This window comes from Streptosporangium saharense (assembly GCF_014203715.1).
GTDB lineage: Bacteria > Actinomycetota > Actinomycetes > Streptosporangiales > Streptosporangiaceae > Streptosporangium > Streptosporangium saharense.
Window position 1 is genome coordinate 1,664,024 of sequence record NZ_JACHJP010000001.1, and the last position, 55,558, is coordinate 1,719,581.

57 protein-coding genes (2 of these 57 cut by a window edge) are annotated in these 55,558 nt (G+C 70.4%); 35 read left to right on the forward strand and 22 right to left on the reverse strand.

Annotation, left to right across the window (positions count from 1 at the left end; genetic code table 11):
* Positions 1-1,035, reverse strand: partial view of a M4 family metallopeptidase gene (locus tag FHS44_RS07980; protein ID WP_184713191.1) — the 5' portion only. Its footprint begins 582 nt before the window's first position; the window shows 1,035 of its 1,617 coding nt (coding positions 1-1,035); the start codon lies at positions 1,033-1,035; the stop codon falls past the left edge of the window.
* Positions 1,036-1,363: 328 nt separating this feature from the next.
* Positions 1,364-2,221, reverse strand: a complete 858-nt coding sequence (locus FHS44_RS07985) for an NAD(P)H-binding protein (protein ID WP_184713192.1) — start codon at positions 2,219-2,221, stop codon at positions 1,364-1,366.
* A gap of 155 nt (positions 2,222-2,376) precedes the next feature.
* Here FHS44_RS07985 and FHS44_RS07990 point away from each other — a divergent pair, with 155 nt between their 5' ends.
* On the forward strand, positions 2,377-2,853 hold the full coding sequence (locus tag FHS44_RS07990) for a MarR family winged helix-turn-helix transcriptional regulator (protein ID WP_184713193.1): 477 nt from the start codon (positions 2,377-2,379) through the stop codon (positions 2,851-2,853).
* 349 nt (positions 2,854-3,202) lie between these two features.
* Here FHS44_RS07990 and FHS44_RS07995 read toward each other — a convergent pair whose 3' ends face one another.
* The gene (locus FHS44_RS07995; protein WP_184713194.1) at positions 3,203-4,159 is read right to left on the reverse strand and encodes a DUF2332 domain-containing protein; all 957 of its coding nucleotides are present in this window, start codon (positions 4,157-4,159) and stop codon (positions 3,203-3,205) included.
* A 289-nt stretch (positions 4,160-4,448) separates the two neighbouring features.
* Entirely contained in the window at positions 4,449-5,039 is a 591-nt protein-coding gene (locus tag FHS44_RS08000) for a cob(I)yrinic acid a,c-diamide adenosyltransferase (RefSeq protein WP_184713195.1), read from the reverse strand.
* 66 nt (positions 5,040-5,105) lie between these two features.
* Between FHS44_RS08000 and FHS44_RS08005 the strand changes: the two genes are divergently transcribed.
* From FHS44_RS08005 to FHS44_RS08030, 6 genes are all read left to right on the forward strand, one after another.
* On the forward strand, positions 5,106-8,279 hold the full coding sequence (locus FHS44_RS08005) for a S41 family peptidase (RefSeq protein WP_184713196.1): 3,174 nt from the start codon (positions 5,106-5,108) through the stop codon (positions 8,277-8,279).
* A gap of 91 nt (positions 8,280-8,370) precedes the next feature.
* Complete coding sequence (locus FHS44_RS08010) at positions 8,371-9,429, forward strand: ABC transporter ATP-binding protein (RefSeq protein WP_184713197.1); 1,059 nt, start codon at positions 8,371-8,373, stop codon at positions 9,427-9,429.
* Between the two features lie 32 nt (positions 9,430-9,461).
* Positions 9,462-10,259 carry an ABC transporter permease gene (locus FHS44_RS08015; protein WP_184713198.1) on the forward strand — a complete coding sequence of 266 codons (798 nt, stop codon included), beginning with the start codon at positions 9,462-9,464 and terminating at the stop codon, positions 10,257-10,259.
* Between the two features lie 12 nt (positions 10,260-10,271).
* Entirely contained in the window at positions 10,272-11,492 is a 1,221-nt protein-coding gene (locus FHS44_RS08020) for a sensor histidine kinase (RefSeq protein WP_184713199.1), read from the forward strand.
* Positions 11,489-12,082 (forward strand): response regulator transcription factor, encoded by a 594-nt coding sequence (locus tag FHS44_RS08025; protein WP_184713200.1) that lies wholly within the window; start codon positions 11,489-11,491, stop codon positions 12,080-12,082. Before FHS44_RS08020 ends, FHS44_RS08025 begins: the two co-directional genes overlap by 4 nt.
* Positions 12,083-12,222: 140 nt before the next feature.
* Positions 12,223-12,540 carry an STAS domain-containing protein gene (locus tag FHS44_RS08030; protein WP_184713201.1) on the forward strand — a complete coding sequence of 106 codons (318 nt, stop codon included), beginning with the start codon at positions 12,223-12,225 and terminating at the stop codon, positions 12,538-12,540.
* A 64-nt stretch (positions 12,541-12,604) separates the two neighbouring features.
* Here FHS44_RS08030 and FHS44_RS08035 read toward each other — a convergent pair whose 3' ends face one another.
* The 6 genes from FHS44_RS08035 to nucS form a co-directional block, all read right to left on the reverse strand.
* Complete coding sequence (locus tag FHS44_RS08035; protein WP_184713202.1) at positions 12,605-13,210, reverse strand: TetR/AcrR family transcriptional regulator; 606 nt, start codon at positions 13,208-13,210, stop codon at positions 12,605-12,607.
* A gap of 187 nt (positions 13,211-13,397) precedes the next feature.
* Positions 13,398-14,021 carry a response regulator gene (locus FHS44_RS08040; RefSeq protein WP_184713203.1) on the reverse strand — a complete coding sequence of 208 codons (624 nt, stop codon included), beginning with the start codon at positions 14,019-14,021 and terminating at the stop codon, positions 13,398-13,400.
* A 3-nt stretch (positions 14,022-14,024) separates the two neighbouring features.
* Positions 14,025-15,167 carry a sensor histidine kinase gene (locus tag FHS44_RS08045; protein WP_221460377.1) on the reverse strand — a complete coding sequence of 381 codons (1,143 nt, stop codon included), beginning with the start codon at positions 15,165-15,167 and terminating at the stop codon, positions 14,025-14,027.
* On the reverse strand, positions 15,164-15,964 hold the full coding sequence (locus FHS44_RS08050; RefSeq protein WP_184713204.1) for an ABC transporter permease: 801 nt from the start codon (positions 15,962-15,964) through the stop codon (positions 15,164-15,166). Before FHS44_RS08050 ends, FHS44_RS08045 begins: the two co-directional genes overlap by 4 nt.
* Positions 15,961-16,812, reverse strand: coding sequence for an ABC transporter ATP-binding protein (locus tag FHS44_RS08055; protein WP_184713205.1), 852 nt, complete (start codon positions 16,810-16,812; stop codon positions 15,961-15,963). The genes FHS44_RS08050 and FHS44_RS08055 overlap by 4 nt, the downstream gene beginning before the upstream one ends.
* Before the next feature lie 93 nt (positions 16,813-16,905).
* The gene (nucS, locus tag FHS44_RS08060; protein WP_184713206.1) at positions 16,906-17,565 is read right to left on the reverse strand and encodes an endonuclease NucS; all 660 of its coding nucleotides are present in this window, start codon (positions 17,563-17,565) and stop codon (positions 16,906-16,908) included.
* Positions 17,566-17,683: 118 nt separating this feature from the next.
* On the opposite strand from nucS, the gene FHS44_RS08065 reads away from it, so the two are divergent.
* From FHS44_RS08065 to FHS44_RS08080, 4 genes are read left to right on the forward strand one after another with little or no spacing between them, the layout of a single operon-like run.
* Positions 17,684-19,174 carry a 3-hydroxyacyl-CoA dehydrogenase family protein gene (locus FHS44_RS08065; protein WP_184713207.1) on the forward strand — a complete coding sequence of 497 codons (1,491 nt, stop codon included), beginning with the start codon at positions 17,684-17,686 and terminating at the stop codon, positions 19,172-19,174.
* Positions 19,171-19,491: an Rv1322 family protein gene (locus FHS44_RS08070; RefSeq protein ID WP_184713208.1), complete on the forward strand. Its 321-nt coding sequence runs from the start codon at positions 19,171-19,173 to the stop codon at positions 19,489-19,491. Before FHS44_RS08065 ends, FHS44_RS08070 begins: the two co-directional genes overlap by 4 nt.
* A 55-nt stretch (positions 19,492-19,546) precedes the next feature.
* Complete coding sequence (locus FHS44_RS08075) at positions 19,547-20,251, forward strand: alpha/beta hydrolase (protein WP_184713209.1); 705 nt, start codon at positions 19,547-19,549, stop codon at positions 20,249-20,251.
* Between the two features lie 23 nt (positions 20,252-20,274).
* Positions 20,275-21,060: an alpha/beta fold hydrolase gene (locus FHS44_RS08080; RefSeq protein ID WP_184713491.1), complete on the forward strand. Its 786-nt coding sequence runs from the start codon at positions 20,275-20,277 to the stop codon at positions 21,058-21,060.
* Here FHS44_RS08080 and FHS44_RS08085 read toward each other — a convergent pair.
* From FHS44_RS08085 to mce, 3 genes are all read right to left on the reverse strand, one after another.
* Positions 21,020-22,150 (reverse strand): AI-2E family transporter, encoded by a 1,131-nt coding sequence (locus FHS44_RS08085; protein WP_312863562.1) that lies wholly within the window; start codon positions 22,148-22,150, stop codon positions 21,020-21,022. The two genes, FHS44_RS08080 and FHS44_RS08085, sit on opposite strands and share 41 nt — an antisense overlap.
* 107 nt (positions 22,151-22,257) lie before the next feature.
* Positions 22,258-23,538 (reverse strand): DivIVA domain-containing protein, encoded by a 1,281-nt coding sequence (locus FHS44_RS08090; protein WP_184713210.1) that lies wholly within the window; start codon positions 23,536-23,538, stop codon positions 22,258-22,260.
* Positions 23,539-23,738: 200 nt separating this feature from the next.
* On the reverse strand, positions 23,739-24,161 hold the full coding sequence (gene mce / locus FHS44_RS08095; protein WP_184713211.1) for a methylmalonyl-CoA epimerase: 423 nt from the start codon (positions 24,159-24,161) through the stop codon (positions 23,739-23,741).
* Between the two features lie 83 nt (positions 24,162-24,244).
* Here mce and FHS44_RS08100 point away from each other — a divergent pair, with 83 nt between their 5' ends.
* Positions 24,245-25,432 (forward strand): acetyl-CoA C-acetyltransferase, encoded by a 1,188-nt coding sequence (locus FHS44_RS08100; RefSeq protein ID WP_184713212.1) that lies wholly within the window; start codon positions 24,245-24,247, stop codon positions 25,430-25,432.
* 83 nt (positions 25,433-25,515) lie between these two features.
* The gene (gene meaB / locus FHS44_RS08105) at positions 25,516-26,439 is read left to right on the forward strand and encodes a methylmalonyl Co-A mutase-associated GTPase MeaB (RefSeq protein WP_221460576.1); all 924 of its coding nucleotides are present in this window, start codon (positions 25,516-25,518) and stop codon (positions 26,437-26,439) included.
* Positions 26,440-26,465: 26 nt separating this feature from the next.
* On the opposite strand, the gene FHS44_RS08110 is transcribed toward meaB, so the two are convergent.
* On the reverse strand, positions 26,466-27,143 hold the full coding sequence (locus FHS44_RS08110) for a DUF4230 domain-containing protein (RefSeq protein ID WP_184713213.1): 678 nt from the start codon (positions 27,141-27,143) through the stop codon (positions 26,466-26,468).
* A 118-nt stretch (positions 27,144-27,261) separates the two neighbouring features.
* A complete protein-coding gene (locus tag FHS44_RS08115) occupies positions 27,262-28,740 on the reverse strand; it encodes a hypothetical protein (RefSeq protein ID WP_184713214.1) in 1,479 nt (492 codons plus the stop codon).
* Positions 28,741-29,069: 329 nt separating this feature from the next.
* On the opposite strand from FHS44_RS08115, the gene FHS44_RS08120 reads away from it, so the two are divergent.
* The 5 genes from FHS44_RS08120 to FHS44_RS08140 all read left to right on the forward strand — a co-directional run bounded on the left by FHS44_RS08120 (position 29,070) and on the right by FHS44_RS08140 (position 34,597).
* Positions 29,070-29,579, forward strand: coding sequence for a MarR family winged helix-turn-helix transcriptional regulator (locus FHS44_RS08120; RefSeq protein WP_184713215.1), 510 nt, complete (start codon positions 29,070-29,072; stop codon positions 29,577-29,579).
* Positions 29,580-29,703: 124 nt separating this feature from the next.
* On the forward strand, positions 29,704-31,371 hold the full coding sequence (gene icmA / locus FHS44_RS08125) for a coenzyme B12-dependent isobutyryl-CoA mutase large subunit (protein ID WP_184713216.1): 1,668 nt from the start codon (positions 29,704-29,706) through the stop codon (positions 31,369-31,371).
* Between the two features lie 89 nt (positions 31,372-31,460).
* Positions 31,461-32,393, forward strand: coding sequence for a tetratricopeptide repeat protein (locus FHS44_RS08130; protein WP_184713217.1), 933 nt, complete (start codon positions 31,461-31,463; stop codon positions 32,391-32,393).
* Positions 32,394-32,473: 80 nt separating this feature from the next.
* Complete coding sequence (locus tag FHS44_RS08135) at positions 32,474-33,103, forward strand: cytidylate kinase-like family protein (RefSeq protein WP_184713218.1); 630 nt, start codon at positions 32,474-32,476, stop codon at positions 33,101-33,103.
* 81 nt (positions 33,104-33,184) lie between these two features.
* Complete coding sequence (locus tag FHS44_RS08140; protein WP_184713494.1) at positions 33,185-34,597, forward strand: NAD-dependent malic enzyme; 1,413 nt, start codon at positions 33,185-33,187, stop codon at positions 34,595-34,597.
* Between the two features lie 3 nt (positions 34,598-34,600).
* On the opposite strand, the gene FHS44_RS08145 is transcribed toward FHS44_RS08140, so the two are convergent.
* Positions 34,601-34,996, reverse strand: a complete 396-nt coding sequence (locus FHS44_RS08145; protein WP_184713219.1) for a hypothetical protein — start codon at positions 34,994-34,996, stop codon at positions 34,601-34,603.
* Between the two features lie 132 nt (positions 34,997-35,128).
* On the opposite strand from FHS44_RS08145, the gene FHS44_RS08150 reads away from it, so the two are divergent.
* On the forward strand, positions 35,129-35,707 hold the full coding sequence (locus FHS44_RS08150) for a YqgE/AlgH family protein (RefSeq protein WP_184713220.1): 579 nt from the start codon (positions 35,129-35,131) through the stop codon (positions 35,705-35,707).
* On the opposite strand, the gene FHS44_RS08155 is transcribed toward FHS44_RS08150, so the two are convergent.
* A complete protein-coding gene (locus FHS44_RS08155; protein WP_184713221.1) occupies positions 35,668-36,339 on the reverse strand; it encodes a TetR family transcriptional regulator in 672 nt (223 codons plus the stop codon). The genes FHS44_RS08150 and FHS44_RS08155 overlap by 40 nt on opposite strands.
* Before the next feature lie 163 nt (positions 36,340-36,502).
* Between FHS44_RS08155 and FHS44_RS08160 the strand changes: the two genes are divergently transcribed.
* A complete protein-coding gene (locus tag FHS44_RS08160; protein ID WP_184713222.1) occupies positions 36,503-38,095 on the forward strand; it encodes an MFS transporter in 1,593 nt (530 codons plus the stop codon).
* Between the two features lie 17 nt (positions 38,096-38,112).
* Here FHS44_RS08160 and FHS44_RS08165 read toward each other — a convergent pair whose 3' ends face one another.
* Positions 38,113-38,916 (reverse strand): MBL fold metallo-hydrolase, encoded by an 804-nt coding sequence (locus FHS44_RS08165; RefSeq protein ID WP_246435118.1) that lies wholly within the window; start codon positions 38,914-38,916, stop codon positions 38,113-38,115.
* Between the two features lie 154 nt (positions 38,917-39,070).
* Here FHS44_RS08165 and FHS44_RS08170 point away from each other — a divergent pair, with 154 nt between their 5' ends.
* The 7 genes from FHS44_RS08170 to FHS44_RS08195 all read left to right on the forward strand — a co-directional run bounded on the left by FHS44_RS08170 (position 39,071) and on the right by FHS44_RS08195 (position 45,529).
* On the forward strand, positions 39,071-39,331 hold the full coding sequence (locus FHS44_RS08170) for a DUF3039 domain-containing protein (RefSeq protein ID WP_184713223.1): 261 nt from the start codon (positions 39,071-39,073) through the stop codon (positions 39,329-39,331).
* Positions 39,332-39,427: 96 nt separating this feature from the next.
* Positions 39,428-40,342, forward strand: coding sequence for a zinc metalloprotease (locus FHS44_RS08175; protein WP_184713224.1), 915 nt, complete (start codon positions 39,428-39,430; stop codon positions 40,340-40,342).
* Positions 40,339-41,739, forward strand: a complete 1,401-nt coding sequence (locus FHS44_RS08180) for an MFS transporter (protein WP_184713225.1) — start codon at positions 40,339-40,341, stop codon at positions 41,737-41,739. Before FHS44_RS08175 ends, FHS44_RS08180 begins: the two co-directional genes overlap by 4 nt.
* A 100-nt stretch (positions 41,740-41,839) precedes the next feature.
* Positions 41,840-43,138, forward strand: a complete 1,299-nt coding sequence (locus tag FHS44_RS08185) for a hypothetical protein (protein ID WP_184713226.1) — start codon at positions 41,840-41,842, stop codon at positions 43,136-43,138.
* A gap of 199 nt (positions 43,139-43,337) precedes the next feature.
* The gene (locus tag FHS44_RS08190) at positions 43,338-45,089 is read left to right on the forward strand and encodes a DEAD/DEAH box helicase (protein WP_184713227.1); all 1,752 of its coding nucleotides are present in this window, start codon (positions 43,338-43,340) and stop codon (positions 45,087-45,089) included.
* Positions 45,065-45,193 carry a hypothetical protein gene (locus FHS44_RS41675; RefSeq protein ID WP_281401274.1) on the forward strand — a complete coding sequence of 43 codons (129 nt, stop codon included), beginning with the start codon at positions 45,065-45,067 and terminating at the stop codon, positions 45,191-45,193. The genes FHS44_RS08190 and FHS44_RS41675 overlap by 25 nt, the downstream gene beginning before the upstream one ends.
* A 45-nt stretch (positions 45,194-45,238) precedes the next feature.
* Complete coding sequence (locus FHS44_RS08195; protein ID WP_184713228.1) at positions 45,239-45,529, forward strand: hypothetical protein; 291 nt, start codon at positions 45,239-45,241, stop codon at positions 45,527-45,529.
* Positions 45,530-45,602: 73 nt separating this feature from the next.
* On the opposite strand, the gene FHS44_RS08200 is transcribed toward FHS44_RS08195, so the two are convergent.
* Both FHS44_RS08200 and FHS44_RS08205 read right to left on the reverse strand, forming a co-directional pair.
* Positions 45,603-46,172, reverse strand: coding sequence for an isochorismatase family protein (locus FHS44_RS08200; RefSeq protein WP_184713229.1), 570 nt, complete (start codon positions 46,170-46,172; stop codon positions 45,603-45,605).
* Between the two features lie 44 nt (positions 46,173-46,216).
* Entirely contained in the window at positions 46,217-47,527 is a 1,311-nt protein-coding gene (locus FHS44_RS08205) for a nicotinate phosphoribosyltransferase (RefSeq protein ID WP_184713496.1), read from the reverse strand.
* 52 nt (positions 47,528-47,579) lie between these two features.
* Between FHS44_RS08205 and clpS the strand changes: the two genes are divergently transcribed.
* The 6 genes from clpS (at position 47,580) to FHS44_RS08235 (ending at position 50,536) form a co-directional block, all read left to right on the forward strand.
* Positions 47,580-47,867 (forward strand): ATP-dependent Clp protease adapter ClpS, encoded by a 288-nt coding sequence (gene clpS / locus FHS44_RS08210; protein WP_184713230.1) that lies wholly within the window; start codon positions 47,580-47,582, stop codon positions 47,865-47,867.
* 104 nt (positions 47,868-47,971) lie between these two features.
* Positions 47,972-48,496 (forward strand): DUF2017 domain-containing protein, encoded by a 525-nt coding sequence (locus FHS44_RS08215; protein WP_184713231.1) that lies wholly within the window; start codon positions 47,972-47,974, stop codon positions 48,494-48,496.
* A gap of 9 nt (positions 48,497-48,505) precedes the next feature.
* On the forward strand, positions 48,506-48,922 hold the full coding sequence (locus tag FHS44_RS08220; RefSeq protein WP_184713232.1) for a M67 family metallopeptidase: 417 nt from the start codon (positions 48,506-48,508) through the stop codon (positions 48,920-48,922).
* A gap of 61 nt (positions 48,923-48,983) precedes the next feature.
* Complete coding sequence (locus FHS44_RS08225; RefSeq protein ID WP_184713233.1) at positions 48,984-49,121, forward strand: hypothetical protein; 138 nt, start codon at positions 48,984-48,986, stop codon at positions 49,119-49,121.
* A 106-nt stretch (positions 49,122-49,227) separates the two neighbouring features.
* Positions 49,228-49,506, forward strand: a complete 279-nt coding sequence (locus FHS44_RS08230) for a MoaD/ThiS family protein (protein WP_184713234.1) — start codon at positions 49,228-49,230, stop codon at positions 49,504-49,506.
* Between the two features lie 82 nt (positions 49,507-49,588).
* Positions 49,589-50,536 (forward strand): PLP-dependent cysteine synthase family protein, encoded by a 948-nt coding sequence (locus tag FHS44_RS08235; protein WP_184713235.1) that lies wholly within the window; start codon positions 49,589-49,591, stop codon positions 50,534-50,536.
* 45 nt (positions 50,537-50,581) lie between these two features.
* Here the strand turns inward: FHS44_RS08235 and FHS44_RS08240 are convergent, their stop codons facing one another.
* The gene (locus tag FHS44_RS08240) at positions 50,582-51,496 is read right to left on the reverse strand and encodes a hypothetical protein (protein WP_184713236.1); all 915 of its coding nucleotides are present in this window, start codon (positions 51,494-51,496) and stop codon (positions 50,582-50,584) included.
* A 407-nt stretch (positions 51,497-51,903) separates the two neighbouring features.
* Positions 51,904-53,763: a DUF3352 domain-containing protein gene (locus FHS44_RS08245; RefSeq protein WP_184713237.1), complete on the reverse strand. Its 1,860-nt coding sequence runs from the start codon at positions 53,761-53,763 to the stop codon at positions 51,904-51,906.
* 240 nt (positions 53,764-54,003) lie between these two features.
* Here FHS44_RS08245 and FHS44_RS08250 point away from each other — a divergent pair, with 240 nt between their 5' ends.
* Positions 54,004-54,795 (forward strand): thioesterase family protein, encoded by a 792-nt coding sequence (locus tag FHS44_RS08250; RefSeq protein WP_184713238.1) that lies wholly within the window; start codon positions 54,004-54,006, stop codon positions 54,793-54,795.
* Positions 54,796-54,872: 77 nt separating this feature from the next.
* A protein-coding gene (gene murI / locus FHS44_RS08255) for a glutamate racemase (protein WP_184713239.1) crosses the window boundary here: on the forward strand, positions 54,873-55,558 show its 5' portion. It continues 151 nt past the right edge of the window; the window shows 686 of its 837 coding nt (coding positions 1-686); it begins with the start codon at positions 54,873-54,875; the stop codon falls past the right edge of the window.

Below are 55,558 nucleotides of genomic sequence, written 5' to 3' on the forward strand. Positions count from 1 at the left end.
GACCACGTCGATCGGGGTGGCCTGTCGGCTGTTCGACTGGTTGTGGCCGAAGTTGGTGTAGGAGCCGTTCCAGAAGGCGTTGACCTGGTTCAGGCCGACCCGCGCCGGGAAGGCGCCGCCGCTGCCGTTGAAGCCGTTGCGGCCGAGCCAGTTCTTCAGCAGGTCCCATTCCTTCTGGGCCGCGTAGAGGGCGTCGACGCAGGCGGTCTCAAGGTTGGTGCCCGAGCCGTTGCCCCAGGAGTCGGTGCTCTTGGTGTAGGCGGCGCCGTTCTGGCCGCCACACCTCAGGCCGGGCCTGGTGGTGTCGGTCAGGGAGTAGGAACTGCCGGAACCCGAGGTCTGGATGGTGACCGGGTTGCCGTTGTAGTAGCTGTTGCCGGTTCCCTCCTTGACCTCGTCCACCTTGTCGATGACGGCGCCGGTGCGCGCGTCGACGTACACGTGCAGGACGCTCTCGGACTTGTCCGAGCGTCCGGTGAGCCCGACCTCCCAGGCCAGCGCCGGGGTCTCGGTCGCCGCGTGGACGACGAGCACCGGCGCGGAGGCGGTCGCGACGGTGGTGAGCTGGCCTCGGGCGGTGGCCGAGGCGGCCTCCGCGCTGACGACGGGGGCGGTGTCGAGGTTGAGCGTGGCCTGCTGGCCGGAGACGACGTCCCGCGCCTGCTCGCCCGTCCGGTCGGTGGCGACGATCACGTCACCGCCGTAGACGGGAAGACCCCGATAGGTGCGCTTGTAGTGCACGTACTGGAGACCGAAGGTGCCCACGACGGTCCTGTCGTGGGTGAAGCTGTCCTGCGGAGCCTTGTGCAGTGCCTGGGACTGCGCCACCAGCGCCTTTTCCGCGGTGGCGATCGCACGCTCACGGCTCTGGGCGTCCGGCGGAGCGTAGGCGCCATCGGAACTCGCGGTGGCCGAAGGATCGGTCAGGGCGCCGTTCGGCTGGGCGTACGCGCCGGTCGCGCTCGTGAGCGCGGATGTGGCCAGGGCGGCTGCCGCCAGTACGGCGACGCCCCCCAGCCTTGTCTTGGACCTCACTACGGATGACTCCTCTCACAAGTCCCACAAAGGGGGGAAGGGACTAGCAGGAGCCCGTGGCCGGCCAGGGCTGCACTAAAGGTGACATGCAACAGAAAGATTGACAAGCCTCGTAAAGGCATAGCATTTTCGTATGTCAAGGTAAACGCGGAGTAACCACGCTTAGAACCCTCCGTTGTCCCCCGCCCACGCTGCGCGTGTTCCGTGAATGGGCGGGGAACGGGGGTCTTCGCGGCCCCTCCGGCTTGGCGCGCTGCGCCCGATCCGTGCGCGGACGGCGGAGTGGCGGCCATAACCGCCCGATGATGCCCCCGGACCCTTTCGGGCGTCAGGAGCCGAAGGCGTCGGCGTGGTCCTCGGCCCAGGTGGCGAAGGAACGTGCCGGACGGCCGGTCAGCCGTTCGACGGTCCGGGTGGTCTCGGCGGGCGTGCCGTCGTACTCACGCCACCAGGTGAGGAGGGCGTCGGCGACCGGGGTGGGGATGTGCGCGGCGGTCTCCTCCCTCCAGGTCTCCTCGCTCACGACGTCGAGCGCGATGGGCCTGCCGACGGCCCGGGAGATGTGGCCGACCTGCTCGGCGAAGGTGAGGGACTCGGGACCGGTCAGGTGGTTGTCGGCGTCGGGGGAGCCGGTGGGCAGCGAGCCGGTGAGCGCGGCCAGTGCGATGTCGGCGATGTCGGCCTCGTGCACCGGGGCGGCCTGGACGTCGGGATAGGGCAACCGTACGGTGCCGGTCGTCCTGACGGCCGGGGACCACAGCAGCGCGTTGCTCGCGAAGGCGTCCGGCCGTAGCAGTGTCGATCTGATCGGAGAGGCCTTCAGGGCGCGCTCGGTCCTCAGATGCATGTCGGAGATGGGGCTGGGGTGGTCGGGGTCCGGGTCGGGGAACAGCACCGCGCTCGACGACAGCAGCACGATGTGCTCGACCCCCGCCTTCTCGGCCGCGTCGGCGAACGCGGTGGCGTGCGAGGGGTCGGCGTAGAGGAAGACCGAGGTGATCCCCTCCAGGGCGACGGGGAAGGTGTCCGGATCGGACAGGTCACACCGTACGGCGGGCACCCCCTCCGGTGGGTGGAGTTTGTCCGGGTTCCGCGAGGCGACGCGCACGTCGTGGCCCGCGGCGTGCAGGAGGTTCAGGAGTGTGCCGCCGACGAGTCCGCCGCCCCCGGTGACGAGGATGGTCATGTCTGGTTTCCCTTCTGCGGGTTCCCGGTGCACCGCACGAGCGCCGCGGTGGGCGGGGAAAGGGGTGTGATGATGTCATTACGACGTCAGCGTGACGCATATGTTGCGTCACGCAAATTTTGCGCCATGCACATAATCTGAGGCAAGGAGGCTCGGTGTCAAACCGGGCGGAGCTGCTCAGGCGGATCATCGCCGAGGGCAGACGGAACTACGCGGCCTGCACGCTGCTCAACCAGGCGCTGGCCGACCGGCTGGGCCTGCACTCCACCGACCTGCAGTGCCTGAGCCTGCTCGACCTGGGGGAGGGCGAGCCGCTGAGCACGGGCGAGATCGCCAGGATGACCGGGCTCACCCCCGGCTCGGCCACCCGGCTGGTCGATCGCCTTGAGCGGGCCGGTCTGGTCGTACGGTGTGCCGACCCCGGCGACCGCAGACGGACCATGGTCGTCCCGAACCCCGAGTCCCTGGACAGGGTCACGCGGGCCTGGGAGACCTCGGGCCGGGCGCTCACCGAGGTCCTCGACGACTTCACCGACGACGAACTCGCCGTCATCGGCAGCTACCTACGCCGCAGCGCCCAGGTCGGCCAGGAGCAGGCCGTACGGCTGAGCGCGGAGGAAACGGACGGGTAGAACGTTCCGGCGAGCCCGCGAGGATCTGTGCGGATGGATTCTGGCGGTGGGCATTCGACCCTTGGGGCGTGACCTCAGGAGTCCGGGGTTCCCGATCGGCCCTGGCCATTCACGGAACCCCGGAGCATCACCCTTGATCGCCTGTATCACCAGGTGAGAAAGGATTCCTCCGTTGCCTTGTCGTCCTTTCCAAGGCTCTAGTTTCCATCGTTGTCTACTTTTCTGTGAACACCTTGGGAGAGGCTCGCGCATTGACACGACGGCCTATCTCACCCTCTGACGGCCGTGTTTTCACCCTCGCCGTTCGACAAGTAACAGGGCTTGTTCGCCGTTTGTGGAGAACATCCGGTCAGGGTGTGAGCCACTCCATTGACCCGCCGTGCGGGTCGGTGAGGGCGAGGGGGTGGCCGTCCAGGGAGAGGACGAATGTCGCGCGGTGCCGCGGGATGGGCCGGGGGAGGCGCGCGGCGACGGACGGCAGGACGTGGGGTGCCTCGTTGGAGATCCAGTGTCCCGGCAGGTCACGTGTCGCCGTGACGAAGGTGTCCCGCTCCTCGGGGGAGAGATAGGCCAGGACGGCACTGTGCATGACGACCGGGGTCGCGCCGGACGGGACGCGTGAGACCAGGTCCCGGACGATCCGGTTGAGGTCGCCGCGCACCAGGAATGGCGGATCGGCCCGCGCGACGCGGACGGCCTCCCTGAGCCGGTCGAGCCGGTCGGGCTGCCCCGGCCAGACGAGGCACTCCAGCCAGCGCACATCCTGGGCGGAACGGACGTCGAGCGGGTTGAGATCGACGCCCGCGCGCCAGACGACGCTCGGCGGCCGCTCGGGGATCGGCACGGGCCCCGCTGTACGGCAGGCGAGGACGGGACCGTCGGCGGGGCCGAGCGGGGGCAGGTCGTCGTAGCGGTAGCGGTAACGGTCGGGATACAGGCACAACCCGGCCGAGGCTCCCACCTCGATCAGGGCCAGCGGCTGGGGCAGGCCCGCGAGCACCGGCAGGAGCGTCGCGCAGCGGCCGGGCTCGTTCGTCTGGGTGCGCCGTTCGAGCATCGTGGTGTGCAACCGAGGCCAGTGCGCGGTGACCCACTCACGGAAGGCGGGGTAATCCTCGACGGGACCGCCGAGGAACCGCACGGCCGCCAGCAACAGATTGGGCTGCCGCCTGGCGACAGGAAGCCCGTCGATGAGCGCCAACACCCCAGGATCCTCCGAGATCCCCAAGGCCAACCCCTCATAGACCGCAGACCGCCCCCGAACCTCCCCCTCAGCAAACCGCCGATACACCCCAGCCGTCTCCACGGCCCTCCTCCTTCACCCCAACGCCCCACAACCTCACGCCACACGGCCTCAGCCCCGCCGACGCCCAGGAAGAGGCTTCGACTCAGCCACCCTCAGCACTGCGCGTGAAAAGATCTTGGATACCGGCGCCGCGCGTGAGGGGTTTGGGGTACCGGTGCCAAGCGTGAGGAGTTTCGGCTTGGGCGCGTCGGTGAGCTGGACTGAGGAGTGACGGAGCGCAGCGGAGGAGCGACGAGGGAAGTCACCGACTTCAGGCGCCCAAGCCCGCGCTGCCGGAGGCAGCGCCATGTCACCTTGTCCCGCCCGGTTTCCACAAGATCTCTTCACCCTTGGCCGCCACGCGGCACAGGATGAACAGCAGGTCGCTGAGGCGGTTGAGGTACTTGGCGGTCAGGGGGTTGACGTCGTCGTGTTCCTCAAGGGCCGACCAGACGACCCGTTCGGCGCGCCGGGTCACGGTCCGCGCGACGTGGAGCTGTGCGACCGCGGGGGTGCCGCCGGGCAGGATGAAGCTGCGCAGCGGCTTGAGCCGTTCGTTGAACTCGTCGCACCGGGCTTCGAGCCACTCGACGTAGGAGGGTTCGACGCGCAGTGGGGGGAACTCGGGGTTCTCGGTGATCGGCGTGGACAGGTCGGCGCCGAGGTCGAACAGTTCGTTCTGCACCCTGACCAGGACCGCGGTGACGTCCTCGTCGAGGGTTCCCACGGCCAGGGCGACGCCGATCGCGGCGTTGGCCTCCTCGACGTCGGCGTACGCGGCCAGGCGAGAGTCGGTTTTGCGGGTGCGGCTCATGTCGCCGAGCGCGGTTGTGCCGTCGTCGCCGGTGCGTGTGTAGATCTTGGAGAGCACCACCGGGTTGTCTCTGTCAGCTCGCGTCATGAGGATCAGCGTATCTTGCACAGAATTACTCCTGATTAGTCAGATAGCTGACAATATGATTTACCGATGGTTTCCGGTTTTTACCTGCGTTTCCCGCACATCTCCCGGGAGACACTGACCTTCGTCGCCGACGACGACGTCTGGACCGCTCCCGCCGAGGGCGGCAGGGCCTGGCGCCTGACTTCGGACAGGGCGCCCGCCTCGCATCCTCGGCTCTCACCCGACGCGACCAGGGTCGCGTGGACGAGTGTCCGCGACGGCCACCCCGAGGTGCATCTCGCCGACCTGGAGTCCGGGTCGGCCGAGAGGCTGACCTACTGGAACGACCCCAGGACCCGAACGCGCGGCTGGACCCCGGACGGCAGGATCCTCGCGATCAGCGCCACCGGCCAGCCGTTCGTCTGGCGGAACTGGGTCTACGCGCTCGGCGACGGCCACGTCGAACGCCTGCCGTACGGGCCGGTCTTCGACCTGTCCGCGACGGGGGACGGCGGGGGTCCGGGGGAGGCGGGGGCGACGGTCGCGCTGCTCACCTCCTCGCTCTCCCGCGACCCCGCCTCATGGAAGCGCTACCGAGGCGGTACGGCGGGCCGCCTGTGGATACGGCGCGGCCTGTCTGAGGAGTTCGAGCGGGTCCTGACGGAGGTGAGAGGCAACCTCGCCAACCCGATGCTGGTCGGGGGGCGCCTGGTCTTCCTCTCCGACCACGAGGGCGTCGGCAACCTCTACTCCTGCGAGCTCGACGGCACCGGCCTGCGCCGTCACACCGACCACGACGTCTTCTACGCCCGCCACGCGACCACGGACGGCACCAGGATCGTCTACCAGAACGCCGGTGATCTCTATCTGCTCGACGACCTCGACGGTTCGCCGCGCAGGCTCGACGTGACGCTCGGCTCGCCACCGAGGGGGCGGCAGCCGTACCAGGTCAATCCTGGGTGGCGGTTGCACAGTCTGGCGGTTGACGCGACCGGGCAGGCCAGCGCGGTCGAGGTCCAGGGGACGGTGCACTGGCTCACCCACAGGGACGGACCCGCGCGGCAGCTCAGCTCGGGGCTGGCGGCGGGCAGGCCGCGTGTCCTGGGCACGGACCGGGTGGTGTGGGTCTTCGACGACGGGGAGCGGCAGGGGCTGGAGATCGGCCCGGCCGGGGGCGGGGAGACCCGCAGGATCGCCGTCGGAAGGCTGGGCGAGGTCGGTGACCTGGCCGTGGCGCCGGATGCGAACACGATCGCGGTGGCGTCCAGGGACGGCGGGCTGCTTTTGGTGGACGTGGCCTCGGGGGAGGTCGTCGAGCTGAGCAGGGCGAACGGCGAGATCAGCGGGCTGACCTGGTCGCCGGACTCCGCGTGGCTGGCGTGGTCGCACCCGGACGCGACCCCGCTGCGGCGGATCAGGCTGGCCAGGCTGTCCGACCGGGTCGTCACCGACGTCACCGACGGGCGGTTCGTGGACGTCTCGCCCGCCTTCGCCGGGAAGTATCTGGCGTTCCTGTCGCGCCGGGGCTTCGACCCCGTCTACGACGCGCACTCCTTCGACATGTCCTTCCCGTTCGGCTACCGGCCGTACCTCGTGCCGCTGGCCTCGGGCACGCCGTCGCCGTTCGCGCCGAGCGCAGAGGGGCGGCCGCTGACCGATCCCGAGGACGACAAGGACGACGAGACCCCGTTCACCGTCGATCTCGACGGCATCGCCTCCAGGGTGGTGCAGGTGCCGGTGCCCGAGGGGCGCTACTCGGAGCTCAGCGCGGTCAAGGGCGGCATCGTCTGGCTGCGCGAGCCGCTGGCGGGCGAGCTGGGTGAGGACCGGGACCGGGTCGGCGGGGACGCGCCCAGGCCCGCGCTCGACCGTTTCGACCTGGTCAGGCGCAAGTGCGAGGAGATCGTCGACAAGCTCGACTGGTACGAGGTGAGCGGGGACGGCACCCATCTCGTCGTCTCGGACAAGGGGACCCTCACCGTCAGGCAGGTCTCCGGCAAGAACGGCGACGACACGACCATCGACCTGTCGCGGATCCGCGTCACCGCGGACCCGGTCGTGCTGTGGCGGCACGCCTACACCGAGATGGGCCGCAGGGTCAGGGCCGACTTCTGGGTCGAGGACATGGCGGAGGTGGAGTGGGAGACGGTGCTCGACGAGTACCGGCCGCTGGTCGAGCGCCTGGCGACCCAGGACGACTTCGCGGACCTGCTGTGGGAGGTCATGGGGGAACTGGGCACCTCGCACTCCTACGTCTACGCCGCCCCGTGGGGGCACCGGGTCTCCGAGCCGGTGGGCCTGCTGGGCGCCGACCTGTCCCGGGACGAGGAGGGCCGCTGGCGGATCGACCGGGTGCTGCCCGGGGAGTCCTCAGACGTGCACGCCCGCTCGCCGCTGGCCGTACCGGGCGCCGGGATCGCTCCCGGGGAGACGCTGCTGGCCGTGGACGGCCGTCCGGTTCCGCCGAGGGGGCCCGCGCCGCTGCTGGTCGGGGCCGTGGACAAGCCGGTCGAGCTGACCCTGGGCGGCGGCCGGAGGGTCGTCGTCACCCCGCTGCGTGACGACCGGCGGCTGCGCTACCAGGACTGGGTCACCGAGCGCAGGGCGCACGTCCGTGAGCTGGGCGGGGGCAGGGTCGGCTACCTGCACATCCCGGACATGGTGGCGGAGGGGTGGGCGCAGTTCCACCGTGACCTGCGCAGGGAGATGACCAGGGAGGCCCTCGTGGTCGACCTGCGGGGCAACCGGGGCGGCCACACCTCCGAGCTGATCATCGAGAAGCTGATCCGCAAGGTCATCGCCTGGGACCTGCCCAGGGGGCTGAACCCGCTCACCTATCCCGAGGACGCGCCGCGCGGCCCGCTGGTCGCGGTCACCGACCACAACGCCGGGTCGGACGGCGACATCGTCACCGCCGCGTTCAAGATCCACAAGCTCGGCCCGGTGGTCGGCACCAGGACCTGGGGCGGTGTCATCGGCACCGAGGGCGATCATCGTCTGGTCGACGGTTCCTACATCACGGTGCCGAGGTACGCCTTCTGGTTCGACGGGCTCGGCTGGGAGGTCGAGAACCACGGCGTCGATCCCGATGTCGAGGTGGACATCTCCCCGCGTGACTGGGCGGAGGGTCGCGATCCGCAGATCGAGGAGGCGGTACGGCTGGCGCTGGCGGCCCTCGAAGAGCGGCCCGCGGTGACGGCTCCCGACCACTCGCGGCGTCCCTCCCGGCGCCGTCCGGCGCTGCCGCCGAGGCCAAGCTGACATTTGTCAGTTCCGCCGACTGACATATCTCCGTTTGTGTGGTGATATCCACGACTACCTGGCGAAAGACAGAAATATCAGGATTATCGCCATGAGAACACCACAGCTCGCGGACACGGCGGAGACCGGAGCCGTCGGCCTCGAAAACGTCATCGAGGTCGGCGGGCTCCGGCAGAAGTACGGCGACTTCGAGGCCGTACGAGGCGTCTCCTTCACGGTCGCCAGGGGTGAGGTCTTCGCCCTGCTCGGCACGAACGGGGCGGGCAAGACGACAACGATGGAGGTCCTGGAGGGCTTCACGCCCGCCACCCAGGGAACCGTCAGGGTCCTCGGCCTCGACCCGGTCAGGCAGCGCCGTGGCCTGCGGCCCCGCATCGGGATCATGCTGCAGGAGGGTGGCTTCTTCGGGGATCTCACGGTCGCCGAGACCGTCGAGCTGTGGAAGGGGCTGAGCGAGGACGCCGGACGCCCCGTCACCCTGTCGGGCACCGAGGTGCCGGGACGCCTGTCCCTCACGGGCTGGACGAAGGGGATCAACGGGGCGACCATGGGCGCGCTCGAACTGGTCGGCCTGGAGAACAAGGCCAGGACCAGGGTCAAGCAGCTGTCCGGCGGCCAGAAGCGCAGGCTCGACCTCGCGCTGGCCGTACTGTCCGCCCCCGAGCTGCTCTTCCTCGACGAGCCGACGACGGGCATGGACCCCGAGGCGCGCCGTACGACCTGGCGGGTGATCGAGGACCTGCGCGAGCGGGGCACGACCGTGCTGCTCACCACGCACTACCTGGAGGAGGCCGAGCGCCTCGCCAGCCGCCTGGCGATCATGCACGAGGGGCGGATCCACACCTACGGCACCGTTGACGAGGTCGTCTCGGGCTCCGGCGACATCGTCTCCTTCCGGCTCGGCGGGGCGTCGCGCTCCTACGACGAGCTGCCCTTCCTGGACGGCGCCGCCCCAACGCTCACCTACACCGGCGAGGGCACCGAGGTCGTCTACACGCTGACCGACGGGCAGGCCCACGTCCGCGCGCACGCCGCCCTCTCACCGCTGCTGGCCTGGGCCGACGGCCGGGGCGAGGTCCTTGAGCGGCTGACCGTGCGCAGGGGGACCCTGGAGGACGCCTTCATGCGGGTGGTCGGGGAGACGGCATGAGACCGCAGACGATCAACGGAGGACGACAGACCATGAGGACCGACGTCCTGCATGCCGTACGGCTGGCGAAGCTCGACCTGACCCTGGTCTTCAGGAACACCACGGCGCTGTTCACGGTGCTGCTGCTGCCCCTGATGATGGCCTGGCTGTTCACCCAGACGCAGGGGACGGCGACCATCGAGGGGGCGCCCGCCGCGCTCTACGTGCTGACCGGGGTGCCCGGCCTGATCGTGGGATTCGCGGTCTTCATCAACCTGGTGAACTCCTTCACGGCCCGTCGTGAGGAACTGGTGCTCAAGCGGCTGCGCGGGGGCCAGCCGTCCGCGGCGGCGGTCATGGCGGGCAGCGCCCTCGGCGCGCTGGCACTCTTCCTCGGCCAGGTGGTTCTGCTGGCGATCTGGATCCGGCGCGCCGAGGGGGCGACCCCGGTCAACATCCCGCTGATGCTCCTGGCCGCGGTCCTGGGGGTCGCGGTGTTCGGGCTGCTCGCCGCCGCCTTCTCCGGTCTGACGCCGAACGCGGAGATGGCCCAGATCACGGTGCTTCCGGTGATCCTGGTCATGATGGTCGGCTCCCCGGTGGCCTTCCCGACGAACGCGCTGCCCGGGGCGCTGGGGACGATCTCCGGCCTGCTCCCGGTGACCCCGATCGTGAAGATCATGCGCAGCGCGTTCCTCGGCGCCGACCACTACACCGGCACCGGCAGGGCGCTGAGCGCGCTGGAGCAGTGGACGGGGGCGCTGCCCTCGCTCGGGATCCTGGCCGGCTGGGTCGTGGTGACGGCCCTGCTCGCCAGGTGGCTGTTCCGGTGGGAACCCCGGCACGGATAACGTCTACGCGAGATGCAGACAAAAAGTGACACAGGGGAGGCGGGGGGCGACATGGTCCCCGCCTCCCCGGCGTTCTTCGGCAGGCTGCGGGGCCGTACCAGACGCACGAGTGTGGAGCGGCTGCGCAGATCGACCGCGGGCACGCTGCTGGTCGGCGTGTTCTTCGCCTGGCTCGGCGTCTTCACGAGGCTCACCGTCGAGAACGTGCGCGTCCCGGTCGTCGTGACGGTCCTCGACGTGGCGGGGACTGTCGTCTTCACCGTCCTGTATGTGAGGATCCTCAGGGCCTCGATCGCCGGGACCAGGGCGGATCGCGAGATCGTCGCCTCCGGCGCGCTCGCGCTGGTCATGCTGGCGCTGCTGGACGGCGAGCTGTGGTCCCTCGGGCTCCTGGCCATCGCCTGGTCCTCGGGGGCGGTCCTGCTGCTGGACCGGAGGGGCGCCATCGCCGCGTCCGTCGGCGCGGCGGCCGTCGCGGTGGCCCTCGTGCCCAGCGGGAACTTCAAACCCAACGGCGACCCGCTCCTCGCGGTCGTCGCCTTCCTCGCGATGGCCGTGTTCATGCCGTGGACCAACCGCTTCCAGCTCTGGTTCTGGAAGGTGGTCAGGTCGGCCGAGGAGGGCAAGGAGGCCATGGCCAGGCTGGCCGTCACCGAGGAGCGGCTGCGCTTCTCCCGCGACCTGCACGACCTCGTCGGGCACAGCCTGTCCGCGATCGCCCTCAAGAGCGAGGTCGCCGTCAAACTGTCCGGCGCCGACGTGGAGCGGGCCGCTGCGGAGATGGACGAGGTGCGCGCCCTGGCGCGGGAGGCGCTCAAGGAGATCCGTACGGCGGTGCGCGGCTACCGCACGGTCGATCTCGACGCCGAACTGCGCAGCATGACGGCCGTGCTTGAGGCGGGCGGCATCGCCTGCTCCCTCGAACTCCCCAGGGAGGAGGTCCCCGAGGAACTGGCCACGCTGCTGTCCTGGGTGATCCGCGAGGGCACGACCAACGTGCTCAGGCACAGCTCGGCGACCCGCTGCCGGATCGCGATCGTTCTACGGGAGGGTACGGCGGTGCTGGAGATGACCAACGACGGCGCCACGCGGCCGGGCGGACGCGGCGGCACCGGGCTGACGGGCATGTCCGAGCGGGTCACGGCCATGGGAGGGGTCCTCACCGCGGGAGCGGGCGAGGGCGCGGGGGAGTTCAGGTTGCGGGCCACGATCCCGCTGGAGGGGACACGATGATCCGGGTTCTGCTGGCCGACGACGAGCACCTGATCCGCAGGGCGATCGCCACCCTGCTCGGTCTTGAGCCGGACATCGAGGTGGTCGCCGAGGTGTCCAGGGGAGACCTGGTGGGGCGGGCCGTACAGGAGAACGCTCCTGACGTGGTGGTGCTGGACATCGAGATGCCGGGGATGGACGGGCTGAGCGTGGCGGAGACGCTGCCGGGCCAGGCCGTACTGATCCTGACCAGTTTCGGGCGGCCCGGCCACCTGCGGAGGGCGCTGGCGGCGGGGGTGCGCGGGTTCGTCCCCAAGGACGCCTCGGCTGAGGAGCTGGCCGCGGCGATCCGCAAGGTCCACGCGGGCGGGCGCTACCTCGACCCCGAGATGGCGGCCTCGGCGATGATGGCGGGGGAGAGCCCGCTCACCGAGCGCGAGCGCGACGCCCTGTCCCTGGCCTCTCAGGGGGCGACGGTCGTGCAGATCGCGGCCTCGCTGCACCTCACCGAGGGGACCGTGCGCAACTACCTGTCCAACGCCATCACCAAGCTCGGCGCGACCAACCGGATCACCGCGATCCGTGTGGCCCAGGAAAAAGGTTGGTTGTGAACAGCATCTTTCTCCCAGAAGGGGGCAAGGGCTCCTCATGACGGCAGAAAGCCCGGCCCATGCGGCGGGGCTTTCACACGGCCCGATGTCATGTGGCCGACCGACCGCGGTGGCGCCGGGGTCCGGCCAAAGGAGGGGGTATGCGCGCCATTGGAAAGCCCGGAGCGCAGGTGGTTGTGGTGGGCAACCGCCTCGACGTGGGCACCGTCGCCGGACTGCGTCCGCGGTTGCACGACGCGGTCGACGAGGGAAAGGGAGATCTGATCGTGGATCTCTCCGAGCTTGAGATGATCGACGCCACCGGTCTCGGCGTGCTGGTCGGCACGCACCGCAGGGCGATGGGCGCCGGGCGCCGCCTGGTGCTCAGGGGGGTTCCTCCCCGCGTCATGCGGGTGCTGGCGGTGACCCGGCTCAACCGGGTGCTGATCGTCGAGGTGCCCATGGCCGCGGTGGCCTGACCCCCACGCCCCGGGGCGGCCGGGGCGAGGGGGACGGCGGGGTCACAGAAGGGTCACAAAAGGTTCACAGGGCGAACGACCGGCTGAAGATGTGCACGGCCGTACTGACCAGGTCGGCGACCGGGGGCGGGTCGTCGGCCAGCACCCATTCGACGAGCAGCTCCTGGACGGCGCCGATCATGCCGAGCGCGAGCAGACGACGGTTGGGCTCGATCGTCTCCGGCAGGTCGAAGGCCCCGGCCTCGATGACCTTCGCGAAGGCCCGTACGGCCTGCTGCCGTGACGTGGCGAGACAGTCGCCCGCCCTGCGCACCTCCAGGTGCATGATGCGGGCGCGTCTCCTGTCCTCGGTGACGAAGGTGATATATCCCGATATACCCGCTTTTATTTTGCTGAGCGGGGTGTCGGGAGCCTCCTCGACGGCCTTCGCCACCGCCGAGACGGCCTCCTGGACGCACCTTTCGTGCAGCGCCTGCATGAGTTCGGTGCGTCCCGAGAAACACTCGTAGAACGCGCGGTTGGAGATGCGCGCGGTCGCGCACAGCCTCTCGATCGTCGTCTCTGGGAATCCGGGGTCGGAATAAAGGGTGTACGCCGCGCAGATCAAACGTTCCCGTCGTTCGGCGAGACGCTCCTCCGCTGACATTCCCCGGTATGGCCGGCCGTTCATGTCAAGCACACCACCTTGGTGTGGGGTTGACAAATGCTCGTTTTATCACTTCCACCTCATGATCCTGGCCCCCGGAATCCCCCATTATGGGTGCAAGATCCTTTTTGCGGAAGAGTAAGCGTCGCCCTGCTTGCACACTTCATGCAAGAAGGTCACGAGCCTGACTGACCAGTCAAGTCAGCGGGGTTCAGCGGACCAGCAACCCCCGGTCCAGAGCCGTGGTGACGGCCGCCGTACGGTCCGAGACGCCCAGCTTGCCGAAGACGCGAAGCAGGTGGGTCTTCACCGTGGTCTCGCTGATGAACAGCGCCCTGCCGATCTCGGCGTTGGTCAGTCCGTCGGCCACCAGCGTGAGCACCTCGGCCTCGCGCGGCGACAGGGTCTCGGCGGCCGGCGTCCGCATCCTGGTGACCAGCCGGGTCGTCACGGACGGCGACAGCACGGTCTCCCCACGCGCGGCCGAGGCGATCGCGGACAGCAGGTCGGCCCGCGAGGTGTCCTTCAGCAGGTAACCGGCCGCCCCCGCCTCGACCGCGCGCAGGATGTCCTGGTCCGTCTCGTAGGTCGTCAGCACGACCACCCTGGTCCTCGGCAGGGCGGCCAGGATGCGCGAGGTGGCGCTCACCCCGTCGCCGTCGGGCATCCGCAGGTCCATCAGGACCACGTCGGGCCGCAGTCGTACGGCCCGCGCGACCGCCTCGTCCCCCGAGGCCGCCTCCCCGACCACGGAGATCTCCGGGGCCGCCTCCAGCATGCCCCGCAGACCCTCACGGACCACGGGGTGGTCATCGACGATCATCAGTCGCAGCACTCGTCAACTCCTCGTCTGGCCGCCGCCGGGGGAAACGGGGACGGTGATCTCCAGGACGGTGCCCCCGCCGTCGGCGGCCGTCAGCGTCAGCGACCCTCCCACCTGCTCGGCCCGCACACGCATGCCGCGCAGGCCGTACCCCTCACCGAAGGACCCGAGGCCCACGCCGTTGTCGCGGACCGTCAGCCGGGTCGCCGAGGGGAGGTGGACGAGCGTCACGGTGACGGCGGAGGCGTGGGCGTGCCTGCGGACGTTCGCCAGCGCCTCCTGCGCCGCGCGCAGCAGGACGACCTCGGCCCCGGTCCACATCGGCCGCGCCTGTCCGGTCACCTCGAACGAGGCGGCGACGGCCAGTTCCTCACCGAACCTGGAGACCATCCGCCCCAGCGCCTCCTCAAGCGTCGAACCGTCCAGCGGTGCCGGACCGAGCGCGGCGACCAGCGCGCGGGCCTCCGCCAGGTTCTCCCTCGCCGTCCGTACGGCGAGCCCGATCCGCCGCTCGTCCGGCTGCTGCAGCAGCATGACGATGCTGGTGAAGCCCTGGGCCAGGGTGTCGTGGATCTCCCCGGCCAGCCGCTCCCGCTCGGCCGCCGCCCCCCGTTCCGCCGAGAGCCTGGCCACCTCGGCGCGGCTTTCGACAAGCTCCCCGATGAGGGCCGCCCGCTCCGCGCTGAGCGCGGTGACCCGCTCCGACCACATGCCGAAGGCCATGGAGAACAGGATCGCGGTGGCGGTGACCGTCAGGAACTCGTACCTCCCGGGGCCGTTGAGGAGCAGATGACGCGGGATGTGGGCCACGCTCAGCAGGACCACCGGGATCATGGCCGTCCTGGCCGAATAGACCACGAAGCACTGCGGGCACAGCCCGAACAGGGCGAACGTCGAGATCGAGGCCGTGGAGGCGGCGCAGCCGTACAGGACGACCAACGCCACGACGTAGACCGTCCCGCGCCGCGGGTCGTCGGCCATGATCGCCGGACGGCCGAGCAGGAGGTAGAGCGGCAGGACGGCGAGCAGACAGACCGCGGCGACCGCCTTCTCCGCTCCGGACATGCCACCGGTGACGACGAACACGACAGGCAGCAGGACCGTCGAGACCAGCAGGATCTCCCAGACGAGCGGTGACGACTCCCACGAGGGAGTCATCCGTCGCGACGGCTCTTCCACCGGAACGTCAGCAGGCACAGCACCAGCCCTCCGATGACCCAGGCTCCCAGGACCAGGGCGACCCGGTCCAGTTCGTAGGACCCGGCGACCTCAAGCGCGGCCCCGGCGTCACCGATGAAGACCGAGCGGAACCCCTGGCACATCCACTTCAGCGGGAACACCGAGGCGACGTTCACCAGCCACGCCGGTAGCTGGCTGACCGGGATGAACACCCCGGAGACGAACTGCAGCACCACGAACGGCATCGCGATCACCGCGCTCGCGCTCCTGCCCGAGCGGGGCAGGCTGCTGGCCGCGACCCCGAGCAGCGCCGAGGCAAGCACGCCGAGCACGAAGACCCAGCAGAACGTCACCCAGGCGGACACCCGGGTGGGCAGGTCGAGCCCGAACGCCAGCATCCCGATGACCAGCAGCAACGCCACCTGGCACAGGGACAGGAACAGCGTGTGCAACGCCTTGCCGACAAAATAGGACGAACGCGGCAGCGGAGTGCCCGCCAGCCGTTTGAGCGTGCCGTCGTCACGGTCGATCGCGATGCCGATGCCGAGGTTCTGGAAGCCCGTCATCGCCGCCGAGCCGATCAGCCCGGCCACGTACAGCTGGGCGACGCTGACGCCGGTCCCCGCGACGGAGCCGCTGAAGATCGCCCCGAAGATCGCCAGCAGGACGATCGGGAGAGAGAAGGTGAAGATGACCGCGTCCCGCTCGCGGAGGAACATCCTGGTCTCGAAGACCGCCCGCGACAGCCCCAGCCGTGCCACGGACGACCGGCTCATGGGGTCACCTCGGGGAGGGTGACGAGCCGGAGGTAGGTCTCCTCCAGGGTCGGCCTGGTCACGGTGAGGTCGGGAACCTCCCCGTCGAAGCGCCGGGTCAGCTCGATGACCGTTCCGGTGGGGGTCTCGGTCTCCAGCGCGCGCCGTTCACCCCCTTCCGACCAGCTCACCCTGGCCTTGGCGCTCGCCCGCCCGCCCAGCGTCGCGGGCTCGCCCTCTGCGACGATCCGGCCCCCGGCGACCACGGCGACCCGGCTCGCCAGCGCCTCGGCCTCGTCCAGATAGTGGGTGGTCAGCACGATCGTGGTGCCCTGCCCTGCCAGGTCCCTGATCAGCTCCCAGAACCGTCGCCTGGCCTCCGGGTCGAACCCCGTGGTCGGCTCGTCGAGGAAGAGCAGCTCGGGATCGCCGATCACGCCGAGCGCCACGTCGAGCCGCCGCCGCTGCCCACCGGACAGCTGGCGAACCCGCCTGTTCACGTTCTCCGTCAGGCCGACCCGCTCGATCACCTCGTCCGGGTCACGCGGAGCCGGGTAGTACCCCGCGAAGTGCCGGACGGTCTCCCCGACCGTCGCCTCGGTCATGTCGTTGGCCGTCTGCAGCACGATCCCGATCCGGGCGCGCCAGCCCCGGGTCGGTCTGCCGGGATCGACGCCGAGGACGCTGACCTCCCCGGCGTCCCTGGTCCTGTGACCCTCAAGGATCTCGACCGTGGTTGACTTGCCCGCGCCGTTCGGGCCGAGGATCGCGAACACCTCGCCCGCGTGGATGTCGAGGTCGATACCCCCGACCGCCCGCACGTCGCCGTACCGCTTGGTCAGGCCACGCGCCTTCACCGCCGTCTCCATGCCCCAAGCGTCCGCCTTGTACGGCTTTCGCGGCACCCACGACCGGTGGAACATTCCTGTCCTCCGAACGGAGGACAGGGTCTTTCGGAACCCTCAGAACAGCGTGTCGGTGCGCTCGATGCCGCGCAGCGCGTCGTAGTCGAGGGTCACGCAGCGGATGCCACGGTCCTCGGCCAGCGTCCTGGCCTGCGGCACGATGGCCTGGGCGGCCAGGATGCCACTGACGGGCGCGAGCAGCGGGTCGCGGTTCATCAGCTCCAGATAGCGGGTGAGCTGCTCGACGGCGTCGATGTTTCCCCTGCGCTTGAGCTCCACGGCCACCGAGGCGCCGGTGTGGTCACGGCAGAGGATGTCGACCGGCCCGATCGCCGTCATGTACTCGCGGCGGACCAGTGTCCAGCCCGCGCCGAGCGTGGTGATGTGCTCGGCCAGCAGCTCCTGCAGATGGGCCTCGACCCCGTCCTTGACCAGCCCGGGATCGACCCCCAGCTCGTGGCTGGAGTCGTGCAGGATCTCCTCCATCGTCAGGAGCAGCTTCTCCCCGGTCTTGCCGTGCGTGACCGTCCAGAGGCCGTCCTCCTCCCGGAGCTTGCAGGGCGGGTTCATCCAGTTCAACGGCTTGAACGCCCGGTCGTCCGCATGGATGGAGACCGAGGAGTCCGCCTTGATCAGGATGAGCCTGGGAGCCATCGGGAGATGGGCGGTGAGCTTTCCCACGTAATCCACGCTGCACCGCGCGATGACCAGACGCATGGCACCCAAGCCTAGACCCAGCCACCCACCCCCGTTCCCGGATCACCGGCATGCCGTACGGGCATCGGGCGATCGGGTTGTTTTGGGGGGAGGTGATGGGCTCTGGGAGACTGGCGGAATGACGCGGAGCTTTGAGAAGGTCGGAGTCGTCGGGCTCGGCACGATGGGGGCGGGGATCGCGGAGGTCTTCGCCAGGGCCGGGCTCACGGTGGTCGGCGTCGAGGCCGACCACGAGGCGCTCGGGCGTGGCCGGGGCAACCTGGAGAGCTCGACCGGACGGGCCCTGGCGAAGGGCAGGCTGAGCGAGGCGGAGCAGGCCGAGATCCTCGGCCGCATCACCCTGACGACCTCGCTCGAAGACCTCGCGGACGCCGACCTCGTCATCGAGGCCATCCCCGAGATCATGGATTTCAAGCGGACCCTGTTCACCGAGCTGGACCGGATCTGCGAGCCGTCCACGGTGCTCGCGACCAACACCTCCTCGCTCTCCGTCACCGAGATCGCGGCCACGACCGGCAGGCCGGGGCGCGTCGTCGGCATGCACTTCTTCAACCCCGCGCCCGTCATGAAGCTGGTCGAGGTGGTCCACACGGTGGTCACCGAGGACGGCCTGGCCGAGGAGGTCGCCGACCTCGCGCGGCGGCTCGGCAAGACGCCGGTGAGCGTCGGCGACCGCGCCGGGTTCGTGGTCAACCGGCTGCTGCTGACCTACCTCAACCACGCCGCCGTCATGCTGGAGAACGGCCTGGCCACCCGCGAGGGCATCGACACCGCCATGAAGCTCGGCGTCGGCGTGCCGATGGGCCCCTTCGCGCTGCTCGACCTGATCGGGCTGGACACCTCCTACGAGGTGATGTGCGTGCTGTTCCAGGAGACGCGCGACCGCCGCCACGCCCCCGCGCCGATCCTGCGGGAACTGGTCACCGCGGGCCTGCTCGGCCGCAAGTCGGGCGCGGGCTTCTACAACGGGGAGGCGCCTCCCACCCCTCCGGCGGCGGGCAAACCCACGGTCACCTCCGTCGCGGTGCTCGGCGAGGGCGCCGAGGAGTTCGCGGCCAGACTCGGCGACGCCGGATTCAAGGCGACAACAACCCAGGCGGCCACGGACGCGACGGAGGACGCCGACGTGGTCGTCGCGCTGTCGCACACCCCGGTGATCGAGCTGGCCGCGCGGCTGCCGCACCCCAGGCGCCTGGTCGGCCTGCACCTGGTCGGGGACAAACTCGCCGAGGTCGCCTCGACCGTGCTCACCTCGCCGGAGGCGACGTGCGCCGTCGAGGGCCTGGCCAAGATCGTCGGCCGTGTCCCGGTGCACTGCAAGGACAGGGCGGAGTTCGTCGTGGACGCGCTGCTGTACCCCTACCTCAACGACGCCGTGCGGATGCACGACTCGGGCTACGCCACGATGGACGACATCGACGTGGCCATGAAGCTCGGTTGCGGCTATCCGGCCGGGCCGTTCGAGACGATCGACACGCTGGGCCTGGAGACCGTCCGCGACGGGCTGCGCGCCCTCTACGCCGAGTACCGCGACCCGGCCTTCGCCCCCGCGCCGCTGCTCGACCAGCTCGTCACGGCCGGTGTGCGAAGCATCCGCGGCCTGTCATGAGCCCCCGCAGAGCCCGCAGGGCCGACCCCTTCGACCGGGGCGGCCGGGGAACCCCCGCGCGTCCCGTCGGCCCCTCCGTGCCCGGCGTCGACCAGGTCGAGGAGTGGCCGGACGGCGACTGGCACGTGCGCCGGGTCACCGGCGCGGGCGCGGACAAGGTCTACCGGTGCCCCGGCTGCGACCAGGAGCTCAGGCCGGGCGTGCCGCACCTGGTGAGCTGGCCCGCCTGGCAGGGCGGTGAGCAGGAGCGCAGGCACTGGCACACCGCGTGCTGGCGCAACCGGGTACGGCGCGGCCCCGGCAGAACCCGATACTGAGACCCGACGACCCACGACCCGGCTTCGGGGTTCGGTGAGGAGACACGAGAAAGTCATGGAGATCAGATCCTCGACGGTGCTGCCCGCGAGCAGGGAACCGATCGAGCTGCACACCGGCGACGGGCTGAAGCTCGTCGGAGAGCTGGCCCTTCCCCCCGGCAGGCCGCCGGTCGCGACGCTGGTCTGCCTGCACCCGCTGCCCACGCACGGCGGCATGATGGACAGCCACCTGTACCGCAAGGCCGCCAACCGGCTGCCCGCGCTGGCCGACCTGGCGGTGCTGCGCTTCAACACGCGCGGTACCTCCTCCGAGCGCGGCACCTCGGAGGGCGTCTTCGGCGACGGCGAGGAGGAGCGCTTCGACGTCGCCGCGGCGCTGGAGTACGCCGAGTTCCACGACCTGCCGAACACCTGGCTCGTCGGCTGGTCCTTCGGCACCGAACTGACGCTCAAGTGGGGCCGCGACCCGCTGGTGACGGGAGCCATCCTGCTCTCCCCACCGCTGCGCAGGGCCACCGACGCCGACCTCGACGCCTGGGCGTCCTTCGGCCGTCCGCTGACGGCGCTGGTCCCCGAGTTCGACGACTACCTGAGGCCCGAGGAGGCGAAGGCGCGCTTCGCGCGGGTGCCGCAGGCCGAGGTCGTCGGCGTCGAGGGCGCCAAGCACCTGTGGGTCGGCGAGCCGTACGTGCGGATCGTCCTGGACGAGATCGTCCGGCGCGTCAACCCGGCGGCCTACCCGCTGCCTCACGAGGCGTAGGGGTTACGGTGGGGGGCGTGCTGATGTACACACGGTCGGCGGGCCGGGGACTCCCGGTCGTCCTGCTGCACGCCTTCCCGCTCTCCTCGGCCATGTGGCTGGCCCAGCGGGAGGGGCTGTCCTCCTCCTGCGAGGTCATCACCCCCGACCTGCGCGGCTTCGGCGGCACCCCGCTCGGTGATCAGGAGCCCTCCGTCGACGTGATGGCCGACGACGTGGCGCGCCTGCTCGACCACCGGGAGATCGACAGGGCCGTCGTCGTCGGCCAGTCCATGGGCGGCTACGTGACGATGGCCATGTGCAGGCACCACCCCGACCGGCTGCTCGGGGTGGTGCTCGCCGACACCAAGGCGGGCGCCGACACCGAGGCGGCCAGAGCGAACCGCGAGCGCGTCGCCACGACCGTGCTCGCCGAGGGCTCCTCCTTCCTGGGCGGGGAGATCATGTCCGCGATGGTCGGCAGAACGACCGCGCGCAGCAGGGCGATGGTCTTCGGCCGGGTGCGAGCCCTGATCGAGTCGGCCCCGCCGGGGGCGGTCGCCTGGGCTCAGCGGGCCATGGCGGGCCGTCCCGACTCCTTCGACACCCTGCGCGGGCTCACCGTCCCCGCCCTGGTGGTCGTGGGGGAGGAGGACGAGGTCACCCCGGTCGCCGACGCGCGGGCGATGGCCGAGGCCGTACCGGACGGGAGGCTGGCGGTGATCGAGCGGGCCGGGCACCTGAGCGCGCTCGAACAGCCGGAGGCGTTCAACGCGGCAGTCGCCGCCTTCATAGCTGGGATTGCCGGGGAAGCACGACCTCACGGATGATCAACGCGATCGCCGCGGCCACCGGGATGGCCAGCAGCGCCCCGACGATGCCCATCAGCGCTCCGCCGAACAGCGCGGCGATCACGGTGACCGCGGGCGCCACGTCCACCGAGCGCTTCATGACGCGCGGATAGATCAGGTAGTTCTCGATCTGCTGGTAGATCAGGAAGAAGATCCCGCAGGCCACGCCGAGCGTCCACGACTGCAGCAGCGCGACCAGCGTCACCAGCACGGCGCCGATCGTCGCGCCGACCAGCGGGATCAGGTCCGTGACCGCCACGATCAGGGCGAGGGCCAGGGCGTAGGGCATGTTCAGTATCGCCAGGAACACCCAGGTCGTCACCCCGGCGATCACCGAGATCAACAGGTTCCCCGCCACGTAACCGCCGATGCCGTCGAGGATCTCGTCACCCAGCGCCCTGGTCCGGTCCCTGCGGCTGTTCGGCACGAGCCGGAAGAGATAGTCCTTGATCGAGGGCAGCGAGCCCAGGAAGTACAGCGTCAGCACCAGCAGTGTGAAGCCGGAGAAGAACGCGTCGAACACCACGGCGCTCGCCCCGACCAGGCCCCCGGCCACGGTCTGGGCCAGACCACCACTGGTGACGTAGTCGCCGATCCTGGTGAGGATCTGGTAGTCGCTGTCCAGCGTCTTCAGCGTGGGGTTGGCCAGCAGCTCCCTGACGTAACCGGGAACCGCGCCGACGAAGGAGGCGATCTCCCGGCTCACCGGCGGGACGATCGCCAGCCCGAACAGCACGAAGAACAGGATCACCCCGCCGAAGACGATCGAGATCGCCCCCCTGCGGGGCATCCGGCGCCGCTGCAACGCCTCGACCGCGGGGTTGAGCCCCACGGCGAGGAACATCGCCACGATGACCAGCACGATCACGCTGCGCGCCGTGATCAGCGCCTGGGCCAGCGCCCAGGCCGTCAGAACCCCCAGACCCCCGGTCAGCCCGATGAGATACGGGCTTCTCGTCAGCGGCTTGCCCGGCTTGCCGTACGGCTCGGCGAACTCAGGCCTGGCTCTCGGCACCGTGGGCGGCGCCGCAGGTGGGGTGACATCGGCTGCCTGGGACGCTTCGGACACTGGTGCTCCTGGCGATGGGGAAACGGCGGGAACGTGACAAGAGAGCCTAGCGACCTCATGGTCGCCAGGCTCTCCCGTAGCCGTCGTAGCGCCTCGCCAGGCGGGGCCTACTCCTGCCACCACTCCGCGTCGTCGTCCTTGGCGGGCGACTTCGCGGCGGGCGTCAGCGGCTTCTCGCTGCCGTTGGAGGCCGGGATGGCCGGCTTCGGCGGTGCCGCGGCGATGGCGGGCTCGGGGTCGGCCGCGGGCAGCGGCGCGCCGCCGAGCAGCTGGCGCAGCTGGGCGAGGTGGCTGGTGATGCTGTCACGCTGGCGGGTCAGCTCGTCGACCTGGCGCTGGGCCACCGTACGGCTGCGCTCGGCCTCGGCCTTGGCCTCGGAGACGATCGACTCGGCGCTGGTCTTGGCGTCGGAGACGAGCTGGTCGGCGTTCTTGCGGGCGTTGGCGAGCAGCTGCTTGGCGTGGGTGTCGGCCTCGCGACGGGTCTGCTCTGCCTGCTGGGTCGCCTTGGTCGCGCGCTGTTCGGCGGTCGCCGCGCGCTGCTCGGCCTCGGAGACCAGCTTCTGGGTGTTGGCCTGGGCGGTGGCGTGGCGCTCGGCCTCCTGGCGCTCGGCCTCCTCCCGGCGGGAGGCGAGCTGGATCTCGAACTCGGCCTCGTCCTGGGCGCGCTTGGCCTCGGACTCCTCAAGGACCCGCTGGGCCTGGGCGCGCATCTCGTCGGCCTGGCGCTTGGCGGTGGTCAGGATCTCGTCGCGCTCACGCTTGGTCGAGGCGCGCAGCTGGGCGACCTCGCGCTCGGTGGTCGTGCGCAGCTTGGCGATCTCACGCTCGGCGTCCGCGCGCTTCTCGGCGACCTCGTGGTCGGCGGTCGCCCTGAGCTTGGCGACCTCGCGCTCGGTGGTCGCGGTCAGCTCGTCGGCCTCACGACGGGCGGTTGAGCGGATCTCGTCGGCGTCCCGCTCCGCGGTGGTGCGCATGTCGTCGGCCTCGCGGGTGGCGAGGGCTCGCTTCTCCGCCGCCTCGTTCTCCGCCGCGGCGCGCAGGTCGGCCGCCTCGACCTTCGACGCGGCCTTGATCTCGTTCGCCTCGGAACGAGCGGCCTGGACCAGCTCCGTCGCCTGCTCCTCGGCCAGGCGCAACAACTGTTCGATGCGCGCGCCGAGACCCGAGTAGGTCGGACGCTCCTGCTCCTGAAGCTGCCGCTGGGAGTCTGCCAGCTCCCGTTGCATGCCCTGGAGCTGTTCCCTGGTCTGGCGCAGTTCGTTGTCGACCTGCTTCAGATGGTCGTGGACCTGGTGCCGGTCATAGCCGCGGAGCACCACGTCGAATTCCCGAGCGGGGGCGTCTTCGAAGAAATTGTTGAGCTGGGCATCGATGTCGGACTGCATGGAGGCTCGATCCTGGGTTGTCGAGGCGGCTACACGGGCCGGACGGGGGATTGTTCGGACATCCGAGGCGGAGCCGTGGCGGGATCCACACGTCCGGTGGTAGGCCAGCGTACTCTGGAGTCGCCGAGTTGTCGGTCTCCTCTGGCTTTCTGCGTGACTTGTTACGTACGAACGTTTCTTACATTTGACACGGCGCGCCTTTAGTGCTTTGGCGCCTGAACGAGTTCGGTCAGCATTCCGCCGACATCCTTGGGGTGCAGGAAAGCGATGGAGGATCCCATCGTGCCGTGCCGGGGTGCCTTGTCGAGGAGCCTGACGCCCCTGTCGCCGATCACCTGCATCGCCTCGGCGACGTCCGGGACGCCGAACGCCACGTGGTGCACCCCTTCGCCCCGCTTGGCGAGGAATTTGCCGACCGGTGTGTCGGGGCCGAGCGGTTCGAGGAGCTGGATGTAGGACCCGCCCCCGTTTCCGTCGGCGATGTGCAGCATCGCCTCCTTGACGCCCTGCTCCTCGTTGACCTCGCGAGCGACCACGGTCAGCTCGAAGGTCCGCTGGAAGAAGGCGATCTTCTCCTCAAGGTCGTGGCAGGCGATTCCCACATGATCAATGCGCATGAACATATGCCTAACCTCCATGGCGGCTACTCGGGTACCCATGGGTATGGTGGCAAAGTCGTCCCAAGCCCCGCCAGGGAGGCCCCGCTATGTCTGGTTCCGTCATTGTCGCCGGAGCTCGCACCCCCATCGGGCGGCTGCTCGGCTCGTTGTCCGGCCTTTCGGCCGTCGAGCTCGGCGGCATCGCCATCAAGGCCGCGCTGGAGCGCTCAGGCGTCGCTCCCGAGGCCGTGCAGTACGTGATCATGGGTCAGGTCCTGCAGGCCGGAGCGGGACAGATCCCCGCCCGCCAGGCCGCGGTCAAGGCCGGGATCCCGATGACCGTGCCGTCACTGACGATCAACAAGGTCTGCCTGTCCGGTCTCGACGCCATCGCCCTGGCCGACCAGCTCATCAGGGCGGGCGAGTTCGACATCGTGGTCGCGGGCGGCATGGAGTCCATGTCCAACGCCCCGCACCTGCTGCCCGGTCTGCGCAGGGGGGTGAAGTACGGCGACGCGGGCATCGTGGACTCGATGGCGCACGACGGCCTCAGCGACGCCTACGACCAGGTGTCCATGGGCGAGTCGACAGAGCGTCACAACGAGCGCCTCGGCCTGACCCGTGAGGAGCAGGACGTCTTCTCCGCCCGCTCCCACGAGCTGGCCGCCGCGGCGATCAAGAACGGTGTGCTCGACGACGAGATCGTCCCGGTGACGATCCCGCAGCGCAAGGGTGATCCGGTGGTCTTCGCCGCCGACGAGGGCGTGCGGGCCGACACCACCGTCGAGGTGCTGGCCCGGCTGCGTCCCGCCTTCAGCAAGGACGGCACGATCACCGCCGGTTCCTCCTCCCAGATCTCCGACGGCGCCTGCGCGGTCGTCGTGATGTCCAGGGCCAAGGCCGAGGAGCTCGGGCTCGACTGGCTGGCCGAGATCGGCGCGCACGGCAACGTCGCGGGCCCCGACAACTCGCTGCAGTCCCAGCCGGCCAACGCCATCAGGCACGCGCTGGACAAGCAGGGGCTCTCCGTCGAGGACCTCGACCTGCTGGAGATCAACGAGGCCTTCGCCCAGGTCGTGCTGCAGTCGGCCAAGGAGCTCGGCGTCCCGCTCGACAGGGTCAACGTCAACGGCGGCGGCATCGCCGTCGGCCACCCGATCGGGGCCTCCGGCGCCCGCATCGTGCTGGCCCTCGCCCACGAGCTGAGGCGCAGGGGCGGCGGGCTCGGCGCCGCGGGCCTGTGCGGCGGCGGTGGCCAGGGCGACGCCCTGATCATCCGGGTCCCCTCGGCGTGACGGTGCGGGACCAGGGGCCGGTGACCCGCGAGCGGCCCGCGGCCACGGGGAACGGGCACTCTCCCGAGGTCGACGTCGCCGACCTGGTCGCGCGGGCGCGGGCCGGGCAGCCCCGCGCGGTCGCCAGGCTGATCTCCCTGGTGGAGAACGGCTCGCCCCTGCTCAGGGAGATCATGGCCAGGCTCTGCGCCGAGCGCACGACCACGGCCAGGATCATCGGGCTGACCGGCTCCCCCGGCGTGGGCAAGTCGACCTCGACCGGGATGCTCGTGCGAGCCTTCCGCGAGCAGGGCAGGAAGGTCGGCGTCCTCGCCGTCGACCCGTCCTCGCCGTTCACCGGTGGCGCGCTGCTCGGTGACCGGGTGCGGATGCAGGACCACGCGACCGACCCCGGGGTGTTCATCCGCTCGATGGCCAGCCGGGGTCACCTGGGCGGCCTGTCGTGGGCGACCCCCCAGGCGCTGCGCGTCCTGGAGGCCGCGGGGTGCGAGGTCATCCTCGTCGAGACAGTCGGGGTCGGCCAGGCGGAGGTGGACATCGCCTCCCAGGCCGACACCACCATCGTGCTGCTCGCCCCCGGCATGGGGGACGGCGTGCAGGCGGCCAAGGCGGGCATCCTGGAGATCGCCGACGTGTTCGTGGTCAACAAGGCCGACCGCGACGGCGCCCAGGCGGCCATCAGGGAGCTGCGCAACATGATCGCCCTGGTCGCGCGTGACTGGAAGCCGCCGATCGTGCCGACCGTCGCCTACCGGGGCGAGGGGGCGCAGGACGTGGTCGGCGCCCTCGACGCGCACTGGTCCTACCTGGAGGAGTCAGGCGAGCTCGGGCGCAGGCGCCAGGCCAGGGCCCGTGACGAGATCGAGGCGATCGCGCTGGCCACCCTCCGCTCGCGCTTCGCGCACCTGCACGGCGACCGGCGCCTGGACGCGCTGGCCCAGCGGATGCTCGACGAGGGGCTCGACCCCTACCGGGCGGCCGACGAGCTGCTGGCCGCCGTCGACTGACGAGCTGTCCCTGACCGGAGAACCGGTCAGGGCTGGGGCGCGAACTCGACCGTGATCTTCTCGAAGCCGAGTCCGCCGAGCATGCCCTGGAGCATGGTCTTGGTGTTCTGGTCGGCGCGGGCGAGCAGGTCACTGGCCCGCGCCGCGTCGGCGATCTTCTTCTCGGCCAGCATGTAGAGCTCCTGCTGGCCGCCGGGGGAGGAGGACAGGAAGTCCTCGACCCGGTCGAAGAGGCCGCGCTGCTGGGCGAAGACGTAGGAGCGCTTGTTGTCGAGGTTGGGCTTCTCAAGCTGGGCGTGCGGCAGCCGTACCGTGACCTGTTTGCGGTCGGGGGAGACGGTCAGCGCGCCGGAGGCCAGGCCGCCGAAGTCGACGTAGGCGTCGACCCCGCCCGCGCCCACGAAGAGGGTGCGGCTGCCCTTGATGGCGTCGGGAAGGAAGGCGGCGTCCTTCTCCAGGTCCACGACGACCTGGAAGTTGCCGGTCGCCGCCTCGAAGCGGCTGAGGTTGTGGATCGACTCAAGCAGCGCGGGCTGGCTGCGGTCGACGGTGGTCTCGCCGAACGGGTTCAGCCACGACCAGGCGAGGCGGGCACCCACGACGAGCAGGACGACGGTGACGAGCAGCCCGGCGAGCAGGCGCACACCCCTGCGCGGGGGCGGTGCGGACGCCGGTTGCGGCGGCGCTTCCAAGGGGGCGTTCACGGCGGTCTCCTTCCCTCGGTGGCCGCGTTCTCACGGGAAGGGGCCGTCCGGATCGGCGTTCTCATATCGGGCAGTCCCGGACGGACCGTGCTCCCGCGTCGAGCCTATGCCGATCACGTCAATCGTGGCGGGACGGACGCGCCAGACGCCTGTCACCGTCCGCGTCCCGGGGTGCGGACCCCTCCCTGTGACTCAGGCCGTTGGCGCGCCCGATCCTGTGCCGGTGGCCGCTCGCCCGCCCCGAGTGTCCCGCGCGCCGTACCCGGTTCGTCTGCCCGGGGGAGGCGAGCTCACTCGCCTGGACGGACTGGACCGGCTGGGTGGGCTGCACCGGCTGGGCGGGCTGGAACGGCTGCGCTGCCTGTACGGCCTGGCCGCCGAAGTGTTCGCTCCGCAACCTGCACGCCGCGAAGTCGGCGTAGTTCAGCCGCAGCCACTCGCGCCGCTGGGTCTCCGTCAGCCCGGAGAACCAGGCCGCGGCGTACTGGTGCTCGGGCAGTGGCCCACCGGGCAGCGGCTTGCCGCGCAGCCAGGCGATCACGATGTCGCGGTATCCGGCGGCCGGGCTGCCGTCGCACTGCCTGGCCAGCCTCTCGACGAACTCGTCGGCCGCCGCGTCGGCGAACCCGGTGGACAGGTCGTCCACGTGGATCGGCATGGCGCCGGAGGAGATGGTGGCGTCGTCGCTGCGGGGCCGCTGTTCGAGCCGTGAGAACTCGCCGGGCGTCCCCGCGAGGCGGGAGGCGATCTTGACGAACGCGGAGCCCAGTTCGGGCAGCCCCGTGCGCATCCCCGGGTGCACACAGACCGTGATCGGCCACTCCTGGCAGCTGTAGACCACCCGCTGGGCAGAGATGGACGCGGGCTCGCTGATCAGCCTGGCCATCCCGGTGCCCGCGGCGAGCACCGCCAGCAGCGCCCCGGCCAGCGCCAGCGCCTGCCGTGTCACCAGCGCCGCCCAGCCGAGCAGCAACGCCGTACTGACTCCGAGCAGCCACAGCGACTGGTCGGTGAAGGCCGTCGCGCTCAGCCCACGGAACACGTCGTACGGCTCCCGCGTCGCGGGGGCCAGGCGGTCGGTCCACGTCTGCCCCCTGGCCAGCCAGGTGAAGAGGCCGTAGCAGCCGAGCCCGGCGAACACCGGGGTGATCGTCCAGGGCAGCAGCCACCCGATCACCCACCCGAGCGTGACGTAGAGTGTCAGGCCCGCGATGCCCATCATCAGGCCGCTGGGCAGCAGCCCGCCCGCCTGCTCGGTGAGCACGGTCCTGACCGCCATGACCAGCACCGTCGCGGTGAAGGACGCGGCCACGACGACAGCGACGGCCAGTGGCGCGCGCATCGCCTGCCAGGCGCTCCGTGGACGCCGCCTGGCCCCGCGCCGCCTGCGCACCGCGACCCACGCGGCGAAGGCGGCCGCGACGGGCCCGGTGAGCCGCAGCGAGCCGATCACCGCGGCGATGACGTTCTCCCACGCGCTGACGCCGGGTATGAGGACGCTCCACGCCGCGACCACGCCGAGCACGAGCAGGACGGCGACCGCCACCAACGCGCTCTGCTGGAGTTCCTCGCGTGAAACGCCTCTGTGGTCACGCACCGCCGTGCGTGGAAACGGTCCACGCCGTGCCGCCCGTGCCCGGACACATGCCAGAGGTCATACGGCGTACGAACGCCGTCAGGTCGTCGTTCATCAAGCACCCCCCGTGCTGTGAATGTGCGGTGAACCGGTCCCCTCGGTCACCGGTCCGGTCGGCGTCCCCCGCAGATCCGGACTGAGCGCGCGCGACCACTTGGCCGCGCCCTCACCATTCGATGTGGGAACCATAACCGAGCGTGACGTTTGACGCCCGGGTTCTTGGTGAAGCCATCAGGTCGGCGCTCTGTGGGCACGGGCGGATGGGGACGAGGCCGCGCTAACGTAACCCTGTGGCTACAGGTCAGCTGAATCTGCCGTTCGACCCCATCGAGCGCGCCGCGGAGACGTGGCGCGTTCACTTCGGACAGTCCTCGGCCATGGCCGCCGTCACGTCGATCATGAGAGCGCACCAGATCCTGCTGGCGCAACTGGACACGCTGCTCAAACCGTATGACTTGACCTTCGCGCGCTACGAGGCGCTGGTGCTGCTGACCTTCAGCAAGTCCGGCGCGCTGCCGCTGTCACGCATCGGTGAACGGCTGATGGTCCATCCGACGAGCGTCACGAACACCGTGGACCGCCTCGAACGCGCCGGTCTCGTCCGCCGCATGCGCAACCCCCGCGACGGCCGCGGGGTGCTCGCGGAGATCACCTCCCAGGGACGGGAGGTCGTCAGCGCGGCGACGGACGACCTGATGGCCGCCGGTTTCGGCATGACCATGTACGGCGAGGCGGAGCTCGACCAGATGTTCGGCCTGCTCAGGACCATCAGGGTGGCCGCGGGGGACTTCGAGGACTGAGGGCGGCGCCGGACGGCTCCCCCGGCGAACTGGCCAAAAATTAATAGGACGTCCTAGTATCTTTTCGAGGCCACAAGCCATCACGAGAAGCCGAGCCGTACAAGGGCGTTAGAGGGAGTTGGCCATGGACGCCGAGGAGATCGAGGCGGGCAGGGCGCGCTGGCAGGCGCGTTTCGACAGGGCAGCCAAGCGTGATTCCGAGTTCCGGACGCTCTCCGGCCTCGACGTCGCGCCCGTATACGGACCCCAGGAAGACGATCCGCGCTTCGAGCGGATCGGCTGGCCGGGGGAGTACCCCTTCACCCGTGGCCTGCACCCCACCGGCTACCGGGGCAAGGCGTGGACCATCCGGCAGTTCGCCGGGTTCGGCAACGCCAGGCAGACCAACGAGCGTTACAAGATGATCCTCGGCGCGGGCGGCGGCGGCCTCAGCGTCGCCTTCGACATGCCGACGCTGATGGGCCGCGACTCCGACGACCCGCGCTCTCTCGGCGAGGTCGGCCACTGCGGGGTCGCGATCGACTCCGCGCTGGACATGGAACTGCTCTTCGACGACATCCCGCTCGGCGACATCACGACCTCGATGACGATCAGCGGCCCCGCGGTGCCGCTGTTCTGCATGTACGTCGTGGCCGCGGAACGCCAGGGGGTGCCGGTCGGCAGGCTCAACGGGACGCTGCAGACCGACATCTTCAAGGAGTACATCGCCCAGAAGGAGTGGCTGTTCGCCCCCGAGCCGCACCTGCGGCTGATCGGCGACCTGATGGAGTTCTGCGCGACGAACATCCCGGCCTACAAGCCGCTCAGCGTGTCCGGCTACCACATCCGCGAGGCCGGGGCCACGGCCGCGCAGGAGCTGGCCTTCACCCTGGCCGACGGGTTCGGCTACGTCGAGCTCGGCCTGTCCAGGGGACTGGACGTGGACGTCTTCGCCCCCGGCCTGTCGTTCTTCTTCGACGCGCACATCGACTTCTTCGAGGAGATCGCCAAGTTCAGGGCCGCCAGGCGGATCTGGGCGCGGTGGCTGCGCGACGTCTACGGCGCCAAGACGGACAAGGCCCAGTGGCTGCGCTTCCACACCCAGACCGCGGGCGTCTCCCTGACGGCGCAGCAGCCGTACAACAACGTGGTGCGCACCGCGATCGAGGCGCTGGCGGCGGTGCTCGGCGGCACCAACTCGCTGCACACCAACGCCCTCGACGAGGTCCTCGCGCTGCCCTCGCAGAAGGCCGCCGAGATCGCGCTGCGCACCCAGCAGGTGATCATGGAGGAGACCGAGGTCGTCAACGTGGCCGACCCGCTCGGCGGCTCCTGGTACGTGGAGGCGCTGACCGACAGGATCGAGGCCGAGGCCGAGGCGATCTTCGCCAAGGTCAGGGACATGGGCTCCGACGGGTCGATGACGGCCGGGATCCTGCGCGGCATCGAGGACGGCTGGTTCATGTCCGAGATCGCCGAGGCCGCCTTCGACTACCAGCGCAAGCTGGAGAAGGGCGAGAAGCGCATCGTCGGCGTCAACTGCCACACCGCCTCCCTCGACGAGCCGCTGGAGATCCTCAGGATCAGCCACGAGGTCGAGCGCGAACAGAACCGCGTCCTCGCCGAGCGCAGGACGGCCCGTGACGCCCAGGCCGTCGAGCGGACGCTCGCCGCGATGGTCGAGGTGGCCAGGGGAGAGGGCAACCTGATCCCGACCATGCTGGACGCGGTCCGCGCAGAGGCCACCCTCGGCGAGATCTGCGACGCCCTGCGCGACGTGTGGGGCGTCTACACCGAGCCCGCGCGCTTCTGACGGAGACCCCGGGGGCCGGGTCGGCCCCCGGGGTGTTCCCGGCGTGGTGCCGAGTCGGCGTAACCGCCCGGATGCGGCAGGATTGGAGTATGAGCCCAGCGGACTTCAAACGAGCAGGATCGCTCTACGGTGCCGTCGATCTCGGCGCCCGTAAGCAGGCGCTAGACGCGCAGGCGCGCCGGGAGGCCACCGCCCAGGAGACCGGTGGCGTGCCGGCGCCGGTCATCGACGTGGACGACGCCAACTTCACCACGGAGGTCGTCGACCGCTCCATGAACAGCCTCGTGCTGCTGGAGCTCACCGTGACCAGGGCGGAGCAGGCCAGGGAGTACAGCCTGCTGCTGGAGAAGCTGGCCGCGGAGAACGCGGGCCGGTGGACCCTGGCGCGGGTCGACGTCGAGGTCAGCCCGCAGATCGCGCAGGCGCTGCGGGTGCAGAACGTGCCCGCCCTCTACGCCCTCTTCCAGGGCCAGCCGGTCGCCGTCGTCCCGGGCATCGCGACGGAGGCGCAGCTTCGCGACTGGCTCTCGCAACTCCTTGAGGCCCTCGCCCAGTATCTCCCGCCGGTTCCCGAGGGCGGCGAGGCGCAGGAGCAGCCCGCGGAGCCTCCCACCGACCCGGACGTCCTCGCCGCCGAGCAGGCCATCGACGCCGGTGATCTCGACGGCGCGGTGGCCGCCTACGAACGGCTGCTCGCGCGCTCGCCGAACAACGAGGACGCCAGGATCGGCCTCGCGGGCCTCGGCCTGATCAGGCGCACCCAGGACGTCGATCCCGCGGAGGTGCAGCGCCGCCTGTCCGACCCGGCCGACCTCGACGCCCAGCTCCTGGCCGCCGACTTCGAGATGCTCTCCGGCGAGGTGGACGCGGCCTTCGACAGGCTCGTCGCGGTCGTACGGCGCACCTCGGGCGATGACCGTGACCGGGTCAGGACCCACCTGCTCAGCCTGTTCGAGACGCTTCCCGCGGACGACCCGTCGGTCAGCAAGGCCCGCAGGAGCCTGGCCAGCGCCCTGTTCTGACCTTCACAACGGATAGGGAACCACCGTAAAAGCCGTAAAAGCACGTATGGGGACCCCCGGTTTCCGGGCATGAACAGGTCATGCGGGTCGTCACCATCTCCGCGACGTACGGCACCGCCGGAAGCGTCATCGGACCGGCGGTCGCCGGGCGCCTCGGGGTTCCCTTCCTCGACCGGGCGATTCCCGGCACGGTCGCCGTCGAGCTCGGCTGCAGTCTTGAGGACGTCCTGGCGCACGACGACCGGGCAGAGCACGGCCTGGCCAGGCTGCTGGCCGGGGCGATGCGGCTGCCCGCGGCGAGCTTCGGCGGCATGGACATGTACATCCCCGGCGTCATGCCGCTGCCCGCCGAGGACTTCGTCGCCCACACCGAACGGGTGATCAGGCAGATCGCCAGGGAGCAGGGCGGCGTGTTCCTCGGCAGGGCGGGCGCGCTCGTGCTGGCCGACCATCCGGGCGCACTGCACGTACGGCTCGACGGACCGCTCGCCCGCAGGGTCGTGCAGACCGCGACCCTGGGCGAGGTGAGCGAGCGTCAGGCGCGCAGGCTCATCGAGGACAACGACCGGGCGCGGGCCGCCTACGTCCGCCACTTCTACCGTGCGGATTCGGCCTCTCCGACGCTCTACCACCTCGTGCTGGACAGCACGAGCATCCCGGTCGACACGTGCGTCGAGCTGATTGTGACCGCATCGACAGCTCTGAGCTGAGCGACCCCGGCACGGACACCCGCCGGTTGGTGGCACGATGGAGGGACTCCAACCAGTCCCTTCGCGAAGGAGCGGATGACTGTGGCCACCGTGCCGAGCGTGTCTTACTCCATCACCGTGCGCCTTGAGGTGCCCGCAGGAGGAAAGGCCGTCAGCCAGCTCACCCACGCCGTAGAGTCAGCCGGAGGGGTGGTCACCGCTCTCGACGTCACCACCGCCGGACACGAGACCCTGCGCATCGACGTCACCTGCGCCGCGCGTGACACCGACCACGCCCAGGCGATCGTCGACAAGCTGGACGCCGTGGAGGGCGTCGTCATCCACAAGGTCTCCGACCGGACCTTCCTCATGCACCTCGGTGGCAAGATCGAGATGCGCTCCAAGGTGCCGCTGCGCAACCGTGACGAGCTGTCCATGGCCTACACCCCCGGCGTCGCCCGGGTCTCCATGGCCATCGCGCGCAACCCCGAGGACGCCCGGCGGCTGACCATCAAGCGAAACACCGTCGCCGTGGTCACCGACGGCTCCGCGGTGCTCGGCCTGGGCAACATCGGCCCCGCCGCCGCGCTGCCCGTCATGGAGGGCAAGGCCGCCCTCTTCAAGCGCTTCGCCGACATCGACGCCTGGCCGATCTGTCTCGACACCCAGGACGTGGACGAGATCGTCCGCACGGTCCAGGTCATCGCCCCCGGCTTCGGCGGCATCAACCTGGAGGACATCTCGGCGCCGCGCTGCTTCGAGGTCGAGCGGCGGCTGCGGGAACTGCTGGACATCCCGGTCTTCCACGACGACCAGCACGGCACCGCGATCTGCGTGCTGGCCGCGCTCACCAACGCGCTGCGCGTGGTCGGCAAGGAGCTGGGCGAGGTCCGCATCGCGCTGGCCGGTGCCGGAGCGGCCGGTACGGCGGTGCTGCGCCTGCTGCTGGCGGCCGGTGCCCGCAACGTGGTCGTCTGCGACTACCTGGGCGCGGTGCACGGCGGCCGGGACGACCTGGACGACTCGCTGCGCTGGATCGCCGAGCACACCAACGCCGAGGGCTACGCCGGTGACCTGCGGGGCGCGATCAAGGGAGCCGACGTGTTCGTCGGCGTCTCCGCCCCCGGCATCCTCACCGGCGACGACATCGCGACGATGGCCGACGGCGCCGTGGTCTTCGCGCTGGCCAACCCCGAGCCCGAGGTCTCGCCCGACGACGCCCGCGAGCACGCGGCCGTGGTGGCCACCGGCCGTTCCGACTACCCGAACCAGATCAACAACGTGCTGGCCTTCCCCGGCGTCTTCCGCGGTCTGCTCGACGCGCAGGCCAGCGTGGTGAGCCAGGAGATGCTGCTCGCCGCGGCCAGGGCGCTGGCGTCCGTGGTCACCGACGAGGAGCTCGGCCCGAACTACATCATCCCCAGCGTGTTCCACGCCGACGTCTCCACCGCCGTCGCCGCCGCCGTGCGCGAGTCGGCCGGTGGCAGGGCGCGCACCGGCATGACCGAGGCCTGACGCTCAGAGCTCCAGGCCGGGATAGCGGCGGTAGCCGTACGGTGAGCGTCTGGTGTTGATGGGTCGTTGTGGAGTACGGCGCGGCCAGAGCGCGCCGTACCACCACAGCAGGCCGCCGGTGAGCGTCACGCTCCCGGCGGTCGCGGCCCAGACGGGCAGGCTCGCGGCGGGTTCGGTTCCCGCGAGCGGGCCCGTCTCCCAGGGGTGTGGGGCGCCGAGGACGGCCAGGGGCCTGTGGCTTCTCCTGTGCGGCCGGGGTTTGGGGTGGGGTGCCTTGACGCCGTGTTTCGCGGGGGGAGCTTTTGCGTGGTGGGCGGGGAGGGTGCCCGCGGCCAGGAGGAAGGCCAGCGCGAAGAACGCCACGGGCGTCATCGCGGTCAGCCGGCCAACCTGTCGCATTTATCCCCCATTTAATGGGCTATGTACTTAGAGTTCCCCTTTCGCTGCTTTGTGTAACGCAGCGTGATATCCGGAAGATCTGGAGTGGGGGTAGCGCAGCGCGGCGCGCCTTTGACCCTTCATGATGGAGACATGGCGGAGGCGATCTACGTCGGTGGCCTGCTGGTGGCGACGCCGCGGCTCGACGACCCCAACTTCCGGCGGAGCGTGGTCCTCGTCCTGGAGCACGACCTCGACGGCGGCACGCTCGGCGTGGTGCTCAACCGGCCGAGTGACATCTCGGTCACGCAGGTGCTTCCCACCTGGGACGGCATGGTGACCGGCCCGTCGGTGCTGTTCCAGGGAGGGCCGGTGCAGACCGACAGCGCACTGGCCCTGGCCGCCGTCCCGAGCGGCCAGGAACCCCTCGGCTGGCGGCGGCTGCACTCGGGCAACGCCGCGGTCTCCAGGATCGGGACCGTCGATCTGGACGCCCCTCCGGAGATCCTCGCCGGGGAGATCGCCCAGATGCGGATCTTCGCCGGCTACGCGGGGTGGTCGGCGGGGCAGCTTGAGGCCGAGATCGGCCAGGGGGCGTGGTACGTCGTGGACTCCGAGCCCGGAGACACCTTCCACCACGACCCCGGCTCACTGTGGCGGGCGGTGCTGCGCCGCCAGCGCGACGAACTGGCCTACGTGGCGACCTGTCCCGATGATCCCTCGATGAACTGAGGCCGGGCCGAGGGGCGGTCCCAGCCGGGGCGCAGCGCCCCCTCGGCGAGGGCGAGCACCGCCTCAAGGCGCCCGCTGATGGAGCCGGCCGCGAGGATGTCGTCCACCTGGCAGTGCTCGAAGCTCGCCCTGGCCACCGAGACGAACAGCGCGACGACGAAGTGCGTCAGCAGGTCGTCGTCGCCGACGCCCTCGCGCCTGGCGATCTCCTCGGTCAGCCGCTGCTCGTTGCCCATCAGGCGGCGCATGCTCCCGGCGAAGAGAGCCGGGGTGTTCTCGATCAGCTCGCGGGCCTTGAGGAACCTGGCCGTGTCGGCGGGATCGGCCTCCTCCAGCCCGGTGACCACCGCGCGCATGGCGTGGCCGAGGGCGGTGAAGGGCGGCTCCTCCGGCGGGCGCGCGGCCAGCTCGGCGAGCATGACCTCCTGGCCGTCGAGGGGCAGTGAGAGGGCGACGTCCTCCTTGGTCGCGAAGTAGCGGAAGAACGTGCGGGGCGAGACGTCCACCGCGGCCGCGATCTGGTCGACGGTCGTGGCCTCGTAACCCTGCTCGGCGAACAGGTCAAGGGCGGCGTCGATCAGCGCAAGCCGGGTCCTGTGCTTCTTGCGCTCGCGCAGGCCGTACTGACCCATGCGTGTCACCTCTCCGAAACGTGTCGTTCACAGTCTGCCATAAGTCATGGGCTGCCTCATCAAAGGATTTGTCACTTGTCAGCGACTGTCATAAATTACCGGGGGTTGACGCCTCAATCGACACAATGCGGGGCGAAGCGAACTCACGAGGGGACCCCTTCCCATGGCACAAGCCAAGACGGTGGCCGCACCACCACCGTCGGACCTGGGCACGACACGACAGGGCCACCCATGGCTCACCCTGCTGTCGGTGTCACTCGGCGTGATCATGGTGATGCTGGACGGCACCGTCGTCTCCATCGCCAACCCGGTGATCGCCCAGGACCTCAAGGCATCTCTGTCCGACCTGCAGTGGGTGACCAGCGGTTACCTGCTCGCGCTCGCCGTGTTCCTGATCACCGCGGGGAAACTGGGTGACCTGTTCGGACACAAGCGAATCTTCCTGATCGGCGTCGCGGGCTTCGCGCTCAGCTCGCTCGCGATCGGCCTCAGCTCCTCCGTCGGCATGCTGATCGGGCTGCGCGTGCTCCAGGGCCTGTTCGGCGCGCTGCTGCAGCCCGCCGCCCTCGCGCTGCTGCGGGTGGCCTTCCCCGGTGAGCGCCTGAAGACGGCGATGGGTGCCTGGGGCGGCATCATCGGCCTGTCCAGCGCCGCGGGCCCGATCGTCGGCGGCCTGCTGGTCGAGAACGTCAGCTGGCAGTCGGTCTTCTTCATCAACGTCCCGGTGGGCATCGCCGCGCTGGCCATGGGCCTGTGGGTGCTGACCGAGAGCCGGGCGCGGACCCTGTCGAAGGTCGACTGGGTGGGCGTCGTGCTGCTGTCCGCCGCGATGTTCTCCCTGGTCTGGGCGATCATCCAGGCCCCCACCTGGGGCTGGGGCGACATGCGCACCATCGGCTTCCTGGCCGCGGCCGTGGTGGTCGGGGCGGCGTTCCTGTGGTGGCAGACCCGTTCGGCCGAGCCGCTGCTGCCGCTCAGCCTCTTCTCCAACGCCTCGGTCTCCATCGGCACCGGCCTGATGATGCTCGTCGCGTTCTCCATGTTCGGCGCGATGTTCTTCCTCACGTTCTTCTTCCAGGGCGTGCACGGCCTCTCGCCCCTTGAGTCGGGTATGCGGATGCTCCCGATGAGCGCGGGAATGATCGTCGCCTCACCGCTGGCCGCCGTGCTCATCGGCAAGTTCGGCACCAAGATCACGATCACGGGTGGCATGCTGATCACCGGGGTGGCGATGTTCCTGCTGTCCCGGCTCAGTCTCGACGCGGCCTTCATCGACAGTGGTATCCCGTTCGCCCTGCTCGCCTTCGGCCTCTCGCCGGTCTTCGTCGGCGCCACCGAGATCATCGTCGGCAACGCCCCCGAGGACCTCAGCGGCGTCGCGGGCGGCGTCCAGCAGTCGGCCATGCAGGTCGGCGGCGCGCTCGGCACCGCCATCCTCGGCGCGATCGTCTCGGCCAGGGTCGCGGACGTCTACCAGGGCCACTGGGAACAGGCCAAACTTCCCGCGCTGCCCCCGCAGCAGGTCGAGGGACTGCAGCAACTGGCCACCTTCGGCGGGGCACCGACCGCCCAGATGATGCCCAACGTGCCCGAACCGGTCGTGCAGGCCATCGCCAAGGTCTCCCACCTGTCCTTCCTGGACGGCATGCACCTGGGCTTCACGGTCAGCACGGGCGTCGCGGTGCTGGCCGCCGTGCTCGCGCTGTTCGTCAAGGCGGGCCGCAAGAGTGAAGACGCGCCCGTCCACATGGGCTGATCCCGTACGGCCCCGCCTCAGATGCGTGGGCGGGGCCGTACCGGCAACGTGTGGGTCTCGCCACGGGTGAGGACGTGCACGCGGTCGGCCAGGCCCGCGCGCTCGGCGTGGCGCAGGAAGTCCTCAAGCGGCGAGGTGAAGACGGGATAGTCGTCGTGGTGCACCGGCAGGACGATCTTCGGGTCGATCAGCCGGGTCCAGCGCGCGCCCTGCTCGCCGTCCATGCTGACCTTCAGCAGCCCCAGGAGCTTCGTGCCGCCCAGGTGCACGATGGCCACGTCCACCTCGGGGAAGCGCCTGGGGATCGCGGAAAGCGAGCGGTCCATCACCGTGTCACCGCTGATGAGCAGCCGCAGGTCCACCCGCTCGTCGGCGCCGGAGAACTCCAGCATGCTGCCCATGACGGGCGCCGCGTGCTTCGCGGGCAGCGCGGTGATCCGTACCGAACTGTCCCCGTGGTGCAGTTCGTGGTCGTGCCAGGTGGTCAGGCCGACGGCCCGGCCGAAGCCCTGGCGCCTGAGACGCCGGGCCGCGTGCGGAGTCGTGACGATCGGGACGTTCCTGTCCAGTCCCGCGCGGGCGACCCGGTCCCAGTGGTCGCCGTGCGTGTGCGACAGCACCACCCCGTCCAGCGGCGGAAGCTCCCCGACGTCGAGGGCGGGCTCGGTGAGCCGCCTGGAGGACAGGCCGTAGCCGAGATAGGCCCGTTGGCCACGGTGCAGGAAGTTGGGGTCGGTCAGCAGGGTCAGACCGTTGTAACGGATCAGCGTGGTCGCGGTACCGACGAAGAGCACGCTCGCCCCGTGGTGGTCGGGCATCATGGCCTCCCTTCCTGTTTTCCGGGCCTGAAGCATCCGGACTGCCCTTCCCTGTTTGGGGCGGTTCATGCAGACTCCACGCCCCGGAGGGGGTCTTTGGGAGAAACGGGGTGCGCCGGATCCTGGATCGCGGCAACCCGGGCATAAAATCGTCAGGGTGAGCACGAAAATTCTCCCTGAGACTGAGAGCGACATCCGTCCCGATCTCTCGTTCGGTGACGGCGACCACGAGCGGTTCGCCCACTACGTCGAGAAAGACAAGATCATGGAGAGCGCGTTCACCGGCACCCCGGTGCGCGCGATCTGCGGCAAGATCTGGGTGCCGAACCGGGACCCGCAGAAGTTCCCGGTCTGCCCCGAGTGCAAGGAGATCTACGAGGGTCTCCCGAAGGGCGAGGACAACAGCGGCGACGAGTGAGTGTTGCTGATGGGTGATCGCCGCCGTTGAGGTTACGGTCGGGATGTCACCGCCTGGCGGTTGACGGCCAGCGAACGTGACATCTCGGGGGAGTGCATGGCTCGGCGTGCGATCGCCGTCGTCTCGGCGTGCCTGTTCACCGCGGGCGCCCTGCCCGGACTCCCCGCCGCGGCGGCAGCCGTGGGCGCGCGGAGCTGTACGGCGGGCACACGGGGAGCGCTCCCAGGCCGGGGGGCCGAGCCGTACGCCCCGGGGCCGACGCAGGTCGCCGAGATGCTCGCCGACCTCGCGCAGCGCCGGTCGAGGGCGCGGCGCGTCCCCGTCACGGCCATCACCGTCCCCACCTGGGTGCACGTCATCGCCGACGGCGCCCTCGGGGCGCAGGACGGCGCGGTGCGCGCGCAGGTCGCCGCCCTCAACTCCGCCTACGGAGGCCGGTACGGCGGCGCGGACACCGGGGTCCGCTTCCGGCTCGAAGGCATCACCAGGACCGACAACCCGGCCTGGTTCCGCAGCCCGCTCGCCTACGAACGGCCGATCAAGCAGCTGCGCAGGGGCGGTCCGGAGACCCTCAACCTCTACGTCGCCCAGCTCGGCCAGCTCGTGCTCGGCTACTCGACCTATCCCCACTGGTATCGCAACGAGCCCCAGCTCGACGGCGTCGTCGTGGACTGGCGGACGCTGCCCGGGGGCTCGCTGCGCAACTTCGACCGGGGGTTCACCGCGGTCCACGAGATCGGCCACTGGATGGGCCTGCTGCACACCTTCGAGAACGGCTGCGAGGCGCCGGGGGACGCGGTCGACGACACCCCGCCCGAGGGCCAGCCGACCGAGGGCTGTCCCGTGACCAAGGACACCTGCAAGGGCGGCGGGCCCGACCCGATCCACAACTTCATGGACTACGCCCAGGATCGCTGCATGTCGGAGTTCACCGCGGGACAGGCTGTCCGGATGCATGAGATATGGGCGCTTTACCGCGGTCGTGAGGCGGCCACTACCCTTGACGGGTGACAGTACCGAAGACCCTTGACGCTCCATACCAGTCCCCCCGGATCTTCGGTCCGGAATACCGCACGGCCTCCCTCGGAATCCTGCTCGTCGTCACCCTGATCGCCTTCGAGGGCATGTCCGTCGGCGCCGTCATGCCCGCGGTCTCCAAGGACCTCGACGCGCTCGACCTGTACGGGATGAGTTTCTCGGTCTTCCTCATCGCGGGCCTGTTCGCCAACGTCGTCTCCGGGCTGTGGTCCGACCGCAGGGGCCACGCCTGGCCGTTCCTGCTCGGGGTCGGCCTGTTCGTGGCCGGTATGGCCCTGGCGGGCGCCGCGGGCTCCAAGGAGGTCTTCATCGCGGCGCGGGCCGTGCAGGGGCTCGGCGGCGGGGCCGTCATCGTGGCGGTCTACGTGATGATCGCGCGGGTGTACGTGCCCGAGGCCAGGCCCAAGGTCTTCGCGGCGCTGTCGGCCGCCTGGGTGCTGCCCGCGCTGGTCGGCCCCGGTCTCGGTGGGATCGTCGCCGAGACGGTCGGCTGGCGCTGGGTCTTCTACGGCATCGTGCCGCTGGTCGTGCCCGCCCTGCTGATGCTCCTGCCCGCGCTGCGCCCGCGTGAGTCCGACGCCGGTTCCGAGCCAGGCCCCTCCGGCTCGGGGGAGCGGTCGAGGCCGCTGGCGATGACCCTGGCCGCCACCGCGACCGCCGCGGGCGCGGGTGCGCTCCTGTACGGCGTGGACCGCCTGCACCTGACCCCGGTGACCGGCTGGAGCGCCACCGTGGCCGGTCTGGTCCTGCTGGGCGCGGGCCTGCCCAGGCTGCTGCCGCGCCGGGCGCTGCTGTTCGGCCGGGGTCTGTCGACCACGGTGATGATGCGCGGGGTGCTCTCCGCGGCCTTCTTCGGGATCAACTCCTTCATCCCGCTGATGCTCACCCAGGTGCGCGGCTTCTCGGTGATCGAGGCGGGAGCCGCGCTCACCATCGGCGCGCTCGGCTGGACGACCGGCTCCTACCTGCAGGCCAGGCGCGAGTTCGACCGCCCCCGTCTCGTACGGCTCGGCGCCGCCTCGGTCACCGCGGGCATCCTGCTCACCCTGCTCGCGCTGGTGCCCGGGGTGACCGGCTGGGTCGCGGTGCCCGCCTGGGTGGTCGCGGGGTTCGGCATGGGCATCGCCATGACCAGCGTCAACGTCACCACCATGCGCCAGTCGCCCGACGCGGAGCAGGGCGCCAACTCCGCCGCCCTCCAGGTCGTGGACACCCTCGGCAGCGCCCTCACGATCGGCTTCGGCGGGGTGCTGATCAACGTGATCGGCCACGACGACATCGCCACCGGGTACATCACGATCGCCGCCCTGATGGCGGCGGTCGGGCTGCTGGGAGTGGCCGTCGCGGGCCGGATGCGGGAGGCCGCCTGAGCCGGACGTTTTCCCTGTGACGACGATCACCTATAGCCGGACCGGGTAAGGACGGGCATGGTAGGACGGTAGGACCGTGACCACCGGGAGGGCAGGCGTCGTGGACGAACGACCTCGCCAGGCGTGGCCGCCGGAGCGCCCCGCCGTGGACGCCCCCGGCGAACCCCACGCGCCGCAGGGCACGCCGCGCCGCGCGCGCCGCGGGAGCGCCCCCTACGCGCCCCCCTACGGGGCCCCCAGGACCCGCGTCTACGCCGCCCCCACCTGTGACCCTCCCGACGAGCCCCGCGAGACCGAGACGCCCTCCGAGGCGGGCTCCGGGACGGGGCCGCCGGGGCTGTCCGGGGTGCCCGGGTCGTTCGGCCACGCCGGTGCGGGACCCGAGGACGGGGACCACCTGGTGTGGTCGCCCGTGCAGGACCCGCACGGGACACGGCCGCCTGAGGGGCACGCCCAGCACCGGGCCTCGATGTGGGACCCCACGGAGCCCACCGAGCCCGAGCCGCCGGAGAAGCCCGTGGACGGCGCCGGGTCCGGCTGGGTCTCCGAGGAGACCGACGAAGGAGACCTGCGGGGCTGGACCTCCGAGGAGTTCCGGGGCGAGACCCCCCACCCCTGGGCGTTCTGGAGGCGCGGACGGGCACGGCGCCAGGGCAGGGCGCGGCGGGAGGAGGGCATCTGGCCCGAGGAGTCGGTCTGGGAGGTCCACCGCCCCTGGCCGCTCAGCGACGACGACTCCCCCCAGGACGAGCTGCCGCCCTCGGCCCGCTGGTACGGCTCGCCGGTGGCCCCGCCGCCCAGCAGGGCCGGACGGCTGCGGCGCCTGCTCGTCGGGACGGTCGCGGCGATCGCCGGGCTCGCGGTCGGCTTCGCCGTCGCCGTGCTGCTCCCCCCGCTCCTGCTGCGGCAGGTCCCCGCCGACGCCAAGGCCGCCTCCAGGCCCGCCGTGGTGAGCGACCCCGTCGCGGGCGTGACGTACCCCCTGCCCTCCGGCTGGCGGGTCGGTGCGGTGCCGCCGGTCACCGGGTTCACCTCCATCGCGGGCGGCGAGGGCGGCGAGGGCGGCGAGGGCACAGTGACGGTCATGACCGGGCCCGCCGAGCCCGGCGACGACCTCGCCGGGACGGCCGCCGACCTGGCCGACCTGTACGGCAGGCTGCTGCTCCACGGCGACAAGGTCAAGGTCGTCGAGGACAGGGCGGTCACCGTCGGCGGGCGGAGCGGACGCAGCCGGTCCCTGCGCGCCGAGTACCACGACGTCGTCAACCGGCCCGCCTACCTCAGACTGGTCCTGCTCACCGGCAAGGGCGGACGGCCCGTCGTCGTGGTCGGCGTCGCCCAGCCCGACGATCCGCGCCTTCGCGGCGTGATCGACAAGGTGATCTCCGAACTCCGTTAGGACCGGGGCGTCAGGGCGTGACGGCGGGTGGGGGAGCGGCCGGTTGGCGCCGGGGAGGGGCGTGGGCGGGGCGGCGGGGGGCGGCCGGGTGGCGCGCCGTATCCGGATGCGAAGGCCCTTAGCACGCGGAGACGACCTTGACGAGGATCTCGCCCGATCGGCACGTCTTGACGGTGACGGCGATTACCCTGATGACACTGTGAGCACTTTCGCCGCCTCCCACCTGTCCCCCTCGTTTCCGGACCGTGCCGCCTGGGGCACCGCGCCGAAGCTGCGCGCGTGGCAGCAGGAGGCGCTTGACCTGTACCTCAGCCGTGAGCCGCGTGACTTTCTCGCGGTCGCCACGCCGGGTGCGGGCAAGACCACCTTCGCGCTGCGCATCGTCAGTGAGCTGCTCTCGCGGGGGATCATCCGGGCTGTGACGATCGTCACACCGACCGAGCATCTCAAGCAACAGTGGGCCGACGCCGCCTCCCGGGTCGGCATCGCCATCGACCCCGAGTTCAAGAACAGCCAGGGGGCGACCTCCCGCGACTACCTCGGGGTCGCCGTCACCTACGCCCAGATCTCGATGCACCCGGCGCTGCACCGCGCCAGGACCGAGGCGCGCAAGACCCTGGTCATCTTCGACGAGATCCACCACGCCGGTGACGCGAAGTCCTGGGGTGACGGCGTGCGCGAGGCGTTCGAGCCCGCGACCAGGCGCCTGGCCCTGACGGGCACCCCGTTCAGGTCCGACATCAACCCGATCCCGTTCGTCACCTACGCCGAGGACGGCGAGGGCGTACGGCGCAGCGTCTCCGACTACTCCTACGGCTACGGCCCGGCCCTGGCCGACGGCGTCGTCCGGCCGGTGATCTTCCTGGCCTACTCGGGGGAGATGCGCTGGCGGACCCGCGCGGGCGACGAGATCGCCGCGACGCTGGGCACGCCGCTGACCAAGGACCAGCTCGGCCAGGCGTGGAAGGCGGCCCTCGACCCCAAGGGCGACTGGATCCGGCAGGTGCTGCACGCCGCCGACCGGCGCCTGACCGAGGTGCGCAGGGGCGTTCCCGACGCCGGGGGCCTGGTCATCGCGACCGACCACGAGACGGCCCGCGCCTACGCCAGGCACATCCGCACGATCACCGGGGAGGGCGCCACGGTCGTGCTCTCCGACGACCCCGAGGCCTCCAAGAAGATCAAGCAGTTCTCGGCCTCCCAGGACCGCTGGCTGGTCGCGGTGCGGATGGTCTCCGAGGGCGTGGACATCCCGCGCCTGGCCGTCGGCGTCTACGCGACCAGCACCTCCACGCCGCTGTTCTTCGCCCAGGCCGTCGGCCGTTTCGTGCGGGCGCGCAAACGCGGTGAGACGGCCTCGGTCTTCCTGCCCTCGGTGCCGACCCTGATGGGGCTGGCCGGGGAGATGGAGGCCGAGCGCGACCACGTCCTCGACCGCAAGCCGCCCGAGGACGGCCTGGACGACTCCCTGCTTGAGGACGCCCAGCGCAAGAAGGACAACCCCGACGTCGTCGGCGACGAGCTGCCCTTCGAGACGCTTGAGGCGGTCGCGACCTTCGACCGGGTCCTCTTCGACGGCGGTGAGTTCGGCACCGGCGCCGAACCCGGCTCCCCCGAGGAGGAGGACTTCATCGGCCTGCCCGGCCTGCTGGAGCCCGACCAGGTGCGCACGCTGCTGAGCAAGCGGCAGTCCGACCAGCTGAAGGCCAAGCGTGCCGCTCCCGAGCCCAAGGAGCCGCAGGTCGCTCCGCACGAGCTCATCGCCAACCTGCGCCGCGAGCTCAACGGCCTGGTCGGCGCCTGGAACCACCGCACCGGCCAGCCCCACGGCGTCATCCACGCCGAGCTGCGCAGGGCCTGCGGCGGCCCGGCTATCGCGCAGGCGACCGCCGAGCAGGTCCAGGAACGGATCGGCAAGATCCGCCAGTGGGCCACGCAGCGATCACGCTGACCAGCGTCAGACGGCAGGGCGCGGACGCCCTCCTCGCGGCCCTCAGGGGTCCCGCGGGCCTCTTCGGGGAGGCCGGCTTCGGGGAGGCCGAGGGGGCCGGGTAGGTCGCCGAGGAGGGCAGCGGCGTCGGCGAGGGCCAGCCGGGCGGCGTGAACGGGGAGACGGGCGGGACGGGCGACGGCGCCGAGGATGGCGTCGAGGGTGTGGCGGACAGGGCGGCGGGGCGTTCGAGCGGGATCGACGGCCTGCCCAGGGAGGGGCCGCTGACCAGGAACGTGGTCGCCTCAAGGCCGACCAGCGCGAACGCGCCCCCGACCCGGGCCGAGCCACGGCCCCGCATCACCAGCCACAGGCCGAGCGGAGCCAGGACGAGCCACGAGAAGCCGAGCAGGAGCATGGGAGATCACCACCGGATGTCACGGGGATACGACTCTCCGTAACTACTCCTGTCGCGCCGGGCGGCGGTGGCCTTTGGCCTCTCTATGACCCGTCTGTGGGCGCAAACGGGAGGCGTCAGGGGAGCACGGGTTCGCCGGTGAGGACGGCCCCCGAGGCCCTGAGCTGGTCGAGGGCCGCCTCGGTCGTCTGCCTGGCGACTCCCGCGGTCAGATCCAGCAGCACCCGTACGGCCAGCCCCTCGCGGGCCGCGTCGAGGGCGGTGGCGCGCACGCAGTGGTCGGTGGCGATGCCCACGACGTCGACCGCGTCGACCCCCCTTGCGGCCAGCCAGTCGGCCAGGCTCGTGCCGTCGGCGGCGCTGCCCTCGAAACCGCTGTAGGCGGCGGCGTGGGCGCCCTTGCTGAACACCTCCTCGACCTTGGCGGTGTCGAAGGCGGGGTGGAAGTCGGCGCCGGGGGTCCCCACCACGCAGTGCACGGGCCAGGAGTTCACGTAGTCGGGGGCCGCGGAGAAGTGGTCACCGGGATCGACGTGGAAGTCACGGGTGGCCACGACGTGGTCGTAGTCGTGCGAGGCGGCGTGCCGGGAGATGGCGGCGGCGACCTCGGCGCCGCCGCCGACCGCGAGGCTGCCGCCCTCGCAGAAGTCGTTCTGGACATCGACGATGATCAGCGCGGTTGCCATGGGGCCAGTCAAACACGTCCGCCGCCGTGCCCGACAGGCCGGGTTCACTCGTCGAAGACGGTCGGGATGGCCTCGTAGCCCCTGGCGAGCTGACGGGCCGTGGCGGGCAGCTCGGCGACGGAGCGCCGGTGCCGCTCCCTGGCGGCCTCAAGCGGCTCGGCGCCCACGATCTCCCCGCCGCGCACCAGCTCCGCCTGCAGCGGGCGGATGCCGCCGGGCCGGTCGCCTTCGGGCCGGACGCCTTCGGGCCGGTCACCGGAGACGGTCACCAGCTCGGCCTCGGCGGTGCCCGACCCGTCCAGCCTCCTGAAGGCGTACTTGCGGCCGCCCCGGCTCGGCTTGCCGACCGACCGCTTGGCCACCGGGCGCATGACGCCCTCCTCGTCCTGCCTGGCCACGAGCTTGTAGACCAGGGCCGCAGTCGGCGCCCCCGAGCCGGTGACCAGCGAGGTGCCGACGCCGTAGCCGTCCACGGGGGCGGCGGCCAGCGCGGCGATGGTGTACTCGTCGAGGTCGCTGGTGACGATGATCCGGGTCTTGTGGGCGCCCAGTTCGTCGAGCTGGGCGCGGACCGCGTAGGCGACCTCGGCCAGGTCGCCCGAGTCGAGGCGGACCGCCCCCAGGTCGGGTCCCGCAAGCTCGACACCGGTCCGTACGGCCTCGGCCACGTCGTAGGTGTCGACCAGCAGGGTGGTTCCGGCGCCGAGGGAGTCGATCTGGGCCTGGAAGGCCGCCTTCTCCGAGTCGTGGAGCAGCGTGAAGGCGTGGGCGGCGGTCCCCGCGGTCGGCACGCCGTACAGGTGGCCCGCCATGAGGTTGGAGGAGGAGCCGAACCCGCTCAGGTAGGCGGCCCGCGCGGCGGCGACGGCGGCCATCTCGTGGGTGCGCCGCGAGCCCATCTCGATGATCGGCCGCGACCCGGCGGCGTGGACCATGCGGGAGGCGGCGGAGGCGATCGCGCAGTCGTGGTTGAGGATCGACAGGATCACGGTCTCCAGGAGGACGGCCTCGGCGAAGGTGCCCTCGACGGTCAGGATGGGGGAGCCGGGGAAGTAGCACTCGCCCTCGCGGTAGCCGTACACGTCGCCGGAGAAGCGGTAGCCGGACAGGAACTCCAGCGTGGGCTCGTCCACCACCCGGTTCTCCCGCAGGAAGGCCAGCTCCCGCTCGCCGAAGCGGAAGTCGCGCAGCGCGTCGAGCAGGCGCCCGGTGCCCGCGACCACCCCGTAGCGCCGTCCGTCGGGTAGGTGCCTGGCGAACACCTCGAACGTCGCCTTCCGGAAGGCGACCCCGCCGCGCAGCGCCGCCTGCAGCATCGTCAACTCGTAGTGATCTGTCAGCAGCGCGCTGCTCATGCTCGTACTCACGAGTCGAAGACTAAGCCCGAGTTAGGGCAGACTGGTGTACGTGGGTAGCACTGCTCCAATGGAGGTTGAGCGTCCGTCGATCGACGTGCGACCCGATCGGCCATGGTTGACGATCGTCTGGAACGACCCGGTCAACCTGATGTCCTATGTCACCTATGTCTTCCAGTCCGTCTTCGGTTACTCCAAGGAGAAGGCGGAGAAGCTGATGCTGGACGTGCACCACAAGGGCAAGGCGGTGGTGTCGAGCGGCACGCGCGAGGAGATGGAACGCGACGTGCAGATCATGCACTCCTACGGGCTGTGGGCCACCCTGCAGCAGGACTCGTGAGTGCGGCCGTCCGACGGCTCCAGGTGACCAGCCCCGACGGTGTCGGGGTGTGTGAGGATGCCCGGGTACCCCTCGGCGGGACGAGTGAAAGTGGTGAGCGAACGGTGAGTTCCGGATTCAGCCGGGGCCGTGAGGGCGGGGTCGTCACGACCTTCGACGAGGCCGAGGTCTCCATCCTGAGATCGCTGGCCTCCCACACGCTGGACCTGGTCGAACCGGGCGAGACGGGGGACGACCCGCTTGAGCGCGCGCTGGGCATCGGCCCCTCGGAGAAGCCGGACGACCCGGTGCTCGCCAGGCTCTTCCCCTCGGCCTACGAGGACACGGAGCAGGCGGCCGACTTCCGCCGCTACACCGAGACGACCCTGCGCGAGGGCAAGCGGGCCGACGCCAAGATCGTGCTCGACAGCGTCGAGCACGGCCACGTCGAACTCACCAAGGAGCAGGCGCAGGCCTGGATGCGCGCCCTGAACGACATCCGGCTGGTCCTCGGCACCCGGCTTGAGGTGACCGAGGAGGTCCACGACGAGCTGGCCGGGATGCGTGAGGATGACCCCCGTTATCCGGTCCTCGTCCTGTACGACTGGCTGACCTACCTCCAGGAGACCCTGGTCCACGCCCTTTGGTAACTTCCAGACATGCTCACGATCTCGCGGGAACTGGTTGACAAGATCATCGCGCATGCGCGGGCCGACCATCCGGACGAGGCCTGCGGCGTGATCGCCGGGCCGATCGGCGCGGACTCCCCGCGGCGGTTCGTCGCGATGGCCAACGCCGAGCGGTCGCCGACGTTCTACCGCTTCGACTCGCTGGAGCAGCTACGCGTCTGGCGCGAGATGGACGACCTCGACGAGGAGCCGGTGGTCATCTACCACTCCCACACCTCGACCGAGGCCTACCCCTCGCGCACCGACATCAGCTACGCCTCGGAGCCCAACGCCCACTACGTGCTGGTCTCCACCCGCGAGGAGCTGGGGGAGGAGGCCGAGTTCCGGTCGTACCGCATCCTTGAGGGCGTGGTGACGGAGGAAGAGGTCAAGATCGTCCCAGCGTGACCGGCGTTTCCGGGGGTGACACGGCCGTGGGGAGGAAAAGCCCGTTGGGTAGACTGCGGTCATGATGACCGCCGACCCGAGCCAGGAGGACGTCGTGCTCTCACGTCCCGGTGCGTGGGCCAGGCACGCGGGTCTCGCGCCCGTGCAGAACTTCCTGTTCGCGCACACCCCCTCCGTCGTCGTCTACGACTGTCGCTGAAGACAGTTCCGGAGCTCCCTCCGGAATCCCCCCGTGCCCGCCGGTGTTCCGAACCGGTGGACGCCCTCCCCGACGACAGCAGACGACACAAGGAGACTGACCCGCGATGGCCATCGAGGTTCGCATTCCGACCATCCTGCGCACCTTCACCGACGGTGCCAAGGCCGTTGACGCCAAGGGCGCGACGCTGGAGGAGCTGATCGGCGACCTGGACTCCCGGCACCCCGGGCTGAAGGACCGCCTGGTCGACAAGGGCGCGCTGCGCCGTTTCGTGAACGTCTACCTCAACGACGAGGACGTCCGCTTCCTGGGCGGTCTGGAGACCCCCGTCGCCGACGGCGACACGGTCACCGTTCTTCCGGCCGTGGCCGGCGGCTCCCGGTAGCGGTGTACGGGCCACCATCGGGACCGGTGGTGGCCCACGCCGATGTTTCTGGTTTGTTAACACGAGGCGGAAGCCCTACACCATGCGCTTTGACTCACTGATCGACTCGGTCGGCCGGACCCCCCTGGTCGGCCTGCCCCGACTCTCCCCCTCACAGGACGTGCGGATCTGGGCCAAGCTTGAGGACCGCAATCCGACGGGCTCGATCAAGGACCGCCCGGCGCTGTGGATGATCGAGCAGGCCGAGAAGGACGGGCTGCTGCGGCCCGGCTGCACGATCCTCGAACCCACCAGTGGCAACACGGGCATCTCACTGGCGATGTCCGCCAGGCTCAAGGGCTACCGGCTGATCTGCGTGATGCCGGAGAACACCTCGGACGAGCGTCGTCAGCTCCTGCGGATGTGGGGAGCGGAGATCATCTCCTCCCCGGCCGCCGGTGGCTCCAACGAGGCCGTACGGGTCGCCAAGGGCCTGGCGGCGGAGAACCCCGAGTGGGTGATGCTCTACCAGTACGGCAACCCGGCCAACTGGCGCTCCCACTACGAGTCGACGGGACCGGAGATCCTTGAGGACCTGCCGTCCGTCACCCACTTCGTCGCGGGCCTCGGCACCACCGGCACCCTGATGGGCGTCGGCCGCTTCCTGCGCGAGCGCGTCCCCGACGTGAAGATCGTGGCCGCCGAGCCGCGTTACGGCGAGCTGGTGTACGGCCTGCGCAACGTGGACGAGGGGTTCATCCCCGAGCTCTACGACCCCGACGTCCTGACCACCCGCTACTCCGTCTCCTCGGGGGACGCGCTGCGGCGGACCAGGGAGCTGCTCTCGACCGAGGGCATCTTCGCGGGCGTCTCGACCGGTGCCGCCCTGCACGGGGCGCTGGGCATGGCGACCAAGGCCGTCAAGGCGGGTGAGCGCGCGGACATCGTGTTCGTGGTGGCCGACGGCGGCTGGAAGTACCTCTCGACCGGAGCCTACGAAGGCACCCTGGACGAGGCCGAGGAACGCCTCGAAGGCCAGCTCTGGGCCTGATCCCGGTGGACCCTCCCGGCAGGCCCGGCCTGCCGGGAGGGTCGCCTAGCGGGCGTGGGGCGAGACCGCTCTGATGAGTTCGCGGACGGGGGCGTCGGCGTCGGCCTGGAGCAGGCCGTTGTTCACCGTGGGGGAGCAGCCCGGCACGACCGTGACGGTCGCGTCGGGGCCGTCCGGGTAGTGGAACAGCAGGGTGAAGGGCTTCCCGCCGGGGTTCGAGGTCTGCTGGCACGTGTTGTCGCCGGGCCGGGTTTCCAGGGAGTTCAGCGCCCTGGCCAGGCCCTGCGCGGCCCTGGCGTCGTGCTCCCGCCGTACGGGAGGCGTGTCGGGCCGGTTGGGCTGCCCGCAGGCCAGGACCGAGACGGGTTCTTCGGGCACCATCCGCTCGTTCTGCCCCCTGCGGCCGGTGAACCGCCCCTGGCAGGGGTCGGCGGGCCGTACGGGACGCCAGGTGCCCGTGCGGTAGGCGGCGGTGATGTCCGGGCCGACGTAGGAGGAGCTGCTGACGGTGCCGTTGGTGGTCGTCACGCAGGAGTTGACCTCCTCGGCGGTGCCCAGCCACAGGACCTTCCCGTCGTCGTAGACGAAGCGGACGAGGTAGTTGGTCATCGCGCCGCCCATCAGCGTGCACGGCCCCGGCTGCGCCTTCTCGGCGGCCGGGAGGTAGTCCAGGTCGTGGGCCATCGCCGCGGCGCCGTCCGTCAGGGACCTGGACCCGGACAGCCGCTCGCCGCCCGGGCGTGTGTTGTCCCCGGGATAGGCGCAGATCATCGCCGAGACCGGCCTTCCCGGCACGAGTGACCTGTCGGCCCCGTCGAGGCCGGAGGAGCCGGGCACCCAGCCACCGGGGGCGTCGCCACCCCAGCGCTGCGGACACGACGGCGGGGGCGGGCTCGCGGCCGGGCGTGAGACCAGTACGGCCGTGGCGCATCCGGTGGCGGCCAGGGCGATCGCGATCACGGGGAGAGGCTTCACGAGGATGACACGTGGGTGCGGGGGGGATCGGTTCATGGGCTCGGGGGTGCGGGGTTACGGGCTTGCAGGGTTATGGGATTACGGGCTTGCGAGTTTGCGGATCCACGGGTTCAGGGGTTCGTGAGGTCCACGGGCTCATGAGGCCACGGGCTTGTGAGGTTCACGGAAGCATGAGGCTCACGGAGCGTGGAGTTCGCGGAAGCGCGGGGTTTACGGCCTGTGCGGGTTCACGGCCTGTGATGGGCGGGGAAGCATGAGGCTCACGGAGCGTGGAGTTCGCGGAAGCGCGGGGTTTACGGCCTGTGCGGGTTCACGGCCTGTGATGGGCGGGGAAGCGGAAGGGCGGGCGCCCCGGTGGGGTGCCCGCCCTCAGGCGGTGGGTTCTTGGAGGGTCAGTTGAACACCAGCCGCAGGGAGAAGGTCGAGTCGCTGCCCGTCTGCGTTCCGCTGATGCCGACGGCCTTCAGGACCTGGAGGCTCGCGCGCTCCTCGCCCTGGAGGTTCTGCAGGTAGAGGTGCTCGATCTTGTCGAGATCGACGTAGGCGGCGAAGGTCGCCTTCTCGGCGTCGGGGACCGCGAGCCTGAAGCCCTCGTTCTCACCGAGGGCGCCGTCCTTGGCCAGTTCGGCGGCGTACTCCGGGGTGCTCGCCACCACGAAGCTGCCGTCGCCGGGGACCTTGGCGAGCTGCGGGGCCGCGGTGCCGGAGTCGGCGAGGATCTTCTCGATCTTGCCGACGACCTCCTGTGCCTTGGCGGGGTCGGTGGTGATGCGGGCGCCGAACTTCGGCTGGTTGGCGTCCAGGCCGTTGGCGTCCAGGGCCAGGGTCAGGTTCTTGCCGAGCAGCGTGGACAGGTCGGCGGGCAGGGACAGGCCGTACTGCTGCTGGGCCTGGTTGGTGAACTGCTGGAGACCGGCACCGCTCTGGTCGGCGGCCTTCAGAATCTGGGCCCACTGCTTGCCGACGGCGTCGCCGAGACCGGAGACGGAGATGGCGGCGACGGTCGAGGCGGGAAGCGCGCTGATCTTGGAGATCTCGGGCTGACCCATGTCCAGGTTCTGCGCGCCACGGGCGACACCGGCCAGCTCGACGTAGTTGCCGTCGAAGCGCAGCGCACCGGCGACCCTGAGGTTCTTGACCTGCGAGAGCGCCTCGGGGTTGCGGGTGGCCAGCTCGGGGGCGAACTCGGCGATCTTGCCGGCGTTGACCCAGAAGGACAGGACGCCGGTCTCGCCGAGGGCGTTCAGGTCCTCGGAGAAGGCGGCGTTGTCGGACAGCGGCGCGACCTTGACGGCCTGGTCGGCCTGGTCCTGGGTCTGGGCGATCAGCGCGTAGTCCTCGCGGAAGGCGATGCCGTACTTCTCGCCGCTCATCAGCTTGGAGATCCCGGCCTTCGCCTTGTCCTGGTCGGAGACCTGCACGGCCACGACGGCGCCCGGCTCGGCCCCGGCCTTGTGCGGGGAGAGTACGGCGACGCCGATGCGGCTGCCGAGCCAAGGCTCGACGTCGGCGGCGTAGTTCACCTTGTCCAGGCCGCCGTCCTTCTTGATCAGGTCGAACAGCGCCTTGCGCGGGTCGTCCCCGGTGAAGGAGGACTTGGTGGCGTTGAACTTCCTGGCGATGCTGAACAGCGCCAGCTTCTGGTTCGCGGCCGGGTCGAGGTCAAGGCGCACGTAGCCGATCGCGTCACCGGGCAGCACGTCGTGCGGCTGGGTGCCGCCACCGCTCAGCAGGCTGACCGCGAAGGCGCCGCCACCGCCGACGAGGGCGACGACTAGGGCGGCGATCACCGCGATCAGCCAGCCCCTGCCCTTCTTGGCGGGACGGGCGGGCGGCTGCCCGGAACCGAGGAAGTCCGGTCCCTGCTGCTGCCACGTGGGCTGCTGGCCATAGCCGGGCTGCGGGTAAGCCTGCTGGCCGTAGTTCTGCTGACCTTGGTTCTGCGGGTAACCGGGCTGGGCCTGCTGGCCGTAACCCTGCTGCTGGCCGTAGGGCTGCTGGCCGTGCGACTGCTGACCGTAGGGCTGTTGACCATAGGCCTGCTGACCGTAGTTCTGCTGGCCGTAGACCTGTTGGTCCTGGTTCTGCTGGCCGTAGCCGGGCTGTTGGGGACCTCCGGGATAGCCGGGCTGACCCTGCTGCTGGTAGCCCCCGTCCTGGGGATAGCCCTGGGGTTGCGGCCGGTAGGCGATCGTCCTGTCAGGTTCCTGGCCCGGGTAGGGCGGCTGGCCGGGGGGGTTGTTGGCAGACATGCTCACTCACAATGTGGACTTCTCTCGGATAACGAGAAGTTAGTGCACATCGGTAGCAACCCGCTTGCATTGAACTAACCACCCGATTCCCTCGTCCAAGGCATCCGGGCGCCGGGAGGCGGGATCGCCCTGGTCAGACGCCGCCTCTTCTTCCAAAAGGTGACATGTGCCGAGGAGGGTCAGGAAATCCGTACAAACCCGGTAGAGTAGCCGTTCCAGAATATAGTTCGAGGGGCGTGGATGAGCGGGTTCGACGAGGCGACGCGGGCGGTCCGGGTGGACGAGAACACCTACGACGTGCACCTGGACCCCGGATACGCCGTCGGAGGGCCGCTCAACGGGGGCTATCTGCTGGCCGTACTGCTGCGCGCCGTCGTGGACGCCTCCCCGCACGAGCACCCCGTGACCACCAGCGCGCAGTTCCTGCGCGTCGCCCCGCCCGGCCCCGCCAGGGTGCGGCTCGAACCGCTCAAGTCGGGCAAGACCGTCACGATGACCAGGGCGACCCTCCTGCAGGACGATGTCCCGCTGATCGAGACCCTCGTCACGACCGCCACCCTGAACGACGTCGTCCCCGACTGGAGCGACGGCCCCGCCGCGGCCATCCCGCCCATCGAGGAGTGCCTCAGGCTGCCCGTCCCCGACCCGTCCTCGGGCATGACGCTCAGCGAGCGGACGGAGCTGGCCTTCGACCCGCCGACCGTCGGCTGGCTCGACGGCAGGCCGACCGGGCGTCCCGAGGTCCGCGCCTACTTCCGGCTGACCGAGTCGAAGGAGCCCGACCCCTACGTGCTGGCGATGGCCGTGGACTGCCTGCCGCCGGTGATCTTCTCCGCGGGGGCGCGCGGCTGGGCGCCGACCGTGGACCTCACCTGGCACCTGCGCGCCCTGCCCGCCCCCGGCTGGCTCACCCTGCTCGGCAGCGGACGGCTGATCGGCGACGGCTGGTTCGACGAGGAGGTCGAGGTCTGGGACTCGGCGGGACGCCTCGTCGCCCAGTCGCGGCAACTCGCCCGAGTAGGGCGCGGCTGATCTTTTCGCGATGATTGATCGTGTTGTGAGGATTCTTACCGTGAGCTGTCGTCCCAGGTCGCCTAACCTTGGGAACCGTGTCGCAAGCAAGCATTGGAATATTCGACAGCGGGGTCGGCGGCCTGACGGTGGCCAGGGCGATCATCGACCAGCTGCCAAACGAGTCACTCCTCTACGTGGCGGACACCGCGCGCCAGCCGTACGGGCCGAAAAGTATCGCGCAGGTGCGCGCCTACGCCCTTGAGGTGATGGACCACCTCGTCGAGCACGACGTCAAGATGCTGGTGATCGCGTGCAACAGCGCGAGCGCGGCGGTGCTGCGGGACGCGCGCGAGCGCTACGACGTGCCGGTCGTGGAGGTCATCCAGCCCGCGACGCGCAGGGCCGTACAGGCGACCCGCAACGGCAGGGTCGGGGTGATCGGGACCAGGGCCACGATCGAGTCGATGGCCTACCAGGACGCCTTCGCCGCCGCCCCGAACGTCAGGCTGACCGGGGTGGCCGCACCCCGCCTCGTCGAGTTCGTCGAGCGGGGGGAGACGACGAGCGAGGAGGTCATCGAGGCCATCCGGGAGTATCTCGAACCCGTGCTCCGCGACGGCTGCGACACGTTGATCCTCGGCTGCACCCACTATCCGCTGCTCACCGGCCCCATCTCCTACGTCGCGGGTGACGGCGTCACGCTGGTCTCCAGCGCGGACGAGACCGCCAAGGACGTCTACCGCATCCTGCACGACCGGGGGCTGGCCGCGACCGGCGGTCC

Coding starts and splice junctions, on each gene's coding strand:
- FHS44_RS08075 (WP_184713209.1), top strand. CDS start 19,547: ATGGAGATCAGATCCTCGACGGTGCTGCCCGCGAGCAGGGAACCGATC.
- FHS44_RS08035 (WP_184713202.1), bottom strand. CDS start 13,210: ATGAACGGCCGGCCATACCGGGGAATGTCAGCGGAGGAGCGTCTCGCC.
- FHS44_RS08245 (WP_184713237.1), bottom strand. CDS start 53,763: ATGTCTGCCAACAACCCCCCCGGCCAGCCGCCCTACCCGGGCCAGGAA.
- FHS44_RS08100 (WP_184713212.1), top strand. CDS start 24,245: ATGTCTGGTTCCGTCATTGTCGCCGGAGCTCGCACCCCCATCGGGCGG.
- FHS44_RS08200 (WP_184713229.1), bottom strand. CDS start 46,172: ATGGCAACCGCGCTGATCATCGTCGATGTCCAGAACGACTTCTGCGAG.
- FHS44_RS08230 (WP_184713234.1), top strand. CDS start 49,228: ATGGCCATCGAGGTTCGCATTCCGACCATCCTGCGCACCTTCACCGAC.
- FHS44_RS08025 (WP_184713200.1), top strand. CDS start 11,489: ATGATCCGGGTTCTGCTGGCCGACGACGAGCACCTGATCCGCAGGGCG.
- FHS44_RS08225 (WP_184713233.1), top strand. CDS start 48,984: ATGATGACCGCCGACCCGAGCCAGGAGGACGTCGTGCTCTCACGTCCC.
- FHS44_RS08250 (WP_184713238.1), top strand. CDS start 54,004: ATGAGCGGGTTCGACGAGGCGACGCGGGCGGTCCGGGTGGACGAGAAC.
- FHS44_RS08205 (WP_184713496.1), bottom strand. CDS start 47,527: ATGAGCAGCGCGCTGCTGACAGATCACTACGAGTTGACGATGCTGCAG.
- mce (WP_184713211.1), bottom strand. CDS start 24,161: ATGTTCATGCGCATTGATCATGTGGGAATCGCCTGCCACGACCTTGAG.
- FHS44_RS08050 (WP_184713204.1), bottom strand. CDS start 15,964: ATGAGCCGGTCGTCCGTGGCACGGCTGGGGCTGTCGCGGGCGGTCTTC.
- FHS44_RS08070 (WP_184713208.1), top strand. CDS start 19,171: ATGAGCCCCCGCAGAGCCCGCAGGGCCGACCCCTTCGACCGGGGCGGC.
- FHS44_RS08150 (WP_184713220.1), top strand. CDS start 35,129: ATGGCGGAGGCGATCTACGTCGGTGGCCTGCTGGTGGCGACGCCGCGG.
- FHS44_RS08010 (WP_184713197.1), top strand. CDS start 8,371: ATGAGAACACCACAGCTCGCGGACACGGCGGAGACCGGAGCCGTCGGC.
- FHS44_RS08145 (WP_184713219.1), bottom strand. CDS start 34,996: ATGCGACAGGTTGGCCGGCTGACCGCGATGACGCCCGTGGCGTTCTTC.
- FHS44_RS08165 (WP_246435118.1), bottom strand. CDS start 38,916: ATGATGCCCGACCACCACGGGGCGAGCGTGCTCTTCGTCGGTACCGCG.
- nucS (WP_184713206.1), bottom strand. CDS start 17,565: ATGCGTCTGGTCATCGCGCGGTGCAGCGTGGATTACGTGGGAAAGCTC.
- FHS44_RS08080 (WP_184713491.1), top strand. CDS start 20,275: ATGTACACACGGTCGGCGGGCCGGGGACTCCCGGTCGTCCTGCTGCAC.
- FHS44_RS08020 (WP_184713199.1), top strand. CDS start 10,272: ATGCAGACAAAAAGTGACACAGGGGAGGCGGGGGGCGACATGGTCCCC.
- FHS44_RS08055 (WP_184713205.1), bottom strand. CDS start 16,812: ATGGAGACGGCGGTGAAGGCGCGTGGCCTGACCAAGCGGTACGGCGAC.
- FHS44_RS08005 (WP_184713196.1), top strand. CDS start 5,106: ATGGTTTCCGGTTTTTACCTGCGTTTCCCGCACATCTCCCGGGAGACA.
- FHS44_RS08220 (WP_184713232.1), top strand. CDS start 48,506: ATGCTCACGATCTCGCGGGAACTGGTTGACAAGATCATCGCGCATGCG.
- FHS44_RS08155 (WP_184713221.1), bottom strand. CDS start 36,339: ATGGGTCAGTACGGCCTGCGCGAGCGCAAGAAGCACAGGACCCGGCTT.
- FHS44_RS08000 (WP_184713195.1), bottom strand. CDS start 5,039: ATGACGCGAGCTGACAGAGACAACCCGGTGGTGCTCTCCAAGATCTAC.
- FHS44_RS08045 (WP_221460377.1), bottom strand. CDS start 15,167: ATGACTCCCTCGTGGGAGTCGTCACCGCTCGTCTGGGAGATCCTGCTG.
- FHS44_RS08135 (WP_184713218.1), top strand. CDS start 32,474: ATGCGGGTCGTCACCATCTCCGCGACGTACGGCACCGCCGGAAGCGTC.
- FHS44_RS08015 (WP_184713198.1), top strand. CDS start 9,462: ATGAGGACCGACGTCCTGCATGCCGTACGGCTGGCGAAGCTCGACCTG.
- FHS44_RS08160 (WP_184713222.1), top strand. CDS start 36,503: ATGGCACAAGCCAAGACGGTGGCCGCACCACCACCGTCGGACCTGGGC.
- FHS44_RS08030 (WP_184713201.1), top strand. CDS start 12,223: ATGCGCGCCATTGGAAAGCCCGGAGCGCAGGTGGTTGTGGTGGGCAAC.
- FHS44_RS07985 (WP_184713192.1), bottom strand. CDS start 2,221: ATGACCATCCTCGTCACCGGGGGCGGCGGACTCGTCGGCGGCACACTC.
- FHS44_RS08235 (WP_184713235.1), top strand. CDS start 49,589: ATGCGCTTTGACTCACTGATCGACTCGGTCGGCCGGACCCCCCTGGTC.
- FHS44_RS08130 (WP_184713217.1), top strand. CDS start 31,461: ATGAGCCCAGCGGACTTCAAACGAGCAGGATCGCTCTACGGTGCCGTC.
- FHS44_RS08065 (WP_184713207.1), top strand. CDS start 17,684: ATGACGCGGAGCTTTGAGAAGGTCGGAGTCGTCGGGCTCGGCACGATG.
- icmA (WP_184713216.1), top strand. CDS start 29,704: ATGGACGCCGAGGAGATCGAGGCGGGCAGGGCGCGCTGGCAGGCGCGT.
- FHS44_RS08090 (WP_184713210.1), bottom strand. CDS start 23,538: ATGCAGTCCGACATCGATGCCCAGCTCAACAATTTCTTCGAAGACGCC.
- FHS44_RS08175 (WP_184713224.1), top strand. CDS start 39,428: ATGGCTCGGCGTGCGATCGCCGTCGTCTCGGCGTGCCTGTTCACCGCG.